The organism is Pseudomonas sp. 5P_3.1_Bac2 (genome assembly GCF_025465995.1).
Taxonomy (GTDB): Bacteria; Pseudomonadota; Gammaproteobacteria; order Pseudomonadales; family Pseudomonadaceae; genus Aquipseudomonas.
On the sequence record NZ_JANLNY010000004.1, the window covers coordinates 1 to 57471 of the forward strand.

Annotated in this window: 49 protein-coding genes (1 of these 49 only partly in view); 19 read left to right on the plus strand and 30 right to left on the minus strand. The window is 59.4% G+C overall.

Annotated features, from left to right (window positions below; translation table 11 throughout):
- From NTD81_RS01320 to NTD81_RS01335, 4 genes are all read left to right on the plus strand, one after another.
- The coding region (locus NTD81_RS01320) for an Ig-like domain-containing protein (RefSeq protein WP_262178648.1) at nt 1-5019 on the plus strand (5019 nt) is incomplete at its 5' end.
- Entirely contained in the window at nt 5016-6281 is a 1266-nt protein-coding gene (locus NTD81_RS01325; protein WP_262178650.1) for a TolC family protein, read from the plus strand. The genes NTD81_RS01320 and NTD81_RS01325, both read left to right, overlap by 4 nt.
- Complete coding sequence (locus NTD81_RS01330; protein WP_262178652.1) at nt 6271-8409, plus strand: type I secretion system permease/ATPase; 2139 nt, start codon at nt 6271-6273, stop codon at nt 8407-8409. Before NTD81_RS01325 ends, NTD81_RS01330 begins: the two co-directional genes overlap by 11 nt.
- A 35-nt stretch (nt 8410-8444) precedes the next feature.
- Entirely contained in the window at nt 8445-9632 is a 1188-nt protein-coding gene (locus NTD81_RS01335) for an HlyD family efflux transporter periplasmic adaptor subunit (RefSeq protein ID WP_262178654.1), read from the plus strand.
- Nucleotides 9633-9646: 14 nt separating this feature from the next.
- Here the strand turns inward: NTD81_RS01335 and NTD81_RS01340 are convergent, their stop codons facing one another.
- Nucleotides 9647-10684: a GGDEF domain-containing protein gene (locus NTD81_RS01340; RefSeq protein ID WP_262178656.1), complete on the minus strand. Its 1038-nt coding sequence runs from the start codon at nt 10682-10684 to the stop codon at nt 9647-9649.
- Between the two features lie 140 nt (nt 10685-10824).
- On the minus strand, nt 10825-11238 hold the full coding sequence (locus NTD81_RS01345; protein WP_262178658.1) for a GNAT family N-acetyltransferase: 414 nt from the start codon (nt 11236-11238) through the stop codon (nt 10825-10827).
- Nucleotides 11239-11454: 216 nt separating this feature from the next.
- Between NTD81_RS01345 and NTD81_RS01350 the strand changes: the two genes are divergently transcribed.
- Nucleotides 11455-12771 (plus strand): phospholipase, encoded by a 1317-nt coding sequence (locus tag NTD81_RS01350; protein WP_262179797.1) that lies wholly within the window; start codon nt 11455-11457, stop codon nt 12769-12771.
- A gap of 3 nt (nt 12772-12774) precedes the next feature.
- Here NTD81_RS01350 and NTD81_RS01355 read toward each other — a convergent pair whose 3' ends face one another.
- The 8 genes from NTD81_RS01355 to sstT all read right to left on the minus strand — a co-directional run bounded on the left by NTD81_RS01355 (nt 12775) and on the right by sstT (nt 19730).
- Entirely contained in the window at nt 12775-14514 is a 1740-nt protein-coding gene (locus tag NTD81_RS01355) for an N-acyl-D-amino-acid deacylase family protein (protein WP_262178661.1), read from the minus strand.
- A 144-nt stretch (nt 14515-14658) separates the two neighbouring features.
- Complete coding sequence (locus tag NTD81_RS01360; RefSeq protein ID WP_262178663.1) at nt 14659-14979, minus strand: DUF2025 family protein; 321 nt, start codon at nt 14977-14979, stop codon at nt 14659-14661.
- A 132-nt stretch (nt 14980-15111) separates the two neighbouring features.
- Nucleotides 15112-15693 (minus strand): hypothetical protein, encoded by a 582-nt coding sequence (locus NTD81_RS01365; protein WP_262178665.1) that lies wholly within the window; start codon nt 15691-15693, stop codon nt 15112-15114.
- A 17-nt stretch (nt 15694-15710) separates the two neighbouring features.
- Entirely contained in the window at nt 15711-16319 is a 609-nt protein-coding gene (locus tag NTD81_RS01370; RefSeq protein ID WP_262178667.1) for a hypothetical protein, read from the minus strand.
- Between the two features lie 79 nt (nt 16320-16398).
- Complete coding sequence (locus NTD81_RS01375) at nt 16399-17013, minus strand: hypothetical protein (protein ID WP_262178669.1); 615 nt, start codon at nt 17011-17013, stop codon at nt 16399-16401.
- Nucleotides 17014-17270: 257 nt separating this feature from the next.
- Nucleotides 17271-17972, minus strand: coding sequence for a YebC/PmpR family DNA-binding transcriptional regulator (locus tag NTD81_RS01380; protein ID WP_262178671.1), 702 nt, complete (start codon nt 17970-17972; stop codon nt 17271-17273).
- Nucleotides 17973-18098: 126 nt separating this feature from the next.
- Nucleotides 18099-18380: a peptidylprolyl isomerase gene (locus tag NTD81_RS01385; protein WP_262178673.1), complete on the minus strand. Its 282-nt coding sequence runs from the start codon at nt 18378-18380 to the stop codon at nt 18099-18101.
- A gap of 129 nt (nt 18381-18509) precedes the next feature.
- Entirely contained in the window at nt 18510-19730 is a 1221-nt protein-coding gene (sstT, locus tag NTD81_RS01390; protein WP_262178675.1) for a serine/threonine transporter SstT, read from the minus strand.
- Between the two features lie 262 nt (nt 19731-19992).
- Between sstT and NTD81_RS01395 the strand changes: the two genes are divergently transcribed.
- The gene (locus NTD81_RS01395) at nt 19993-20646 is read left to right on the plus strand and encodes a YceH family protein (protein WP_262178677.1); all 654 of its coding nucleotides are present in this window, start codon (nt 19993-19995) and stop codon (nt 20644-20646) included.
- A 45-nt stretch (nt 20647-20691) separates the two neighbouring features.
- On the opposite strand, the gene NTD81_RS01400 is transcribed toward NTD81_RS01395, so the two are convergent.
- The gene (locus tag NTD81_RS01400; RefSeq protein ID WP_262178679.1) at nt 20692-21279 is read right to left on the minus strand and encodes a phage infection protein; all 588 of its coding nucleotides are present in this window, start codon (nt 21277-21279) and stop codon (nt 20692-20694) included.
- A gap of 335 nt (nt 21280-21614) precedes the next feature.
- Here NTD81_RS01400 and NTD81_RS01405 point away from each other — a divergent pair, with 335 nt between their 5' ends.
- Nucleotides 21615-22958 carry a glutamine synthetase family protein gene (locus NTD81_RS01405; protein WP_262178681.1) on the plus strand — a complete coding sequence of 448 codons (1344 nt, stop codon included), beginning with the start codon at nt 21615-21617 and terminating at the stop codon, nt 22956-22958.
- Nucleotides 22959-23012: 54 nt separating this feature from the next.
- Nucleotides 23013-24326: an MFS transporter gene (locus NTD81_RS01410; protein WP_410017112.1), complete on the plus strand. Its 1314-nt coding sequence runs from the start codon at nt 23013-23015 to the stop codon at nt 24324-24326.
- 23 nt (nt 24327-24349) lie between these two features.
- Here the strand turns inward: NTD81_RS01410 and NTD81_RS01415 are convergent, their stop codons facing one another.
- The 4 genes from NTD81_RS01415 to flgA form a co-directional block, all read right to left on the minus strand.
- Nucleotides 24350-25099, minus strand: coding sequence for a flagellar brake protein (locus NTD81_RS01415; protein WP_262178684.1), 750 nt, complete (start codon nt 25097-25099; stop codon nt 24350-24352).
- 64 nt (nt 25100-25163) lie between these two features.
- Nucleotides 25164-25631, minus strand: coding sequence for a flagella synthesis protein FlgN (locus NTD81_RS01420; RefSeq protein ID WP_262178686.1), 468 nt, complete (start codon nt 25629-25631; stop codon nt 25164-25166).
- An 86-nt stretch (nt 25632-25717) separates the two neighbouring features.
- Complete coding sequence (flgM, locus tag NTD81_RS01425; RefSeq protein ID WP_262178688.1) at nt 25718-26062, minus strand: flagellar biosynthesis anti-sigma factor FlgM; 345 nt, start codon at nt 26060-26062, stop codon at nt 25718-25720.
- Nucleotides 26063-26217: 155 nt separating this feature from the next.
- Entirely contained in the window at nt 26218-26976 is a 759-nt protein-coding gene (gene flgA, locus NTD81_RS01430; protein WP_262178690.1) for a flagellar basal body P-ring formation chaperone FlgA, read from the minus strand.
- Between the two features lie 73 nt (nt 26977-27049).
- On the opposite strand from flgA, the gene NTD81_RS01435 reads away from it, so the two are divergent.
- From NTD81_RS01435 to NTD81_RS01445, 3 genes are all read left to right on the plus strand, one after another.
- A complete protein-coding gene (locus NTD81_RS01435; RefSeq protein ID WP_262178692.1) occupies nt 27050-27982 on the plus strand; it encodes a chemotaxis protein CheV in 933 nt (310 codons plus the stop codon).
- 43 nt (nt 27983-28025) lie between these two features.
- Nucleotides 28026-28853 (plus strand): protein-glutamate O-methyltransferase CheR, encoded by an 828-nt coding sequence (gene cheR, locus NTD81_RS01440; RefSeq protein ID WP_262178695.1) that lies wholly within the window; start codon nt 28026-28028, stop codon nt 28851-28853.
- Between the two features lie 143 nt (nt 28854-28996).
- Nucleotides 28997-29683 (plus strand): class I SAM-dependent methyltransferase, encoded by a 687-nt coding sequence (locus NTD81_RS01445; protein ID WP_262178697.1) that lies wholly within the window; start codon nt 28997-28999, stop codon nt 29681-29683.
- Here NTD81_RS01445 and metR read toward each other — a convergent pair.
- A complete protein-coding gene (gene metR, locus NTD81_RS01450; RefSeq protein WP_262178699.1) occupies nt 29666-30598 on the minus strand; it encodes a transcriptional regulator MetR in 933 nt (310 codons plus the stop codon). The two genes, NTD81_RS01445 and metR, sit on opposite strands and share 18 nt — an antisense overlap.
- A gap of 175 nt (nt 30599-30773) precedes the next feature.
- On the opposite strand from metR, the gene metE reads away from it, so the two are divergent.
- Together metE and NTD81_RS01460 are read left to right on the plus strand one after the other, a co-directional pair.
- The gene (metE, locus tag NTD81_RS01455; protein ID WP_262178701.1) at nt 30774-33062 is read left to right on the plus strand and encodes a 5-methyltetrahydropteroyltriglutamate--homocysteine S-methyltransferase; all 2289 of its coding nucleotides are present in this window, start codon (nt 30774-30776) and stop codon (nt 33060-33062) included.
- Nucleotides 33063-33219: 157 nt separating this feature from the next.
- A complete protein-coding gene (locus NTD81_RS01460) occupies nt 33220-34209 on the plus strand; it encodes an alpha/beta fold hydrolase (RefSeq protein ID WP_262178704.1) in 990 nt (329 codons plus the stop codon).
- A gap of 3 nt (nt 34210-34212) precedes the next feature.
- Here the strand turns inward: NTD81_RS01460 and NTD81_RS01465 are convergent, their stop codons facing one another.
- The 3 genes from NTD81_RS01465 to NTD81_RS01475 form a co-directional block, all read right to left on the minus strand.
- Entirely contained in the window at nt 34213-34719 is a 507-nt protein-coding gene (locus NTD81_RS01465) for a DUF1993 family protein (RefSeq protein WP_262178706.1), read from the minus strand.
- Nucleotides 34720-34872: 153 nt separating this feature from the next.
- Nucleotides 34873-35343 carry a MaoC family dehydratase gene (locus NTD81_RS01470; protein ID WP_262178708.1) on the minus strand — a complete coding sequence of 157 codons (471 nt, stop codon included), beginning with the start codon at nt 35341-35343 and terminating at the stop codon, nt 34873-34875.
- Nucleotides 35340-36305: an alpha/beta hydrolase gene (locus NTD81_RS01475; protein WP_262178710.1), complete on the minus strand. Its 966-nt coding sequence runs from the start codon at nt 36303-36305 to the stop codon at nt 35340-35342. The genes NTD81_RS01470 and NTD81_RS01475 overlap by 4 nt, the downstream gene beginning before the upstream one ends.
- A gap of 228 nt (nt 36306-36533) precedes the next feature.
- On the opposite strand from NTD81_RS01475, the gene fadD2 reads away from it, so the two are divergent.
- Both fadD2 and fadD1 read left to right on the plus strand, forming a co-directional pair.
- Nucleotides 36534-38222, plus strand: a complete 1689-nt coding sequence (gene fadD2, locus NTD81_RS01480) for a long-chain-fatty-acid--CoA ligase FadD2 (protein WP_262178712.1) — start codon at nt 36534-36536, stop codon at nt 38220-38222.
- 241 nt (nt 38223-38463) lie between these two features.
- Nucleotides 38464-40152 carry a long-chain-fatty-acid--CoA ligase FadD1 gene (gene fadD1 / locus NTD81_RS01485; protein WP_262178714.1) on the plus strand — a complete coding sequence of 563 codons (1689 nt, stop codon included), beginning with the start codon at nt 38464-38466 and terminating at the stop codon, nt 40150-40152.
- 86 nt (nt 40153-40238) lie between these two features.
- Here the strand turns inward: fadD1 and NTD81_RS01490 are convergent, their stop codons facing one another.
- From NTD81_RS01490 to NTD81_RS01505, 4 genes are all read right to left on the minus strand, one after another.
- Nucleotides 40239-40610, minus strand: a complete 372-nt coding sequence (locus NTD81_RS01490; RefSeq protein WP_262178717.1) for a hypothetical protein — start codon at nt 40608-40610, stop codon at nt 40239-40241.
- A gap of 2 nt (nt 40611-40612) precedes the next feature.
- Nucleotides 40613-41419 carry a putative RNA methyltransferase gene (locus tag NTD81_RS01495; protein WP_262178719.1) on the minus strand — a complete coding sequence of 269 codons (807 nt, stop codon included), beginning with the start codon at nt 41417-41419 and terminating at the stop codon, nt 40613-40615.
- Nucleotides 41416-42570: a succinyl-diaminopimelate desuccinylase gene (gene dapE / locus NTD81_RS01500; protein ID WP_262178721.1), complete on the minus strand. Its 1155-nt coding sequence runs from the start codon at nt 42568-42570 to the stop codon at nt 41416-41418. The genes NTD81_RS01495 and dapE overlap by 4 nt, the downstream gene beginning before the upstream one ends.
- A 91-nt stretch (nt 42571-42661) precedes the next feature.
- The gene (locus tag NTD81_RS01505) at nt 42662-45256 is read right to left on the minus strand and encodes a glycosyltransferase (protein WP_262178723.1); all 2595 of its coding nucleotides are present in this window, start codon (nt 45254-45256) and stop codon (nt 42662-42664) included.
- A 265-nt stretch (nt 45257-45521) separates the two neighbouring features.
- Between NTD81_RS01505 and tcdA the strand changes: the two genes are divergently transcribed.
- The gene (gene tcdA, locus NTD81_RS01510) at nt 45522-46352 is read left to right on the plus strand and encodes a tRNA cyclic N6-threonylcarbamoyladenosine(37) synthase TcdA (protein ID WP_262178725.1); all 831 of its coding nucleotides are present in this window, start codon (nt 45522-45524) and stop codon (nt 46350-46352) included.
- Between the two features lie 3 nt (nt 46353-46355).
- On the opposite strand, the gene NTD81_RS01515 is transcribed toward tcdA, so the two are convergent.
- From NTD81_RS01515 to NTD81_RS01530, 4 genes are all read right to left on the minus strand, one after another.
- Nucleotides 46356-46766, minus strand: coding sequence for a SufE family protein (locus NTD81_RS01515; RefSeq protein ID WP_262178728.1), 411 nt, complete (start codon nt 46764-46766; stop codon nt 46356-46358).
- Nucleotides 46763-47968 carry an aminotransferase class V-fold PLP-dependent enzyme gene (locus NTD81_RS01520; RefSeq protein WP_262178730.1) on the minus strand — a complete coding sequence of 402 codons (1206 nt, stop codon included), beginning with the start codon at nt 47966-47968 and terminating at the stop codon, nt 46763-46765. Before NTD81_RS01520 ends, NTD81_RS01515 begins: the two co-directional genes overlap by 4 nt.
- Before the next feature lie 127 nt (nt 47969-48095).
- Nucleotides 48096-49130 (minus strand): 2,3,4,5-tetrahydropyridine-2,6-dicarboxylate N-succinyltransferase, encoded by a 1035-nt coding sequence (dapD, locus tag NTD81_RS01525; protein WP_262178732.1) that lies wholly within the window; start codon nt 49128-49130, stop codon nt 48096-48098.
- 39 nt (nt 49131-49169) lie between these two features.
- Nucleotides 49170-49517: an ArsC family reductase gene (locus NTD81_RS01530; RefSeq protein WP_262178734.1), complete on the minus strand. Its 348-nt coding sequence runs from the start codon at nt 49515-49517 to the stop codon at nt 49170-49172.
- A gap of 196 nt (nt 49518-49713) precedes the next feature.
- Here NTD81_RS01530 and NTD81_RS01535 point away from each other — a divergent pair, with 196 nt between their 5' ends.
- Entirely contained in the window at nt 49714-51357 is a 1644-nt protein-coding gene (locus NTD81_RS01535; RefSeq protein ID WP_262178736.1) for a Na+/H+ antiporter, read from the plus strand.
- 37 nt (nt 51358-51394) lie between these two features.
- On the opposite strand, the gene dapC is transcribed toward NTD81_RS01535, so the two are convergent.
- From dapC to map, 3 genes are all read right to left on the minus strand, one after another.
- Complete coding sequence (gene dapC, locus NTD81_RS01540; protein WP_262178738.1) at nt 51395-52603, minus strand: succinyldiaminopimelate transaminase; 1209 nt, start codon at nt 52601-52603, stop codon at nt 51395-51397.
- Nucleotides 52604-52667: 64 nt separating this feature from the next.
- Nucleotides 52668-55370 (minus strand): [protein-PII] uridylyltransferase, encoded by a 2703-nt coding sequence (locus NTD81_RS01545; RefSeq protein ID WP_262178739.1) that lies wholly within the window; start codon nt 55368-55370, stop codon nt 52668-52670.
- A 59-nt stretch (nt 55371-55429) separates the two neighbouring features.
- Complete coding sequence (gene map / locus NTD81_RS01550; protein ID WP_262178740.1) at nt 55430-56212, minus strand: type I methionyl aminopeptidase; 783 nt, start codon at nt 56210-56212, stop codon at nt 55430-55432.
- Between the two features lie 273 nt (nt 56213-56485).
- Between map and rpsB the strand changes: the two genes are divergently transcribed.
- Together rpsB and tsf are read left to right on the plus strand one after the other, a co-directional pair.
- On the plus strand, nt 56486-57226 hold the full coding sequence (gene rpsB, locus NTD81_RS01555) for a 30S ribosomal protein S2 (RefSeq protein WP_262178741.1): 741 nt from the start codon (nt 56486-56488) through the stop codon (nt 57224-57226).
- A gap of 181 nt (nt 57227-57407) precedes the next feature.
- Nucleotides 57408-57471 carry the 5' end (the start) of a translation elongation factor Ts gene (gene tsf / locus NTD81_RS01560; RefSeq protein WP_262178742.1) on the plus strand. The gene runs 803 nt beyond the window's last position, so the window shows 64 of its 867 coding nt (coding positions 1-64); its start codon is at nt 57408-57410; its stop codon lies off the right edge, out of view.

The window sequence follows — 57471 nt, forward strand, 5'->3', positions numbered from 1 at the left end:
GCCGACCCAAGCGGCAATTGGACGTTCACCCCGTCCAGCCCGCTGGCCGATGGCACCGTGGTCAGTGCGGTGGCCAGCGATGCTGCCGGCAACCCCAGCCCAAGCAGCAGCGTGACGGTCGATGCCTTGGCCCCGGCAGTGCCGACTATCAACCTGAGCAACGGCAGCAGCTTGAGCGGGACTGCTGAGATTGGCAGCACCGTGGTGATTAGCGACGCCAGCGGCAACCCGATTGGCGAAGCGCTGGTGGGCCCGAGCGGTACCTGGAGCTATACGCCAAGCCCGGCTCTGGCCAATGGCACTGAAGTGAAGGTGGTGGCCAAGGATGCGGCGGGCAACACCAGCCCAGAAGCCAGCGTCATTGTCGACTCCCTGCCTCCGGCTGCACCGACCATTAACCCAAGCAACGGCCAGACCATCAGCGGCACCGGCGAAAATGGTGCGCTGATCACCCTGACTGACAGCAGCGGTAACCCGCTGGGCACCGTCACCGTGGTGGGCGGCGTGTGGAGTTACGACCTCACCCCAGACTTGGCCAACGGCACCGTGGTGATCGCCAAAGCCAGTGATGCTACCGGCAACGTTAGTGGCCCGGCTGCGGTCACCGTGGACAGCATCGCCCCTAATGCGCCGGTGATTGCACCGAGTAACGGGCAAATCATCAGCGGTACTGCTGAGCCTGGCGCCACTATCATCCTCAAGGATGCCGGTGGTACTGAGCTAGGCACTGTCACCGCAGACCCAAGCGGCAATTGGACCTTCACCCCGTCCAGCCCGCTGGCCGATGGCACCGTGGTCAGTGCGGTGGCCAGCGATGCTGCCGGCAACCCGAGCCCAAGCAGCAGCGTGACGGTCGATGCCTTGCCCCCGGCGGCGCCGCTGGTGAATGCCAGCAATGGCAGCGTGCTCAGTGGTACGGCTGAGGGCAACGCGACCATCGATATCTACGTGGGTAACACCGCCATTGGCCAAACCACGGCGGATGCAGCCGGTAACTGGGTGTTTGTTCCGACGACCCCATTGGCCGATGACACGGTGGTGGAAGTCACCGCCACCGATGCCGCGCAAAACACCAGCGGACCAGGTGTGGTGACCATCGATACCGACTTGCCATCGACACCGTTAATTAATCCAAGCAACGGTGTGACCATCACCGGCAGTGCCGATCCAGGTGTGGAAGTGCAGCTGCGTGATGGCAGCGGAGCGCTGCTGGGTCAAGTGACGGTGGGCGGTGACGGGCTGTGGACATTCACCCCGGCGACCCCATTGGCCGATGGCGCGGTGGTTAAAGCCATCGCCATCAACGCCGCGCTGACTGAAAGTGGTGAGGCGTCGATTGTGGTCGATGCGGTGGCCCCGGCTGCACCCATCATTGCACCGAGTAACGGCGAGCAAATCAGTGGTACCGCTGAGGCCGGTGCGACTATTACCCTGACCGACGCTGGCGGCACCGTGCTGGGTGAAGTGACAGCGGACCCAAGCGGTAATTGGACGTTCACCCCGTCCAGCCCGCTGGCCGATAGCACCGTGGTCAATGCGGTGGCCAGCGATGCTGCCGGCAACCCCAGCCCAAGCAGCAGCGTGACGGTGGATGCATTGCCGCCAGGTTTGCCCACCATCGCACCGAGTAACGGCGTGGTGGTGCAGGGCACCGCCGAAGCGAACAGCACCGTGCTCATCCGTGACGGCAGTGGCAATCCGCTTGGTCAAGCCAATGCCGACGGTAGCGGTAACTGGAGTTTCAGCCCGACGCCGGCGCTGCTCAATGGCGCGCTCATCTCGGTGGTCGCGCAAGATGCCGCTGGCAATACCAGCGCTCCTGCGACTGCCACGGTGGATGCGCTGGCACCGCCAACCCCAGTCATCAATCTGAGCAATGGCGAGGTGATCAGTGGTACTGCGGAAATCGGCGCCAAGGTGCTGTTGACCGATGGCAGTGGCGCGGTGATAGGCCAAGCCACGGCTGATGGCAGCGGTAACTGGACATTTACCCCAGGTACTGCACTGGCCAATGGCGTGGTGATTAATGCCCGGGCGCAAGACTCTGCGGGTAATACCAGTGGCCCGGCCAGCACCACAGTGGATGCCTTGCCGCCAGCCACGCCGGTGGTGCTGCCGAGCAATGGCAGTAGCCTCAGCGGTAGCGCTGAGGCCGGCGCCAAACTGGTGATTAAGGATGTTGTCAGCGGTGATGTGATTACCGAGCTGACCGTGCCAGTGGGAGGCAACTGGAGCTACACCCCAGTGCCGGCCCTGGCCAATGGCACCCAGGTGAGTGTGCAGGCCGTGGATGCGGCGGGCAATGACAGCCCGACTGCCACCGTGACCGTGGACAGTCTGCCACCTGCGGCGCCGACCGTAGCCTTGAGTAATGGCAGCAGCTTAAGTGGTACAGCTGAAGCCAACAGCAAGGTCATCATCACTGACGGCAACGGTAATCCGATTGGCGAGACGACCGCCAGCCCAACCGGCCAGTGGAGCTTCACCCCAGCCTCAGTGCTGGCCCACGCCAGCGTGGTCAATGTGGTGGCGCGCGACGCCTCCGGCAATACCGGGCCGGCTGCCAGCGTGACCATCGATTCGGTGGCGCCGCCTGCGCCAGTGCTCAACCCGAGTAATGGTCAGGTGCTCAGCGGTACTGCCGAAGCCAATGCGCAGGTGACCTTGACCGGCAGCGGTGGCGTGCCACTGGGTCAAGTCACCGCAGGCCCGGATGGGGTTTGGAGTTTAACCCTCGGCACGGCCTTGGCCGACGGCACTGTGGTCAGCGCTACGGCCACTGACGCCACGGGCAATACCAGTGGCCCAGCGGCGACGACGGTGGATGCCCAGGCGCCGGGTACGCCGATCATTGCCCTGACTAATGGCTCGATTGTGCAGGGCACAGCGGAAATCGGTGCCAAAGTCATTCTGACTGACGGCAACGGGGATCCGTTGGCCGAGGTGACCGCCGATGGTGCGGGCAATTGGAGCTATACCCCGAGCCCAGCCTTGCTCAATGCCACGGTCGTTAATGCCAAAGCGGTCGACGCGGTGGGTAACAGCAGCGGCACCGCCACTGTCACGGTCGATTCGCTGGCCCCGTCGGCGCCGGTGATCAACCCCACTAAGGGCGCCGTGCTCAGCGGTACTGGTGAGATTGGTGCAGTGATTCACTTAACCGATGGTAGTGGCGCTGCAATTGGCCAAACCACGGTGGCGGGTGACGGCACCTGGTCGTTCACTCCGACGACTGCGCTGGCCCATGGCACTGTGGTCAACGCCACGGCCACGGATGCCACCGGTAACCTTAGTGATCCGGCCAGTACCAGTGTCGATAGCGTCGCGCCGGCAGCGCCGGGGTTAAGCCTTAATCACGACGGTAATCTGCTCACCGGCACGGCCGAAGCCAACAGCCAAGTGCGCATTGTGCTTAATGGCGACAGCGCCAATCCGATCATCGTCAATGTGGGTGGCAGCGGTACCTTCAGCCTGCCGATCAGCCCCGCGCTGGTGGCCGGTGAGGCGATTGTTGGCGAAACCATCGATGCCAGCGGCAACGTCAGTCTGCCGACCACCATCCATGCCCTCGATCTGGCACCGCCAACCCTGACGGTGACTGAAGCAGCAGATGGTTATGTCAACGCCACGGAAGTCAGCGATGGCATCCAGGTCCAGGTCGGCCTGCGTCCCACCATGCAGGCTGGGCAAGTGCTGACGCTGAAGTTCGCCGGGCAAAACGGCTATGAGCAGGATCTGAGCTACACCCTGACCAGCAGTGATATCGCTGCCGGCAGCGTTAATCTGACCTTGTCTCCACAGGGTGGTAACGGGCCGTTCCCTGAAGGCGCGTCGAGCATCACGGCGGATATTAGCGGCGGTGCGAATGGCACACCGGTCAACTTCGTGGTTGATACCATCCCGCCGGCTCAGCCAGTGCTGACCTTGGTCGGCAACTTGCTGACTGTCACCAGTGAGCCCTTCACCAAAGTCATCGTAGCGGTGAAAGTGGCCGGTGTGGAAGCCACCGTGGAGGTGGTAACTGATGCCAGCGGTAAGGCTCTGGTCGATTTGCTCACTGATCTGGATGTCGACTTCAGTTGGGATCAATTGCTTAGCGCACAGGTCTCGGCACGCGGCGAAGATCTGGCCGGTAACCAAGGTGGCATCGCCAGCGTTGGCGTGGGGCCGAGCGTGCCACAGCCTATCACTGTAGGTAACTTCGGCCTGGATGTTGCTTTGCTTCCTTTGCCGAGGCTGGGCATCTCCGGCGTCACGACTCCAGGCGCAACGGTGCGGGTTGAGATCGACACACCAGCTTTAAATGTCGATCTGTTCCCAACGGTCAACTCCAGTGGCCAGTTCTCGGTCAACCTGCTGGATCTGCTCAGCATCAGCGATGTGCTCAACCTCGGTCCTAATCTGTCGATCATGATTGTCACCACCGACAGCAATGGCCTGGACAGCAGTCGTTACGGCATTGATCTGTTGCCGGCTGGTGGTGGTTTGCTGCAATTGGGCACCATCCACCTGTATGGCACCAGTGGCAGTGATCTGCTGACTGCCACTAACGGCAGTGCGGAGCTGATCCACGGGGAGGAGGGGCATGACCTGATCCGCAACGTCGGTACGTCTGACCGGGTGGAAGCGGGTGACGGTAACGACACCATTCAGCTGACCGCCGTCAACTTTACCAGCGTCGATGGTGGCGCCGGCTTTGACACCCTGTTGTTGGCCAACGGAATCGACCTCGATTACAACGCAATAGGGGTGGGTACGTTATCCAATATCGAGCGGATCAACCTTGGCAAGGGTGATAGTGGCAGCGTGCTGACGCTGACGGCGCCTGAGGTCGGGGTCATTACCGACAGCAATAACACCTTGCAGATCACCGGGGAGAGTAATGACACGCTGAAGGTGACAGGTGCGACTGATACCAATACAACCCAAGTAGTCGGTGGCGTGACCTACGACGTGTACAGCTTCGGCACTAACACGCTGTTGGTTGAGGAGAACACTGTGCAGGTGGTGTTGGTATGAGTCCACGCTGGCCCTTGCGGTATCTGTGCCAGGCAGCGGCTTGCCTGGTCAGCTTAAGTTTGCCCCTGACGTTGGCCGCGATGCCATTGGAGCAAGCCGTGCAGCAAGGGCTGGCGATCAATCCGCAGGTACGCGCCGCCGTTTCGGAGGCGGCGCGTGCCGGCACACAAGTGAAAATTGCCAAAGGCGGTTATTACCCGGCGGTTAGTCTGTCGGGTGGTCCGCAAGAATTTGATCTGGGGGAGGTGGTGTACGACCTCTCCGTATCGCAAACCCTGTATGACTGGGGGCGCGTGTCGAGTCAGGTGGATCAGGCCAGCGCTAGCCAGCGCAAGCTCCTCGAGACCCTGCAAGTGACCCGCGATGATGCCGCTCTGGACATCATCGAAACCTATATGGATGTTCTCGCCGCGCAGCGCCGCGTCGAGGCGGCCCGGGAGTTTATCCAGCGTCTGGACGAAATCCGCAGCCTGACCCAGGCGCGCGGCAGCGATGGTTATACCGATCGCACTGAACTCGATCGGGCCAACTTGGAATTTAGCCGTGCCCAAGAGCAGTTGGCGATCGAAAAAGGCAACCTGCAAGACCTGCGTGATCAGTACGACTTGTTGGTCGGCCAAGCACCGGATGAGTTGCAGGAGCCCACGCCGCTGTCGGTAGAAACCTACGTCGACGCTGCGGATTTAAAACGGGTCATCCGCGATGCGCCGCTGCAGCGCGAAGCCATGGAGGAGGCCAGTTTGGCCGAGGCGCAAGTGCAGGAGGCGAAAGCCGCGCTGTTGCCGCAGTTGAATCTGGAGGCCAGCACCTTGCGTCGGCAGATCGGGGGTGTGATGCAAAGCGACTCGCAGGTCGCCCTGCGTTTTCGCATGGACACCTTCCAAGGCCTAAGCAACTTTCTGCGCCCCACGGCGGCCGAGCAGCGTTTGGAGTCGGCCCGCGCCAGCGCCGATAACGTGCAACGCGACATCCGCCGCAAGCTGCAAACCCTGTTTGTCACCAGCGATACCTTGCGCTGGCGTGAGCAGTCCTTGAGTGCGCAGGTCAACGAGGCGGTGCAGGTGGGCCACTTGTACCGCGAACAGTTCGAGGTGGGCCGGCGCGATGTGATTGACCTGCTGAGCGTGCAACGCGAACGCTTTGAAGCCGAGCGGCAGTTGATCAACCTGTCACTGGAACGCAAACGCATTGAGTACCGAGCGGCTGCGCAACTCGGCCTGCTCGGCGCGCTACTGGAGAATCGACTGCAACATGGAAGTTAAAAATTGGGGTGAGCCTAGTGCTAACACAGACCAAGACCCGCTGTGTGAAGGACTGCTGCTGTTATGTAAGCAATTGGGCCGGCCACTGAGCGACGCTGAGCTCACCCACGGTATCGCCTTGGAACATGGTCGTTTGCCGTTGCAGCGGGTGCCCCGGGCACTGCGTCGGGCCGACATTAATGCCAAGGTCAGTAGCCAAGAGTTGCTGCAGTTTACGAGCTACCTGCTACCGGCCTTACTGCTGCTTAAAGATGGCCGTACCCTGGTGTTGGTGCAGCTCGATGCTGAGCACGGGCGGGTCTTGCTTAGCGAGGCTGAGGGGGGCGAGCAGCAAATCCCGGTGGCCGAGTTACAGGCCTTGTATAGCGGGGTCGCGGTATTCGCCAAGTGCCGTTTTCGCCCCGATGAGCGGGTCGGCGACTACGCGGCAGCCCCTGCGCAGCATTGGTTTTTTACCCCGCTTAAACGTCTGTGGCGCTCCTATGTCGAGGTGACGCTGGCAGCCTTTATCGCCAACTTGCTGGCCGTCGCTTCGGCTTTGTTTGCCATGCAGGTGTACGACCGCGTGGTGCCTAACGGTGCCTTCGATACCTTGTGGATTCTGGCCAGCGGTGTGGGCTTGGCAATCATCATCGACGGGGTGCTGCGCATCATGCGTGGGCACCTGCTCAATGTGCTGGGCAAGCGCCTCGACCTGCAACTCTCAACCCTGTTGTTTGGCCGCGTGTTGAGCACTCGCTTGGCTGCCAAACCAGCGTCCATGGGGGCGTTCAGCACCCAGGTGCGTGAGTTTGAATCGGTGCGTGAGTTTTTCACGTCCTCCAGCGCGGCGCTGATCAGCGATCTGCCCTTTTTGTTGTTGTTCTTGCTGATCATTGCCTTGATCGGCGGCTCGGTGGTCTGGGTGCCGGTGGTGGCTTGCGTGCTGATGGTTTTGCCAGGGTTGCTGTGCCAACGCCTGTTAGGTCGCTTATCCCGGCAGAACCTGCGTGAAGGCTCGCTGAAAAATGCCACCCTGCTGGAGGCCTATGAGCACCTGGAAACGGTTAAAGCCACGCGTGCCGAAGGCCGTTGCCTGCAGCAATGGGAGAGCCTGAACGCGGATCTGGCCAGCACCGCCATGCGCAGCCACGCGCTGGCTTCGACCCTGAGCTACAGCGCCAGCATCGTGCAGCAGTTGTGTTATGTCGGCGTGGTGGTGTTTGGTGTCTATCGCATCACTGATGGCGCGATGACGGTAGGGGCTTTGGTGGCGTGCTCGATTCTCGCGTCACGGGCGATTGCGCCCCTGTCGCAGGTGGCCAACATCCTTGGGCGCTGGCAGCACACCAAGGTGGCCATGGAAGGCCTGGACCAACTGATGAGCGCCGAGCAAGAACGGCCAGAGGGCAAACGCTTCGTGCGCAAGCAGCACCTGTACGGTGCATACCAGATGCACGCGCTGCGTCTGAGTTATGGGGATAGCGCGCCCGTGGTGGATGTTCAGAGCCTGCAGATCAATGCCGGTGAACGGGTGGCCTTGCTCGGCGGCAACGGTGCCGGTAAGTCCAGTTTGCTGCGTCTGCTCAGTGGTTTGGTGGATGCACGCAGTGGCCGGCTGCTGCTGGATAACGTCAGCCTCGGGCAGATTGATCCGGCTGACCGGCAACGCGGCATCGGTTATCTGCCGCAAGAAGTGGCCCTGTTCAATGGCACCTTGCGCGATAACCTTAATCTGGAAAACGCCGCGCTAAGCGACGAAGAGCTGCTCAGCGCCCTCGACGGGGTTGGCCTGGGGGCATTTGTGCGCAGCCATCCGCTGGGTTTGGATCTGCCTATTCTGGGCAATGCCAGCTTATCTGGCGGGCAACGCCAGGCCGTCGGTTTGGCCCGGGTGCTGCTGCAAGATCCGGCCATCGTTCTGCTCGATGAGCCGACGGCGGCCTTCGACCAAGGCAGTGAACTGCAGGTGATCGAGTACCTGCAGCAGTGGCTGGGACGCCGTACGCTGATTCTCACGACCCATAAAAAGAGCATGTTGGCTTTGGTGCAGCGCGCCGTGGTGTTGCGTCAGGGCCAGGTCGTTATGGATGGTCCGGTACAGAATGTAGTGCAAGGTAATCAGGTGCAGACACCGCAAGTCATGTAGCGGTGGATTTGTAGCAGCGAAGGATCGAGGCAGATATGAGCAGGCAAGGACAGGCGCTGGAGTTGCGCCGGCAATTGGCAGACCCGTTGTTGGCGACGACCCATCCGCTGTATCGCCCCATGTTGTGGGTGATCATCGCCAGTGTGTTGCTGTTTGTCGCCTGGGCGGCGTGGGCCGAGTTGGATCAGGTGACTCGCGGCGACGGACGCGTGGTGCCCTTTAGCCGGATTCAGAAGATTCAGAGCCTGGAGGGCGGCATTCTGGATCGCCTGCTGGTCAAAGAGGGCGACTTGGTTGAGGTCGGCCAGCCGCTGGTGCGCTTGGACGAAACGCGGTTTTTAACCAGCATGCAGGAGTCGGCCAACCAAGTGCAGGTGCTGCGCGCCACCATTGCCAGGCTCAATGCCGAGGTGCTCGATCAAGCGAAAATCGAGTTCCCTGCGGATATCGTCCCCGACAGCAATTTGGCGCGTTCCGAATACCAGCTGTTTAAGTCACGCCGCGATAAGTTGCTGGAAGGCACCCGCGCGATCCAACAGCAAATCTCCTTGGCGCAGAGCCAGCTCAAGCTAGTCCAGCCGTTGGTGGCCAAACGTGCGGTCAGCCAGATGGAAGCGCTCAAGCTAAGCCAGGATATCGCCGCCCTCAGTGGCAAGCTGACCGAGCTGAAAAGCACCTATGCCCAGGATGCCTACACCGAGCGGGCGCAGCGCCAGGCTGACCTCAGCGCGCTGGAGCCGGTGCTGCAACAGCGCCAGGATCAACTGCGCCGCACCGAGATTCTGTCGCCGGTGCGCGGGCGGGTGAACACGGTGTTGATCAACACCCGTGGCGGCGTGATTCAACCCGGCGAGGCGATTATGGAAGTGATTCCGGTGGAGGAACGCTTGCTGGTCGAGGCGAAGATTAAGCCCAAAGACGTGGCCTTTTTGGTCCCAGGCATGCCGGCCAAAGTGAAGATCACCGCCTACGACTACACCATCTATGGCGACCTCAAGGGCACCTTGGAGCAAATCAGCGCCGACACCATCGAGGAAGATACGCCGCACGGTAAGGAGTCCTACTACCAGGTGTTGATCAAGACCGATGGCAGCCACTTGCAGCGGGGCGATGAGATCCTGCCGATCATTCCGGGCATGGTCGCTGAGGTGGATATTCTGAGTGGTAAGCGCAGCGTGCTGAATTACCTGCTGCGGCCATTGATCAAAGCACAGTTGTATTGACTGGCCTGGGGCGCCTAGATGATCGACAGGCGCTCAGGCGTCTTTACATCATCCTCAATCACGATGCAGTTACGCCCTGTGCTCTTCGCCAGGTACAGGCGCTCATCGGCCCGCTGGAGCATTTCCTGCCAACGCTCATCGGGGCGTTGGATGGCTCCACCAATCGATACCGTCACCGCGCCGCTGGGGCTTTTCAGATTAAGGCTGACCTGCTGATGCAAATGCCGCGCGGCAGACTGTAGGCCATGCTTTTTGGTGTTGGGCAGCAGCAGCAAAAACTCCTCGCCGCCGAAGCGAAACAACCGGTCTTCTTTGCGCGAGGCCGCTTTGATGATGTTGACGAAGTCGATCAGCACTTGATCGCCGACATGGTGGCCATGGTTGTCGTTGATCTTTTTAAAGTGATCCAAATCCATCACCAACACGCCATAACTGATGCCATGACGGCGCAGGTTGGCGGCGGCGATGTTCAGCTCGTCATTCATGCAGCGGCGGTTGCTGGCGCCGGTCAGAGGGTCTTGGCTGGCCAATAATTGCAGCTGGATGCGCTGGTCATTGGTGCGGTAGGCGAAGATAAAACTGACCATGCCGGCCATCAGGCTGGTGACCAGGAACGACATCATCTGGTAGTCGCTTTCAAATATGCCCTGGGGGTGCAGGCGCTGGTAAGCGACCAAGATACTCAGCACCGAGGCGGTGGCGATCAAGGCTTTGGTCGGGGAGACCATAAAGAAGTTGAACAGGATCATCGGATAGATCCAGAACAAGCCGTTAATGCCCAGATTGATGGCAATCAGGGTGCAGGTCGAGGACAGGATAAAACAGAGAAAAATGCCAGGTTTCACAGTGTCGCCGGTGCGCCAGGCGTAATGCACGGCGACGATGGTGGAGAGCACTACAATGCTATCGGCCCCGCCGACAATGGCATTGCCAATGGAAAAGCGGTAAATGGCGTAGGGCGCTATAGCGATGATGCCCAGAACGCCCATCAAGGTGATGATGGACAGTTGGAAGTCTTTGCGTAGGCGTTTGAGTATGTGCGAGATCTGCATATACAGAGCCATATTCTAGTTGTTATGCCTTAGCATGCCGAGATTGTAGGACCAATGGCAATAACAATATGCCATTACCGTTTAGCCGTCCGCTGAATGGTTATTCAAGGAAAAATCGCCGGTATTTTCGGCAAGGCACTCTAACTCGATGGTTGGGTAAGTCTGTGCATGGCCAGCAGATCTTTGCTCTGTCGATAGCGCGCCAAGCGTTGGCCAAGGGCGGGCGGCAACGCGTTGGCAGGGGTAAATCCCAAGCGCTGATAAAAGTCGCACAGCTGCGGTTGGCAAAAAAGCCAGGCGGGTTGTTGCTGCTGCGCCAGTGCGGCTTGCACTAGGCCTGTGGCCAGGCCTTGCTGGCGTCTGGCATGCGCCACCAGCAGGGCGGTCAGCCAGTAGCCTTCGGGCAACGGGTTGAGGTTAAGCGCGGCGACTATTTCGCCCTCTTGCGCCACCCAATATTGCGCTCCTGCGCTGGCGCGCATGTGCGCGCGCTGCTGGCGGTAAAACTTATCGACTAATGGTTTTAGCTCACTGGGCAAGAGGCGGTAGTGCATAGCAGGGCGCGGCGCAGGCGTTAGGGACGGCTGCTGATCATACCTTGGTCGATCAGCCCCGGCTGGGGGAAACCTATCGCGGCAAAAAGAGAATGGCGTCGCGATTTGCCCCTGTGCTGACGTGCCAGGCCTGTGCAGCCTGGCGGCTGGCGATCTAGGCTGAAACCTTTTAAGCGGCACCATTGCCGCGGGGGAGAGGCTGTGCCGTCATTGCCAGTGCGGGTGCTTATTGCTTGCGCCCTGTTGCAACCCATCAGCGCTTGGGCTTGGTCGAATCACGCGTTAGGTAGCCGTCTGGCGCTTAGCGAGCTGCCGGCTTTGCAGCAGCCAGTGCGGTATGAGCCGTTCAGTGCCTTTGTCCGCGCCGAGGCGCCTGCGTTGGAGCAACTGCTGGATGAGCAAGAACGCTTTGCTGTGGCGCATTTCGCGGATTATCCAGCGCGCCCAGAAGCTTTGCGTTTTAGTGCCCAGGCAAGCACCGAACAGCCATTGGCAGAGGTCTTTTTGCAGGCGTTGCGGGTCAATCCGCAGATTCGCCTGGCCGGCTTTATCCAGCAGCTACCCGGACAAGCGGATGAGGGCCGGGCACCGCTCAAACCTGAGCAAGTGCTGATCTTTCGCAAGTTGGGCCCCTGGAGCCACTGGCGTTATCTGACGCTTAATCCCGGCGATACGGTGACGGCATTGCAGGTGCTGAGCAGCGCCGCCGATGAGCCGGATTATGGCCATGACATTAACCTGTTTAGCGATAACCCCGGCGAGCTGGGTGCACGTTATAACTTTGGCCCGCAGCCGTTTGGCGATGCGCGTTTCGAGTACTCCTCACAGGCACCGTTTCATATCGGTTATTACCACGAGCCGGCGCTGATTTATCTGGCCGCGCCTTATCTGCGTCAGACCTTGCCGCATTGGCGGGTCTATCAATATGCCGGCCTCGCGCGTTTGGCCTTTGCTAGCGGGCATGACTATTGGGGCTACCGTTTTTTAGGTTGGGCCATGCATTACCTGCAGGACCTGACCCAGCCCTATCACAGCAAAACCGTGCCCGGTTACAGCACCACAGAACTGCTCTGGGCCGCAGTCAAAGGCGCGCTGGGTGATGAGCGTGAGCGTAAGGCACTGATTACCCGCGTCGCTGATCGGCATACAGCTATCGAGCAGTATCAGCTGGAACGCATGCAGCACCTGCTGGCGCAGTCAACCGGCGCGCCCCCAGCGTTGCTGGCGGCCTATGGGTCAGCCACGGACAGTCCGGCATACCCTGAGTTCTCCGCCGATTACCCACAGCACGTGGTAGCCGCCGAGGCCAATCTCAGCGCCGATGAGTTTGATCGTTTGATCGGCCAATGGATGGCCGCTAAACCGGCAGCCGCAGCGGGGTTTAGTGGTGGCAATCAACTGCACTTGGCGCAGGCGGATGAAGCGTTGGAGCACATGCTCGTGCAGTTGTTTAAACGCTTTGGCCAACACAGCCGTAACCTAGTTAAGTCCACGGCGCCGTCAGGCTCTGCGAGCTTAGTCGCAGAGCCCTGAGCCTTACCGGCTGCGCAGGAACTGGCCATAGCCACGGCTGTGGCCCAAATCCTGGGCAAACTCACCGTGCTGGAAGGCCACCTTGCCGTTGATCAGCACCGCATCCACCGCATCGCCGCGGTTAACCATGCGTTGCAAGCCGCCAAAGGCGGCCATCGGCGCCTCTTGGTAGGTGGCCAGATCTTCGGTCAACTTGCTGGGGTCGATGATCACCAGATCGGCGCGGGCGCCCTCGTAGAGCTTGCCGGCATCGATGTTAAACCACTCGCCTAGCTCGCCAGTTAGACGCCATACGGCCGTTTCCACCGGCATCACCGAGCGGCCTTGCTGCTCGGCGTCGCGCACCAGTTTGAGCAGGCGCAGGCCGAAGTTATAGAAGGCCATATTGCGGATATGCGCGCCGGAGTCGGCAAAGCCAATCAGAGTGCTGGGTTCGCACACCAGTTGCTCGACCACCTCGGGCCGGTGGTTGGCGATCAGCGTGCGCCAGCGCAGACGCGGACCGTGGGCCACCAGCAAATCGAGGAACAGATCGGCCGGATGCACATCGCGTTCAGTGGCCAGCTCGCCGACGCTTTTATTGACCACGCTGCGGTCTGGGCAATCGACGATCCACGCATCATTGAAGTCGCGGTGCCAGACCCGTGGGCCGAATTTCTTCTCCACGTCTTGGCGGAATTTGCGCCGGTATGCCGGGTCTTGGAACAGCTGGCTGCGCAGGTCATGGCTGGCCAAGTGCAGGGCCGCCTGGCCCGCGGGGAATTCCTCAAAGACCACAAACTCCATGCCATCGGCATAGGTTTCAAACGGCACTGGCAGGGTTTGCCAACGGAAATCGGCGCGGCCTAGGCGGTTGAGCACACGGGTAAAAGGCCCGAGGATTTTCGCCAGCCACGGGTCGGCCTTGACGTCCATCAGGGTGATCAGCGTGGTCTTCAGCGGTTTGCGCCACCAGCCGCCCATGCTGGCGCCTAAGAAGGCGAAAATATTGTATTTGGTCACCAGGTTCGGCGCGCCCTGATGGATGCGGCCACGACGGCGCAGAATCTTATTCAGGCGGCTGTACTCGGCCCACGAGGCATACACCGAGGGCAGCGACTTGGAGCGCTCGCGGTCGCCGTCGAGTTTGTCCCACGGGTTGGTCATGCTCGACAGGCCCAGCAGGCCGGCATCCATGGCTTCTTCGAGCAGATACTCCATGCGTTGCAGCTCGTTTTCCGTCGGTTTGACTTTGGCGTCCACGGCGCGGGCCAAACCCAGTACCGCCACGCGCAAATCGGAGTGGCCGAGGAACGAACAGAGGTTCGGCCCTAATGGATGTTGATCGAGAAAGGCGGCGAACTCGCTGGGGGTGTTCCAGCTTTTGCGCGCTTGCAGCAGCGGCAGTACATGCTCACGGGGCACCGATTCAACGCGGGTGAACAGGTCCGAGCAGTCTTCGGGGCTGGACAGTACCATGCTGATCGAACAGCTGCCGATCATCAGCGTGGTCACGCCATGCCGTATCGACTCTTCAAGGGCCGGCGCGGCGACCATCTCGGCGTCATAGTGAGTGTGCATGTCGATAAAGCCGGGCGTCACCCAGCGCCCACTGGCATCGATGACCTGAGCGCAGCCTTGTTCATCCAGCGCTGTGGCACTGATGGTGACGAGCTTGCCGTCTTTAACACCAAGATGGCGCAGGCTCGCCGCAGCACCGCTGCCATCGAAAAACTGCGCGTTTTTAATCAGCACATCGAACATCGGCAGACTCCATTGTTATTGAAATTATCTGCTGAGCTTATCCTGCCCCGTGGTGGGGCAGTGGTGGCATAAGGGTAAAAGCCTGAGTCAAATCGGCCAGCTGCGCTAGCTGTCTCACAGCACGGCTATTTGCTTGCCTTAAGTTTAGACGCGCTGGCGCAGCGCGCGGATTTCCGGGCGGTCGCTGCGCCTTACATAGACCCGCAGCGGTTCGCTGATCTGCAGACGGTCATCGATGTTCTGCTCCAGCAGCAGTTGCAGGCGCTCACGGTCGAGCTTCATCACCTCGTTCTCGACCGGCTGCCAAACGAACTCACAGGTCGGCGTGATGCTGTCCTGCAGCACATCCAGACCAAATGAGTCTTCACTGAAGCGCACGATGTAGTGCCCGGTTTTGCTGTTAAAACCGACCAACCCTTGCAGTTGATCAGCGGCTGCGCAGATGGCAGTGGAAGTAATGTGCATGTCGACCTCGTCGCTAAGTCCATGGCGGATAGGGGCGCAACATAGGCTAAGGCGCTCAGTGAGCAGCGCCTTGCGCGAGATCAATAATTGTTTCACTTAAGTGCAGGAACCAGCCAATTCCATGGGACGTGATTAAAGCAGCTCATCTTGTACGGCTTGGCTCAAGCTGCTCTGTGTCAGCTGTTCAAGAATGGGGTCAACGGGCTGGTTGAAGGGGATCGCGAAAACCATCAGTAATTGTAGCCATGTGGTAATGGTTTCTTGCTTTTTAACCTCGCCTAGAAGGTTGCCATCCTGGTCTTTAATGCGTGTTTGCATGGTCAGCTCATTACTGTGGGTGCTGGGAATCAGGTACATCGTAGCCCCGGTAAGAATGGCCGCGGCAATGCTGCCACGTTCATGATTGGTCAGGTGCACGCTGATATACAGGTCCGACTTTTCCTGTTGCGTGGTTGCCCGGCTAAAGCGGCCACTGTCCTGATATTGCTTGAGGATGATGGCCTCCAGTTTGGCGTAGTCCGTGTTGGCGTAGCTCTGATGGCCATTAAAGCGATATTCCGTGGTGATTTTAAGGTGGACGCTGGGGCGTGCTGCGCCCGGGCTCAATGGCCAGTTATCTACCGCTGCAAGCTGGTGCTGGGAGTAGGAGAGGCAGCCGCTTAAGCTGAGTGTGGCGAGTAGCATGCAGAGCCACGTCGTGATGAGTTTTCGCATGTCGAACATCCTTGTTCTCAATGAGGTTTAAGTTGTCGGGTGGCATCTTGTAAAAGTTGCTCAACTAGTTCGTTGAGTTGTTCCCTGCCTTGGGTTGAGGGGAGGTAGTCGGGGTCCCACAGACCAACGTTTTGCTTGTACTGGATTTGCTTGCGACTAAAGCTCAATTCCTGCCCCTGACTGTCGACTAGGCTTAACTCAGCTGCGAGGTCATAGCTGTCGACATAAATCGGGCCGTTCACCCAGATCCATATAGTTAGCGTCAGCAGGGCGCCGGGAAAGTAGCCCGGATGAGGCCCGCGTTTGCCTTTGAGCGAAGTGAAGTTGAATTTAAGCAGTACATCTTGGCTACCCAGTGTGGCTGGAAAACTCAGCACTTGGGTGAAGTACTCGCCGCGCTCTAGGCGCTCGTGAAGCTGATCGGTAAGTTGGTGGCTGAGGTTGCGCTTAAATCCCTGCTCAAGGCTGCTGTCACTGATTTGTACATCCGCAACCATGGCGCCGCGCTTGAGTGTTGTCTCGGCAAAGCGTGGCGGCATGTTAAGGGGGCCAGAGGGCGTAAAGGAGTAGCAGCCGGTCAGGCTCAGGCACAGCAGGGACGCTGCGAGTAAAACAGATGGTTTCATTGATCATCCTTGATCTTGATGGAGTGTGAAGCGAGTTCAGGCTGCACCGCTAATCCGTGCGGTACAGCTCTTAGGGGAACTAACGAGGACTGGAAAAGGCGCTGATCTTACCAAAAGGCGCGCTTTGCATATCAAGCTTGACCGCCATCAGTGGCGAGTTATTGGCCCAGACGTCGTCGATCACGATGGTTTCGCCAAGGTTTTCGTTATCGGCAGCCACCAGCAGGTAGTAGGTGCCGTCTTCAGTGGCTTCGCCATCCCAGCTCAGGCTGACTTGCCCAGGCGCTGCCGAAACCCGCGAAGGCTTGTCGGCGATCACTGTGCCGTAGGCATCCAGCAGCATGGCGCGGGGCTTCAGCGCGTACTTGTTAAAGCCAGTGCAATTGTCATTGCACAGCGACGTGACGTTGAGGCTGTAAGGCTCACCCTTGCGCAGGTGCAAGGAGAAGATCCGGTAGTTGGAGATCGAACTGCCAAAGTCCAGACGTGGTTCATTGGCACTGATCGGCCATTGTGGGGCCAGTAAACCGGGGTTGATCGGCAGGGGAGTGGCTTCAGTCGCGTGGATCGCTTCCAGGGTGCTTTTGGCGATGGGGCTCTGTGCCGCTTTGACCTGTTGCTGATAGGTGTTTTGTGGATTGCTGGCGCAGGCTGCGAGAAATAAACACAGCGATAACGGTAGAAGTTTGCGCACAGTACTACTCCAGAATAATGGCGCCATCGCTAATAACGACGCCATTGTTGGCCACTGATCAAAGGGAAACGCTAATTTTTGCCCTTGGCATTACCAAGGTCAAGCATGCTGTAGTGCTTTTGCACTATTGCCACTAATGATTGGCCGCTGGCTGCTGAGTCAGGTAGGGGCGGGTGGGCTCGGCTGTTGCTTACGAATGCGCCACCTATTGGCGGGCAGAGGCAGGTGGTGCCGGGTGACGGCACCACCTGAAAGGCTTATGCAGACAGACCCACGTAGACGTTTTGCACGTCGTCATGGCTGTCGATGGCCTCAAGGAAGGCTTCAACTTCTTCCATTTGCTCAGGGCTCAAGCCGCTGACTGGATTCTTCGGGCGGTAGCCGAGTTTCGCCGAGTTGACGGTAAAACCTTGTTCGGGCAGGGCGCGGCACACGGCGTCGAGGTCAGTCGGCTCGGTGATAAACAGTGTGCTGCCTTCTTCGTCCGGCTCAAAGTCTTGGGCACCGGCTTCAATGGCGGCCAGTTCTGGGTCGGCGTCGCTATCGGTGCTGGCTTCAATCAGGCCGACGTAGTCGAAGTCCCAGGCGACCGAACCGGAAGCGCCCATCTGGCCTTTACGGAACAGTACGCGGATCTCCGCCACTGTGCGGTTAATGTTGTCAGTCAGGCACTCAACGATCAGTGGCACCTGGTGCGGGGCAAAGCCTTCGTAGGTGGCACGCTCGAAGTTGACGGTTTCACCGCTTAAGCCTGCGCCTTTTTTGATGGCGCGCTCGAGGGTGTCCTTGGGCATGGAGGCTTTTTTGGCTTGGTGAATGGCCAGCCGCAGCTTGGGGTTCATGTCTGGATCGGCGCCGTTGCGCGCGCAGACCATGATTTCCTTGACCAATCGGCCGAAAATTTTGCCTCTGGCGTTAGCGGCAGCTTCTTTGGGTTTGGCTTTCCATTGTGCGCCCATGGGTTATCTCGTCATTGCAGGTTGATAGGTGACTTAAGCGAAGAATTCTAACCTGTGTGGCCGTAGCGCGTATGCCACTGTCGGCCAGGCTAAGCGCCACATCAGTGCGATGTGGCGCACAGGGCATTAGTCCTGACGGCTGGTCACTTCCAGCAGGTGGTAGCCGAACTGGGTTTTCACCGGGCCTTGCACCACGTTGATCGGGGCGCTGAACACCACGGTGTCGAACTCTTTAACCATCTGGCCTGGGCCAAAGGAACCCAGATCACCGCCGTTACGGCTCGATGGGCAAGAGGAGTTGTCCTTGGCCACTTGGGCGAAGTCGGCGCCAGCTTCGATAGCGGCTTTCAGTTCGTTGCACTTGTCTTCAGTGGCAACCAGGATGTGACGGGCAGTAGCGCGGGCCATGGGATGTTCTCCAGATAAGAAAGCGCCAAAGCCTACCGCAATCACCCGCTGAGTTAAACGCCGTGCAGCGTCTGGGAGCAGCAAAGCGCTTACGCTTGGGTTAATAGCCAAGCGTAAGCGCAGGGGGGATTAACCGCGCGCGTCCTTGGCCATGCAGGCCGCTGCGGTAAACAGCACGTCAGTGGAGGAGTTCAGGGCGGTTTCTGCCGAGTCCTGCACGATACCGATGATGAAGCCCACCGCGACCACCTGCATGGCGATCTCGTTAGGGATACCGAACAGGCTGCACGCCAAGGGGATCAGCAGCAGCGAGCCACCGGCAACGCCAGAGGCGCCGCAGGCACAGATCGAGGCCAGCACACTGAGCAGCAGCGCAGTGGGCAAGTCCACCGGGATATTCAGGGTATTCACCGCCGCCAGGGTCAGCACGCTGATAGTGATAGCCGCACCGGCCATGTTGATGGTCGCGCCCAGGGGGATCGATACCGAATAGGTTTCTTCGTGCAGGCCCAGACGCTCACTGAGTTGCAGGTTGACCGGAATGTTCGCCGCCGAGCTGCGGGTGAAAAAGGCGGTGATGCCGCTTTCACGCAGGCAGGTCAGTACCAGCGGATAAGGGTTGCGACGAATCTTGCTCCACACGATCAGTGGGTTAACCACCAGCGCGACAAACAGCATGCAGCCAACCAAGACCAACAGCAGGTGCAGGTAATCAACCAAGGCACCGATGCCCGCTTCGGCCAAAGTCGCCGCCACTAGGCCAAATACGCCCAGCGGCGCCAGGCGAATGACCAAGCGCACGATGCTGGTGACGCCATCCGACAGATCCGACAGCAGTTGTTTGCTAGTAGGGTTGGCATGGCGGAAGGCAAAACCCAGAGCCACGGCCCAAGCCAGAATGCCAATAAAGTTGCCGGTCAGCAGGGCGTTGACCGGGTTATCCACCACGTTCATCAGCAGAGCTTTAAGCACCTCGGCGATGCCGCCGGGCGGTGACAGCTCAGCAGTGGAGGCCGTGAGGGTCAGGCTGGATGGGAAGGCAAAGCTGGCCATTACGCCAATGAGCGCGGCGCTAAAGGTCCCGATCAGGTACAGCAGCAGAATGGGCTTAATTTGGGTTTCTTGGCCTTGTTGGTGGTTGGCGATCGACGCAGCCACCAAGACGAATACCAGCACTGGCGCGACGGCTTTAAGCGCTGACACAAACACCGTGCCGAGTAAGCTGGCGCTGGCCGCTGCATCAGGTAGCAAGACAGCCAGGGCAATACCGGCAATAAGGCCGATCAAGATTTGCACGACGAGGCTGGTGCCATTAATGAGCTTTAGCAGCGGGTTATGGGCAATGGTCATACCTGATTCTCTAAGAATGGGTGGGCAACTCTGCGATCTCTTGTAAACCTGCCAAGCCCACGGCTTGGCGGTAAGGATGCTGGTTTGCAAAATAAATTTTCACCGGACCGATGGCGGGCTTAGGTAAAAGTAGCCGGGAACTTTATCACAGAGCACGCCTGGCACCGCGCCGTCGGGGTGGTCAGCTGATTATTGGTTGCTCCACCTAGTCCGCAGCACATCCGGCGGGCTAGGCTGAGCCTGATCACCTAAGGAGTTCGTTATGTCGTCGTCACTCGCTGTAACCGTCACGCCATGCCTGAGTCAGAATGAGGTGCGAGTGCTGGGTTGCTTGATCGAAAAGCAGCTCACCACCCCGGAAGCGTATCCGCTGACGCTCAACGCCTTGCTGCTGGCGTGCAACCAAAAGACCAGCCGCGAGCCGGTGCTCAACCTCAGTGCGGGACAAGTCAGCCAAGCTTTGAAGGCATTAGAAGAGCAGCAGTTGGCGCGCTTGCAGATGGGCAGCCGGGCTGATCGCTGGGAACAGCGGGCCGACAAAGCCCTTGAGCTGGTTACGGCGCAGACCGCCTTGCTGGGGCTGTTACTGCTGCGCGGTGGGCAGACACTCAATGAATTGCTCAGCCGCAGTGCGCGTCTGTATGAGTTTGATGATGTGGCCCAGGTCCAGCACCATCTGGAGCGCTTAAGCAGTCGCGGATTGGTGGTGTTATTGCCGCGTCAAAGCGGGCAGCGTGAAGAGCGCTATGGGCATTGTTTAGCGGGGGAGGTCGAGAGCCAGGCTTGGTCGACTGCAGACGACGCGCCAGCAGCGCAAGAAGTAAAGGGGGAGGAGGGACGTATCGCCGCACTGGAAGCGCGGGTGGCAGAGCTTGAGCAGCGCCTAGAACAACTTGAGGGGCTCTTTAACGCCTAAAGCACCCTGTGGGTGCTCAGGCGTAGGCTGGAGCTTTCAGCAGAATTAGCTGAGGCGAGTATCACGTGTGTGGCGTTGGATCAGACGATCGGAGCCACCTTCAGCAACCTGCATGCGTTGGTTTTGACGTTCGATCAAACGCTCAGCGCCACCTTCGGCTACTTTGACTGCATCGCTGTGGCGCTCGATCAAGCGGTCGGAACCGCCTTCGGCAACCTGTACAGCTTTGCTGTGGCGTTCGATCAGACGATCAGAACCGCCTTCGGCAACTTGTACGCGTTTTTGTTGACGTTCGATCAGACGATCAGAACCACCTTCGGCAACTTGTACGCGTTTTTGTTGGCGTTCGATCAGGCGATCAGAACCACCTTCGGCAACGCGTACACGTTTTTGCTCGCGTTCGATCAAACGACCCGAACCGCCGCCAGCAGCGACTTGCATACGTTTGTTTTGCCGTTCGATCAGACGATCAGAACCGCCCTCAGCCTGCAGCAGGACAGCGGAATTAACCAAGGAAGAGCGGCTGCTATCTTGGAATTCGCCCAACAAAACTTCTGGGCTGCTGCTAGGTACGGCGAAAGCACTAATGGACAAACTACCCAGGATCACTGCGGTAAGAATTTGCTTTTTCATGATCAGGCTCCTCGTGAGGGCGGTAAAAAGTGGCTACGAGGGCAATGATACTTGTATTAATTTGATTAGATAGCTTGCTTTCTTTATGGCTGTTATCGATAGTTTTAATAGTTGAATTTCACCCTTATAAAACAATTAGTTAAGTTATATTTTCATATTTTGTAAAAGACTTTTACCTATGTTGTTGGCTAATCCATTAAATCGATTTTTTCGATGTTAATCGTTGATTCAAGGCTTTCAGGCCCTAATTGACTGCTTGAAATATCGAACAGCTGTTGCGTATGTTGTATGCCAGCCGCCTCGCGCGGACGTCTAGAACAATAAGGACAGCATTTATGGGTGCATGGGATCGAGCGGCTTTGACGCAACGCTTAAGCGGTGTGGTTGAGGTTGAGTGCGTCACTCCGGATTTAAATGGCGTGCCGCGAGGCAAGGTGATGACCTTGGAGGGTTTTGCCGAAGGGCGTCGCCTGCAGTTGGCCCAGGGTGTGCTGCTGCAGTGCATCATGGGCGGCTATCCACCGGCGCAGTTCTACGGCAGTGACGACAGTGACTTGGCCTTGGTACCTGACCCGGCGCAAATCCATCTGCTGCCTTGGAGCGATACGCCGCGCGCCTTAGCTATTTGCGATGCCAATGAATTCGATGGCAGCAGCAGTGGCTTGTCCAGCCGAGGGCTGCTCAAACAAGTGATTGCGCGCTATGCCGCCCATGGCTGGCAGCCGGTGGTAGCCACCGAGCTGGAGTTCTTTGTGCTGGCGCACAACCCCGATCCGCTGCGGCCGTTTCAGCCACCGCTGAGTCTGGATGGCCGCCGTGAGGAGGGTGGTGGGGCGTTTAGTGTGGGCTCGGCGAATGGCCTGCGACCGTTCTTCGACGAGGTCTATCGCTGTATGGCGGCGTTAGGTTTGCCCCGCGACACCTTTATGCATGAGATGGGCGTCAGTCAGTACGAGATCAACCTCTGGCACGGCGACCCACTGTTACTGGCGGATCAGACTCTGCTGTTTAAACACCTGCTGCGCGAAGTCGGCCTTAAGCATGGCCTCAACGTGGTGTTTATGGCCAAGCCCTTGGCTCACACCCCGGGCAGCTCCATGCATATCCATCAAAGTGTGGTGGAGCAGGGCTCTGGCAAGAATATTTTCACCACCGCCGATGGTCGCGCCAGTGCGCCGTTCTTCCAGTTTATTGCCGGGCAGCAGGCGGCGCTGGCGGACTTAACCGCTTTGTATGCGCCCCATGTGAATTCTTATCAGCGACTCTGCCAGCCCTTTGCCTCGCCGAATAATGCTTGCTGGTCGGAGGACAATCGCTCGGCTGGTTTGCGTATTCCCGCCAGTGCGCCGGCGGCGCGGCGTGTGGAGAACCGGGTGGCTGGGGCTGACGCCAACCCCTATTTGATTTTGGCGGCGAGTCTGGCGGCTGGTCTGCACGGTATTGAACAGCAGTTGCAGCCCAGTGCACCGCTGCAAGGCGAGTTCGTCGTGCCGGATGAGCTGCTGTTGCCGTGCACCATGCATGATGCCTTGCAACGCCTGAAGCACAGCAGTTTGGCACCGCAGTTGCTGGGTCAGGAGTTCATCGACGGTTATCTGGCCACCAAGTCGTTAGAGCTTGCTAACTTCTATGATGAAATCACTCCGTGGGAGCGTCGTGTGCTGGCGGCCTACGTCTAGAACTTGATAGCCGGGCGCAGGCGCGGCTATCCCTTGTCGAGTTTGCCTATCGCCATGTCGTTAATCCTCAAGTCGTTTAAGTCGTTGTATTTCGCCACTGTCCTGATGCTACTTGGCTCCGGCCTGCTGGGTACTTACCAGGCCTTGCGCTTGGCGCAGTCGGCTGATGGCTTGTGGGTCGGCGCCTTGATGGCGGCCAACTACTTCGGCCTCGTGTTGGGTGGCAAGGTGGGCCACCGCTTGATCGCCCGGGTTGGCCATATTCGCGCTTATGCGGCTTGCGCTGGTGTGGTTGGCGCCGCCGTGCTCGGCCACGGGCTGACGGACTGGCTGCCTGCCTGGTTGTTGCTACGGGTGCTGGTGGGGTTGGGCATGATGTGCCAATACATGGTCATCGAGAGCTGGCTTAACGAGCAGGCGGAAAAGTCCCAGCGTGGCCGGGTGTTTGCCGGTTATATGGGGGCTTCCTATCTGGGTTTGATCCTTGGCCAACTGGTGCTGGTGGTGCATCCAGGGTTGGGGCCGGAGCTGCTGATGTTGGTCGCCCTGTGCTTTGCCCTGTGTTTAGTGCCGTTGGCCTTGACCCACAAGATGCACCCGGCACCGTTGCAGCCAGCCCCTTTAGAGCTGCGTTTTTTTCTGCAGCGCGTGCCGTTGTCACTGACCACTATTGCCGTGGCCGGTTTGTTGATCGGCGCGTTCTACGGCCTGGCACCTCTATATGCATCGCGCATGCAACTCTCCACGGAGCAGGTGGGGATCTTTATGGGCTGCTGCATCCTGGCCGGTTTGCTGGTGCAGTGGCCGCTGGGCTGGTTATCTGATCGCTATGATCGGGTGTGTTTGATCCGTGGCTGCGCCGCCTTGCTGGCAGTGGCCGCGCTGCCCCTGGCGCTATTGCCGCAAGCCAACCTAACCTTGCTGTTGATCGTCGGCTTTGTGCTTAGCCTGATGCAGTTCAGCCTTTACCCACTGGCAGTGGCTTTGGCTAACGACCATGTGGAGGCCGAGCGGCGGATGTCGCTGACGGCGATGTTGCTGGTGACCTTCGGTGTTGGGGCCTGTATCGGGCCGTTGTTAGCCGGGGTGTTGATGCGCTTGTTCGGCGCCAACATGCTGTATGTGTTCGCCTGTGCCTGTGCGTTGATTTTGGTGGTGAGGGTGCGGCCAGAGCGCGTGACCCACCTGCATCAGGTGGAAGATGCGCCGCTGCAGCATATTCATACCCCGGATAGCACCGCCAGTTCGCCATTGGCAGCGGCCTTGGACCCGCGTGTGGACGATCCAGCAGAGCCAGCCAGTGAGGCGGATGAGCCGCAAGTATCAACTACCGAGGCGCAGCAGAGCGTGAACAAGGACAGCCTTTAATTCGTTAAAGGCTGTTGGCGGGGTTAGAACAGACCTTCGCCTTCTAGGCGGCGAGCTTCACGTTGCAGTTGGTAAACAAACCGTTCCACGGCGCGCTGGGCCTGGCCGTTGATGTTGTCAAAGCGGGCGCCGACAAAGGTCATTTTGACCTTTTCCTCATAGTGCACATGACGAATTTCCACGGCAGTAATCATCGGCCCAAACGGAAACTTAGCGGTAAGGCTGGCAAATAACTGTCCAGCGCTGAGGCTGTCGCTGAGATCCCCGCTGAAGCGCAATTTGCAGCCGGTAGCGGAGATATCCAGTAATTGCCCGCTGAGGTTTTTTTTCAGCTTGTCGTCGGCCAGATCCACATTGATCAGCTCAGACAGCTTCAGCGCCGCACGATAGGCGCTGCGGCGCTGGTGGTAGATCATCTCGCTGGGCAGGCTACTTAAATAGCAGCGCGCGCCATCTTGCTCGGTGGCCTGGATGCTCTGGCTGCTTTTCCAGGCAATGCGTACGCCTTCATGGAAGGCCTCAGCGTTGAAGGTCTCGCCGTTCAGTAGATAGCGCTCGCCTTCAGCGGGGACCAGTTCATCGAGGGTGACTAGGGCTTTGTCGCGGTCGACCTCAATGACAAAGCTCTGAAAGCGCTGGCTGCGTCCTTCAAAGCTGATAACTAAGGGGTCATGGTGCTGTTGCAATAAACGCAGGTTGGCCACGATTTCAACGGGTGCCTTCAGCAGTTTTGGCGGTTGCGGCCCATCTTCCTGATTAAAAGGACTCGACACGTCCGATACTCTCCCAGCGAATGCAATGACACTAGAGTGGTGGCTGGATCAGCCTTTGTAGTTATTACGCTTGGCTCAGCGGCCGCTGCTGGCCGATTTTAGCCTTTGTGCCAGTACTGTCATAGAGCGAGGGGAGTTCGCTGCCGCGCAAAATGTTGAGCATGCTGCTGGTTGAGCTTTGGCCGGTGCGAATCAGGCGACCATTACGCAGATTGGCGCTCTGGCACTGCTCTAATAAGTTGTGCAACTGATCCGCGGCTTCGAGCAGTTGCTCGCCGAGGCTGGATTGCGCCGCCAATGCGCAAATACCGTCGCGGTCTGCACTCAGGTTGAGCTTAGCGAGCAGTTGGCTGCGCAGCTTGCCGTGTTGTTCGAGCAGGGCGAGCAGGGGGATCTTGGCGCTCAGGATGCTTTGCAGTTCGCTCAGATCACGAGCGTTGAGGGCCTGGAACTCGGTCTCAATCAGCTCAAGTAACTGTTCGGCACTGCCGATATCCTGGGTGAATAATTCAAGCAGCTGAGTATCGTGCATGGTGGGCTCTTCGGGGGTCACAGGTTATTCGCGGCAGGCGCTGAATAAGCTGCTGGGCGTCCAACACCCCCAGCGCAGCCCGGGGCCTAGCGCTGGGATTCGAAATTAAGCAGTTTGCTGGCGACGCGTTGGCTGTCGACCTGATAACTGCCGTCGGCAATCGCTTGCTTGAGCTGGGCGACGCGCTCTTCATTGACTACAGGTTGATCGCGCAATTTCTCACTGGCCTTTTGCAGTTGCTGTGCTTGTGGGCTCAGTTGAACCGACTCACCCGCCTTGCTGGGGGCTTGTGTTTGCGCTGAGGCCGACTGCGCAGTGCTGTCGGCTTTGTTGGTGCCGACGTCATTCTGGCCACCCACTGGGGTGTTGCCAGCGCGCCCAGGTTTAACTGGGGTAGTGGCGCTGTTAAGCCGATTGATGTCATTAACCATGATGTAAACCTCGAACAGTATTTGGACGCTTGCCTAGCTTGTCGGCACTGCCCTAGAAAACTTTAGGACAAAATAATCGGTATCACTTTGCAGTCTAAATACTGGCTATAAAGCGCATTGCCCGTAGTTTGGAGCAAATTAAACAAGAATCGTGCCTACATTGCTACTTCGACTTGTCCCGGGCCGGTGACCTGCGCGCGGATCACCCGACCGGAGCGCAGGTTGCGCACGCTGATCTGCTTGCCTGGCACCCCATCCGACAGCGCCTCACCGGGCATGCGTACGTTAATAGTGCCGCTACGCGCGCTGATTACCACATGGTCGCCCTTACGAATGGCTTCGGCCAACTGCACGTGAATTGGCCCCAGTACTTGATTGGGTTGCAGGGGGCGCGTCAATTTTTTGCCTACGGCTTGTTCCGCAGCGCTCAGGTAACCCTGATTGAGCAGGCCGACATCGCGTTCGGCCATGACTATATCCTGCTCCGTCAGCAAACTGTCGCGTTTGAGTGGGCGGGCGGCGATGACGACTTGGCGATACAGCTTGACCTGCCCCGGCACGAACACCGTCCACGGGGCGTCGCCCTCACAGCGCACCCGTAGCGTTACCCGGCCCAGTGGTTCTTTGGGATTTTCCAAGGTGGTGGTCAAAGGTTGCGGGCACAGCGGCAGGCGTAAGCGCGGATCAAGGCGGTTGATTTGCACCTCATGGCGTCCATCGATGTCACTGCGCTGTAAAAATTCAGTCACGGCTTGCTCAAGAAAAGTCTCGCCAGCGCCGATAAGGTCGGCAGGCCGCGTGGTTTCGGCGCGTGCCAGATTATTTAGGTCGAGAAATATCCAGATAGCAATAACTGCTAAGCAATGCAGGCACTCTGCTACTCTGCGACAGTAAGTTGTCATTTCAGTTTTCATGCGGTTCGAATAGCAAGGCGCGTGCCGCCTGCTACGCTGACAGCATTCTGTTACTCAAATAAGGAGTTTGGGCATGGCCGGTGTGATGGATTCGGTTAACCAACGAACTCAGTTGGTTGGCCAGAATCGTTTGGAATTGCTGCTCTTTCGTTTGAATAGCAGACAACTTTATGGGATCAACGTGTTTAAGGTGAAGGAGGTGCTGCAGTGCCCCAAGCTCACCATCATGCCCAAATCCAGCCCCGTCGTGCGTGGTGTTGCCAACATCCGTGGCGGCACCATTCCGATTCTTGATTTGTCGATGGCCACCGGTAACCGGCCGCTGAGCAATATCGACAACAGCTTCGTGATCATCACGGAGTACAACACTAAGGTTCAGGGCTTTCTGGTGCACTCGGTGGAGCGCATCGTCAACATGAATTGGGAGTCGATCCATCCGCCACCCAAGGGCACAGGCCGCGATCATTATCTGACTGCGGTGACCCATCTGGATGAACAGATGGTTGAGATTATCGACGTGGAGAAAATCCTCGCCGAGGTGGCGCCGACTTCAGAAGTGATTTCTGAGGGCGTGCTGACGCCTGAGACGCAAGCCCGGGCGATCAGCAAGCGGGTGCTGACCTGTGACGATTCCTCGGTGGCGCGTAAGCAAGTGACTCGCTGCTTAGAAACTGTTGGGGTGGAGGTGGTGGCGCTCAACGATGGCCGCCAAGCCTTGGAATACCTGAAAGCAATGGTCGAAGAGGGGAAAAACCCAGCGGAGGAATTCCTCATGCTGATCTCGGACATCGAGATGCCAGAGATGGATGGTTACACCCTGACGGCGGAGATCCGATCCGATCCACGCATGCAAAAATTGCACATCATCCTGCATACTTCGTTGTCGGGCGTGTTTAACCAGGCGATGGTGAAGAAAGTAGGTGCTGACGATTTTCTCGCCAAGTTCCGCCCCGACGACTTAGCGGCACGGGTAGCTGACCGCATCAATTTGGCGGCAGGGGACTGAGGCGTCGATCTCAGTTAAATATATGTTTGTTGAGGCTTCGCGAGTGTCTACAGGTAATTTGGATTTCGAGCAGTTCCGGATCTTTTTGGAGAAGGCCTGCGGCATTCTGCTTGGCAGCAACAAGCAGTATTTGGTGTCCAGTCGCCTGAATAAACTGATGGAGCAAAACCAAATCAAGACCCTTGGTGAGCTGGTGCAGCGCATGCAGAACCAGCCCCGTAGTGGTCTGCGTGAGCAGGTGGTGGATGCCATGACCACCAACGAAACCCTGTGGTTTCGTGACTCCTATCCGTTTGAAGTGCTGAAAAACCGGGTCCTGCCGGAAATGATCAAAGCTAATCCCGGCCAGCGCTTGCGCATCTGGTCGGCGGCTTGCTCCTCTGGCCAGGAACCCTATTCGTTGTCGATGACCATCGATGAGTTTGAGAGGACCAATATTGGTCAACTCAAAGCCGGGGTGCAGATCGTGGCCACCGACTTGTCGCCATCGATGTTGCTCAACTGCCGCTCCGGTGAATACGACAGCCTGGCCATGGGTCGAGGCTTGTCGCCTGAGCGTTTGCAGCGTTACTTCGACCCGAAAGGGCCGGGGCGTTGGGTGGTTAAACCGGCGATCCGCAGCCGCATTGAGTTTCGTCCACTGAACTTGCTCGATAGCTACGCCAGCCTCGGCAAGTTTGATGTGGTGTTCTGCCGTAACGTGCTGATCTACTTCTCGGCAGAAGTGAAGAAGGACATCCTCACGCGTATTCACGCCATGCTGAAGCCGGGTGGCTACTTGTTCCTCGGCGCTTCGGAAGCCCTCAATGGCCTGCCTAACCATTATCAGATGGTGCAGTGCAGCCCTGGGATTATCTACAAGGCGAAATAACCTCAGCCCAGGATCACCACGGGAGGCAGTGCCTCCCGTTGTCTTATCTGGCGTCCGCACTGGCCGGTTATAAGACCAAGGGTGCTGGTGCAGCGGTTGTGGCTGGTAGACTGCGTGGGCAAGTAATCCCTGGCAGGTGACTTATGCAGCGTGATCACAGAGAGCAACTCAACCTCAGTTGGCAGGCTAATGCCGATGCTTGGACGGCGGCTGTGCGCGAGCAGCGCATTGAAAGCCGGCGTTTGGTCACCGATGCCGCTATCGTCCAGGCGATCTTGGCCTTGGAGCCCAAGCGGGTGTTGGACTTGGGCTGTGGCGAAGGTTGGCTGTGCCGGGGGCTGATCGAGCACGGCATTGAAGCTGTTGGTGTTGATGCTTCGGAGCCGCTGATTGCGGTGGCGAAGAAAGCCGCTGGCGGCGCTCAGTACCGCGTCTGTGGTTATGCCGAGTTGCCCGAGCAAGCGGCGCAGCTGGGCCTCTTCGATGTGCTGGTGTGCAACTTCGCCCTGCTTGAAGAACCACTGGCGCCGACCTTAGAAGTGCTGCATCAACTGCTCGCCCGTGACGGCCGCTTGCTGATTCAAACCCTGCATCCATGGCGTGCCTGCAATGACGCCAGCTACCGTGATGGTTGGCGAGTGGAAACCTTTGCCGGTTTTGGTGAAGGCTTCGCCCAGCCGATGCCTTGGTTCTTCCGCACCCTTGAGTCATGGCTGGCGCTATTTAGTGAAACCGGCTGGCGCTTGCAGTGGTTGCAAGAGCCCCTGCATCCCGAGAGTGAGCAGCCGGTATCGCTGCTATTGCTGCTCAGTTCAGAGCGCCAGGCTTAAGCGCGCCACGCTGACACCTTCGAGGTTGGCGAAGGAGGTGTCTTTGGCGGTCAGCAGGAAGTCGCGCATGAACGGCGCATCCAGCATATCGGTGCGCACCCCGGCATACAGGGTGGCGAACAAGCCTTTTTCCCCCAAGCGCTTGGCGGTCACGTAACCACGCGAGCTGTATTCATGCAGCGCCCAGTTGGGCAGGCCGCAGACGCCGCGACCGCTGGCCACCAATTGCATCATCATCACCGTCAGCTCTGAGGTGCGCACCTGCGCCGGTTCAATATCGGCAGGCTCCAGGAAGCGGGTGAAGATATCCAGGCGATCACGTTCAACCGGGTAGGTGATCAGGGTTTCAGGTGCCAGATCTTCCGGTTTGATATAGGCCTTGTTCGCCAGTGCATGCTGATTGGCCACCGCCAGCATGGCTTCATAGGTAAACAGCGGCACATAGGTGATGCCGGCGAGTTCGACGGGGTCTGAGGTGACCACCAAATCCAGGTCGCCACGGGCCAGGGCGGGCAGCGGGGCGAAGGAGAAGCCTGAGGCCAAGTCCAGCTCGACTTCCGGCCAGGCGTCGCGGAACTGGTCGATGGTCGGCATCAGCCATTGGAAGCAGCTGTGGCATTCGATCGCCATATGCAGGCGGCCGGCAGTGCCACCGGCTAAGCGCGCGATATCGCGCTCGGCACTGCGCAGCAGCGGCAACACGCTGTCGGATAACTGCAGCAGGCGCAGGCCGGCACTGGTGAAACGCACCGGTTTGGTTTTACGCACAAACAACTGCATACCCAAGCGTTCTTCCAGCTCCTTGAACTGGTGCGACAGCGCCGATTGCGTCAGGTGCAGGCGTTCGGCGGCGTCGACCAAGCTGGCGCTTTCGCGCAGGGCGTGGAGGGTTTTTAGGTGGCGTAATTCGAGCATGGTGTCCTCAATGGCACGGCGCTACGCGTTAGCGGTGCAGGCTGGTGGGGGGCATTATGCCGCCTATGGCTAACATGAGCAAAATTATAGATGAATGCGAATATGTTGAGTTTGTCTCACTAAGAGACGGTGCCGACAATGGCGCCATCTTTTGTATCGATGTGAGTGAATGCTGATGGCCCTGTCCCATAACCTAGGTTTCCCGCGTATTGGTCGTGACCGCGAATTGAAGAAAGCCCTTGAGGCTTATTGGAAGGGCGAACTTAACGAGGCGGGCCTGCGTGAAGTTGGCCGGCAGTTGCGTGCCAAGCATTGGCAAGTGCAGCGCGAGGCCGGGATTGAGTTATTGCCGGTGGGGGACTTCGCTTGGTACGACCAAGTGCTGGGCCACTCGCTGAGTTTCGGGGTGATCCCCGAGCGCTTCCGTACCCCAGATGGCAAGCCAACGCTGGACACCCTGTTCGCCATGGCGCGTGGTGTCAGCCACAGTTGCTGTGGTGGTGCCCATGCCCAAGAGATGACCAAGTGGTTTGATACTAACTACCACTATCTGGTCCCGGAATTCAGCCAGGATCAGCAGTTCAAGCTGAGCTGGGAGCAACTCTTTGAAGAGGTTGATGAGGCCTTGGCCCTGGGCTATCAGGTCAAGCCGGTGTTGATTGGCCCGCTGACTTATCTGTGGTTGGGCAAGGTGAAGGGCGCCGAGTTTGACCGCCTGCAGCTGCTCGATCGTCTACTGCCGCTGTATGGCGAAATCTTCCAGCGTCTGGCGAGTCAGGGAGTGGAGTGGGTGCAGATCGATGAACCGATCCTCGGCCTAGATTTGCCGCAGCAGTGGAAAAGCGCTTTTGAGCGTGCCTACAACCTGCTGCAGCGTGATCCTTTGAAGAAGCTGATCGCCACTTATTTCTCCGGTCTTGAAGACAACCTCGGTTTGGCCGCCGGGCTGCCGGTGGACGGTCTGCATATCGACTTGGTCCGCGCTCCAGAGCAGTTCCCCAGTATTCTCGATCGCTTGCCGGCTTATAAAGTGCTGTCCTTGGGGGTGGTCAACGGACGTAACGTGTGGCGTACCGATCTCGAGCAGGCACTGACGATTCTGCAGCAAGCCCAACAGCGTTTAGGCGAGCGCCTGTGGGTGGCGCCGAGCTGCTCGCTGTTGCACAGCCCGGTGGATTTGCAACGCGAAGATCAGCTGGATGCCGAATTAAAAAGCTGGCTGGCGTTTGCCGTGCAGAAATGTGCGGAAGTGGCGCTGCTGACCACCGCTCTGAATGATCCGCATAACCCTCAGGTGCAGGCCGCCTTGCATGCCAGTCGCGTGGCCCAGGCGAGTCGTAAACAATCGCCGCGTATTCACAAGCCCGCGGTGCAGGCGCGTTTGGCCGCCATCACAGCTGCTGACAGCCAGCGCCAGTCGCCCTTTGTTGCGCGCATCGAGCAGCAGCGCGAGCGCTTGCAGTTGCCGGCATTGCCCACCACCACCATCGGCTCGTTCCCGCAGACCAGCGCGATTCGTTTGGCCCGGCAAGCCTTTAAAGCCGGCAAGCTGTCGGTGGCCGAGTACACCGAAGCCATGCACAGCGAAATCCGCCACGCCGTGAACATTCAAGAGAAGCTGGGCTTGGATGTATTAGTCCACGGTGAAGCTGAGCGTAACGACATGGTCGAGTACTTCGCCGAGCAAATGGATGGCTATTTGTTTACCCGCTTCGGTTGGGTGCAGAGCTATGGTTCGCGCTGTGTAAAACCTGCGGTGATTTATGGCGACTTGAGCCGCTCCCAGGCCATGACCGTGGAGTGGATTCGCTATGCCCAGGGGCTCACCAGCAAAGTCATGAAGGGCATGCTGACTGGCCCGGTGACCATGCTGATGTGGTCCTTCCCGCGCGACGATATTTCCCGTGAGCAGCAGGCCCGGCAACTGGCCTTGGCTATTCGGGATGAGGTGGTGGACTTAGAGGCAGCGGGGATCAAAATCATCCAGATCGACGAAGCCGCATTCCGCGAAGGCTTGCCGCTGCGCAAGGCGCAGTGGCAGGCGTATCTGCACTGGGCCACCGAAGCGTTTCGTCTGTGCGCCAGTGGTGTGGCGGATCAAACCCAGATCCACACCCACATGTGCTACAGCGAATTCAACGACGTGATCGAGTCCATCGCGGCCATGGACGCCGATGTCATCACCATTGAAACCTCGCGTTCGGACATGGAGTTGCTGGAAGCCTTCAAGGTCTTTGCCTATCCCAATGACATTGGCCCTGGCGTCTATGACATCCACTCGCCACGGGTGCCAAACAGTGACGAAATGGCGCAATTGCTGCGCAAAGCTGCCAAGCGCATTGCGCCCGAGCGTTTGTGGGTCAACCCCGACTGCGGTTTGAAAACCCGTGGCTGGGCAGAGACCGAAGCGGCGCTGGTCAATATGGTGGCCGCTGCGCGCCAGTTACGCAGCGAGCTGCACTAAGCAAACAGCAGCCCCATCCGTGATGGGGCTGCTTTCCTACCGCTGGGCGAGTTTCATCAAATTGTCACGCAACTGTGGCAGCGCGCTTGCCCGCAACTTTGCACAATCGCCGCCTTCCAAGGTGCCGCGCTGAGCTGTACCGCTACAGGGTATAGCCATGCGATTCGTGCTTTTACTCATCAGTCTGATGAGCGCTTTTTCTGTGTTTGCCGCGCCACGCTGCGACGTGCAAACCGCCACCCAATTTGCCGATGTCGGCGCTGTTAAGTTGGCCTACCAAAGCATCGGCCGCCGCTCCGATCCTGCGTTGCTACTGATCATGGGGTTAGGCGGACAGCTCATTCATTGGCCGGATGAAGTGGTGCAAAGCCTGTGTCAGCAGGGCTTTCGGGTGATTCGCTTCGATAACCGCGATGTTGGCCTAAGCACTTGGGCCAAGGCGCCGGGCTCGCGCAATCTAACGCTGGAAGTGCTGCGCTATAAGCTCGGTATCCGGGTGGATGCACCGTACAGTTTGCGCGAGATGGCCGGCGATGCCCTGCATCTGATGGACGCCTTAGGCGTACCGCGCTTTCATGTGTTGGGGGCCAGCATGGGTGGCATGATCGCCCAGCATCTGGCGGACTTAGCTCCAGAGCGGGTGCAAAGCCTGACCTTGGTTATGACCAGCTCTGGCGCTCAGGGTTTGCCGGCCCCTGACAGCCATTTGCTGCAGCTGTTGGCCCGGCGCGAGGCGCCCAATCGTGAGGCGGCGTTGCAGCAACAAGCCGATTTACTCGCCGCCTTGGGCAGCCCCAAGGTGCAAGACGATCGCCAGGCGCTGTTGCAGCAGGCGCAAATCGCCTATGACCGGGCGTTTAATCCAGAAGGGGTACAGCGCCAGTTGTTGGCGATTTTGGCCGAGCCGAGTCGGGTGCAGATGCTCAACCGTCTGCATGTGCCCACCTTGGTGGTTCATGGTACGGCTGATCCGTTGCTGCCGGTGATGCATGGTGTGCATGTGGCGGCGCATATCCAGGGCAGTCAGCTGAAGCTGATTCCAGGCCTTGCCCACCGTTTTCAAGAGGCGTTTAAGGAGCCTTTGTTGGCCGCCGTGTTGCCCTATCTGCGCGCCCATCGCAGTGATCCGCAATGGGCGCGGCTGTGAGCCTTAGCGGGTGCCGAGGAAGTCGCGTTTGCCGACGTTAACGCCGTTGTGACGCAGGATGTCGTAAGCGGTGGTGAAGTGGAAGAACAGGTTAGGCAGTACGTGATCAAGCAGGAACGCCTGACCCTCGAAGTGGGTTTCTTTGTCGCGGCGCTTGAGTGTCACGGTGCGCGTGGCGCTGCTATCAATCTGCGCGCTGTCCAGACCTTGGATATAGCTCAGGGTGTTGGCGATGCGTTCTTGCAGTTGGGCAAAGCTGCTTTCATCGTCGGCCACCGCTGGGGCGTCGACACCTGCGAGCAGGGCTGCGCCGTTTTTCGCGGTGTCGCAAGCGATTTGTACCTGACGAATCAGCGGGAACATATCGGGCGCCAGGCGCGCTTGCAGAAACACACTTTCCGCGATGTTCTTTTCTTGCGCATGGGCCGCGCCGATGGCCAATACCGCTGACAGGTTAGTCAGTTGGCGGGTGAATACGGCGCTGGAAGCTTGGGACATGGACAGCGACATGGCTTTCTCCGGTAAACGTGGGTGAGGGTGATGGCGCCGCTGTTGCACGGCAGGTGGGCGAGGCGACTGGGCTGTGCGCCTGCAGATTAGACGCTTGAGCCTAATCTGCATGATGGCGCCAAGACCCGCCATGACGGCGGGCCAGCCTGCGACTTAACCGATGGTGATCGGTGGCAGTTGGGTCAGTTCAACGGTTTGCTGTTTACGCGGGGCGAGGATTTCCGCTTCGCCATCGACCACCAGCTCGTCGTTCTGGTTGAACACGCGAGTGGCCACGCGTACGCGGAATTTCGGCAGTTTTTCCAGAATCTCCAAGCGCACGGTGAGGGTGTCGCCAAGCTTGACTGGCGCGGTGAAGCGCATGGTCTGGCCGATATAAATGGTGCCTGGGCCAGGCAGCTCACAAGCCACTGCCGCGCTGATCAAGGCGCCGCTAAACATACCGTGGGCGATACGCTCTTTGAACATGGTGGTGGCGGCGTATTCAGCGTCCAGGTGCACGGGGTTATGGTCGCCGGAAACTTCAGCAAACAGCTGAATATCGCGCTCGGTTACGGTCTTGCTGTAGTTGGCCTTCTGGCCGACTTCGAGGGCGTCGTAGGGCGTATTGCTGGATTGGCTCATGAATGACTCTCTTGACTAGGGTGTGCAGGCTGGCGCGGCAAACTCTGGGCTTGCGCTAACCAGCCGATCAGGTCGCGGCTGACCACATCGCGATTGGTCTCATTAAACACTTCGTGACGGGCATCCGGGTAAATCGTGATCTGGACGTTGCGCAGTCCGGCCTCACGCAGCGCTGCTGCTAGATCATGCTGACGCTGGCCGTTACTGACCGGGTCACAGCTGCCGCCGATCACCAGCAGCGGCAAGCTGTTGTCGATCTGCGCCAAGTGCTGCACCGGGGTGATCTGTTGCAAGCCGCCGAGCAGATCAATCCACAGTTGATTGGTACAGCGCTGGCCGCACAACGGATCGCTGATATAGCGGTCGACTTCAACGGGGTCGCGGCTTAGCCAATCAAAGGCCGTACGGTTGGGTTTAAAGGCTTTATTGAAGGAGCCGAACGAGGCGAACTCGATCAGTGCACTACGTCCCAACGGCCCCTGGCGCCAGCGTTCGAAGCGTGCCAGCCACTGGCCTGCGCGGTACAGGCTCACCGGCTGATAGTTGGAGCCGGACAACACCGCACCTTGCACGCTGCAACTGCGGTGCATCAGGTAGGCCATGCTGATATAGCTGCCCATGCTGTGGCCGAGGAGAAAGATCGGTGTTTGCGGATGGTTCTGGCGGATATGGTGATTAAGCACGCCGAGGTCATCGACCACCCGCTGCCAGCCATCGTGGTTGGCGTAGTGACCGAGAACCCCGTGTTGCTGGGCGGTCTGCCCGTGGCCGCGCTGGTCATGGGCGTACAGGGCGATGCCGGCGTCACTCAGCTGCGCCGCCAGGCGTGCGTAACGGCCGCTGTGCTCGGCCATGCCGTGGGCCAGCATCACCACCGCGTTGGGCGCCTGCTCTGGCTCCCAGCGATTGAGGTAGAGCGGCTCTGCATCGGTGCAGTCGAGCCAGTAGGCTTGGTGGCGCATGATATGTCCTTAACCCAGCACAGTTGCAGCATTGTGCCTCTCCCTTGCGCTGGTGCAAAGCCTGGGATGCTGGCGTTATGCGCTCGCGGTAATAGGCACTGAGCAGTCGGTAAGATTCAGCTCATCAATCCAACGCCCCAACTATTTGCCTGCTTGGCGTTAGCTGGTACTTTTCCAATAACTCCGCGTGGCGGATAGGACTGTCTCAGGGTTTAGAGGATAAAAATAATGCAGCCTGAATTCTGGAATGATAAACGCCCCGCAGGCGTACCTGCGACCATCGACCTGACGACCTACCGCTCAGTCGTGGAAGTGTTTGAACGTTCCTGCAAACGATTTGCCGACCGCCCAGCTTTTAGCAATATGGGGGTGACTCTGACCTACGCTGAGTTGGATCGGTTGTCGGCGGCCTTCGCCGGCTATCTGCAAAAGCACACCGATCTCAAGCCCGGCGAGCGCATCGCAGTGCAGATGCCCAACGTCCTGCAATACCCGATTGCGGTGTTTGGCGCCATGCGCGCAGGCCTGGTGGTGGTTAACACCAACCCGCTGTATACCGCCCGCGAGATGCGCCATCAGTTTAAAGATGCCGGCGTGCGTGCTCTGGTGTACCTGAATATGTTCGGCAAGCTGGTGCAGGACGTACTGCCAGATACCGATATCGAGTACCTGATCGAAGCCAAGATGGGCGACTTGCAGCCGAGCCTTAAGGGCTGGCTGGTCAACACCGTGGTCAGCAAAGTGAAGAAGATGGTGCCGGCTTATCACTTGCCGCAAGCGGTGCCCTTTAAACAGGCGCTCAAGCAAGGTCGTGGCCATGGTCTTAAATCGGTCGCGCTGAATTTGGATGATGTTGCCGTGTTGCAGTACACAGGCGGCACCACTGGGGTGGCCAAGGGCGCCATGCTCACCCACGGCAACTTGGTCGCCAATATGCTGCAGGTCGATGCCTGTATGGCGCAGCAGGGCGATGATGGCTTGCCGCTGCTCAAGCAGGGCCAGGAAGTGATGATCGCGCCGCTGCCGCTCTACCATATCTATGCCTTTACCGCGAACTGCATGTGCATGATGGTTAACGGCAACCACAACGTGCTGATCACCAACCCCCGGGACATCGCCGGCTTTGTTAAAGAACTGAGCAAGTGGCAGTTCTCTGGCTTGCTGGGCCTTAACACTCTGTTTGTGGCGTTGATGGATCACCCTGAGTTTAAGAACCTAGATTTCTCCAAACTCAAACTGACCAACTCCGGCGGCACGGCCTTGGTTAAAGCCACTGCCGAGCGTTGGAAAAGCATCACTGGCTGCACCATCGTCGAAGGCTATGGCCTGACTGAAACTTCGCCAGTGGCCAGCGCCAACCCTTACGGCGATGCTGCTCGTCTGGGCACTGTCGGCATCCCGATGCCGGGCACGGCGTTTAAAGTGATTGATGATGACGGCGTTGAGCAGCCTTTTGGCGAGCGCGGCGAGCTGTGCATCAAAGGCCCGCAAGTGATGAAGGGTTACTGGAATCGCCCGGAAGCCACCGCCGAGGTGCTCGACGCTGAAGGTTGGTTTAAAACCGGTGATATTGCGGTGATCGATCCCGATGGTTTTGTGCGCATCGTCGACCGTAAAAAAGACATGATCATCGTCTCCGGCTTCAACGTGTATCCCAATGAAATTGAGGATGTGCTGATGTCCCATCCGAAGGTTGCTGCCTGCGCCGCCATCGGTGTGCCGGACGAGCATTCGGGGGAGGTGGTGAAGCTGTTTGTAGTGGCTCGCGACAGCAGCCTGACCGTTGAGGAGATCAAAGCCTTCTGCAAGGAGAACTTCACCGGCTATAAAGTCCCCAAACAAATTGTCATCCGCGAAAGCTTGCCGATGACCCCGGTGGGCAAGATTCTGCGCCGCGAGCTGCGCGATATCGCCTGATCCCCACTGGTAGAGCCTGTTGCAAGGTGCTTGATGAGTAGATTACAAAGGTGACCGGAAAATTGAGTCCGGTCACTTTTGTGACTCTTTCGGCGTGTATTGGTGCTGGTCGCTGTTTGGCAAAGCTGCTACTCTCGGCCAACTTTTTTGCTGCTTTAGCAGTAAAAAATCACGCGAATCTACAATAAACAGCCGTTATACGCGCGGTGAAGATCAAGCAGTTGCTGAGGAATGGGCTTCCATGATCGAAAATTTTTGGAAGGATAAGTATCCAGTTGGGGTCGCTGCCGAGATCAATCCCGACCAGTATCCAAATATTCAGGCGGTACTGAAACAATCCTGCCAGCGCTTTGCCAACAAGCCAGCCTTCAGCAATATGGGCAAGACCATTAGCTACGGCGAGCTGTACGAATTATCCGGGCATTTTGCTGCTTATTTGCAGAACAACACTGATCTGCAACCTGGCGATCGCATTGCCGTGCAACTGCCCAACGTTCTGCAATACCCCGTGGTGGTCTTCGGTGCTCTGCGCGCCGGCCTGGTGGTGGTTAACACCAACCCCCTGTATACCGCTCGGGAAATGGAACATCAGTTCAATGACTCCGGTGCCAAAGCCTTGGTCAGCCTGGCCAACATGGCGCACCTGTCTGAACAAGTCCTGCCTAAGACCTCGATCAAAACCGTGATCATCACGGAAGTCGGCGATCTGCTGCCACCGCTTAAGCGCCTGCTGGTTAACAGCGTGGTTAAGTATGTGAAGAAGATGGTGCCGGCCTATCACCTGCCGCAAGCCATCAAGCTCACGAGTGCGCTGGCCCAAGGCCGTGCCCACGCAGTGCGCGAAGTGGCGCCAGAGAGTGGCGACGTTGCCGTGCTGCAATACACCGGCGGCACCACTGGGGTGGCTAAAGGCGCGATGCTGACCCACCGCAACCTGATCGCCAACATGCTGCAAGTGCAGGGGCTGATGGGCGCTGGCATGAGCGAAGGCGAAGAGGTGCTGATCGCACCGCTGCCGCTGTATCACATCTATGCCTTTACCTTCCATTGCATGGCCATGATGTTGGTCGGCGGGCACAACGTGCTGATCACCAACCCCCGTGATCTGCCGGCCACCGTTAAAGAGTTGGTCAAGTTCCGCTTCACCGGTTTTGTCGGGCTTAACACCCTGTTCGTGGCCCTGTGCAATAACGAGGAGTTCCGCAAGCTGGACTTCTCCAGCCTGAAGGCGACGTTCTCCGGCGGCATGGCCCTGCAACTGGCCACGGCGGAGCGCTGGCATCAAGTGACGGGCTGCGCCATCAGCGAAGGCTACGGCATGACCGAAACCAGCCCGGTGGCCTCGGTTAACCCGTTTGGCAATATCCAGATCGGCACCATCGGTATCCCGCTGCCTTCGACCCTGTGCAAGGTAGTCGACGATGCCGGCGTGGAGCAGCCGATCGGCTCCATCGGCGAGCTGTGCATCAAAGGCCCGCAAGTGATGAAGGGCTACTGGCAGCGCCAGGAAGCCACCGATGAAGTGATCGACGCTGACGGCTGGCTGAAAACCGGCGATATCGCAGTGATCCAGGACGACGGTTACATGCGCATCGTCGACCGCAAGAAAGACATGATTCTGGTGTCGGGCTTTAACGTCTACCCCAACGAGTTGGAAGATGTATTGGCCACCTTGCCGGGCGTGTTGCAGTGCGCGGCCATCGGTATCCCCGACGAGAAGTCGGGTGAAGCGATCAAGGTCTTTGTGGTGGTCAAGCCGGGCGCGACCCTAAGCAAAGAGCAGGTGATGGAGCATATGCGCAGCAACGTCACCGGCTACAAAATGCCTAAGGCCGTGGAGTTCCGCGACGTGTTGCCGACCACCAACGTCGGCAAGATTCTGCGGCGTGAGCTGCGCGATGAAGAGCTGAAAAAACTCGGCAAGAAGTAAACGCGCCGTGATTAAAAAACCCGCCTAGGCGGGTTTTTTATTGGCTGCTGCTGCCGAACAGGGGCGTGCTGGAGTGCAGCGCAGGCTTAGCTGGTCCGCCAGGTGATTTCTTCCACCCCGTCGCTGCTGATGCGCAGCCAGCGATCCGCTTGCTCGTCGCTTTCTTCTTCCAGCCAACCGCCAGGGGCGCAGCGCACTTCTACCTGGAGCGCAGCAAAGGCTGCTTCGGCGCAGGCGCGGTCGTCGGCCCAAGGGGTGGCATCGCTTTCCAGGAACAGGCTGTGCCACTTGCCCACGGCGTTGGGCAGCCAGGTGACTGGCACAGTGCCGGCGCGGCATTTGTAAGTCTGGCCTTTTTGCTGCCACGGCGAGCATTCACCCAGCGCTTGGCTGAGCCACTGCACCACGGCGAGGTGATCGGCGTCTTTCAGGTAAATCTCAATGTCTGGTTGGCGCATGGTTAAAGTCTCTCGATCCAGTCATAACGGATGGCCACAGTCACGGTGCAGGGCTGCGCAATCACGGCCTCACGTCGCTCAGCGCTGGCGCGCCAGCCGTGCGGGGTCATGGCCAGCAAGTCAGCGCGGGCCTGGCTGCTGTCCAGGTGCAAGTCAAAGCTGAGGGTTTCGCTGTGGGCTAAACGCATGCCGGCAGGGATCAGCTCCAAGTGCTTTTGATCATCATAGTCGCGTACTTCGTCATACAGCTTCTGGCGTAGTTGCATCAGGTGCTCGCGGGTTGGCCCCATCCGCAGTAAACCGCCGCCGGGGGCGAGCAGGCGCTTAGCTTCTTGCCAATCCAACGGGCTGAACACGCTGGCCAGTAACTGACAGCTGGCATCGGCCAACGGTACCCGCGCCATGCTGGCGACTAACCACTCTAACTGCGGCGCCCGTTTGCAGGCGCGCTTCACCGCCTCGCGGGAGATATCCAGAGCATAGCCTTGCGCGTGCGGCAGATGATCGGCCAACTGCGCGGTGTAATAGCCTTCGCCGCAGCCGATATCCAACCACTGTTGCGGCTGGTAGCTGGCCGCCAGCTCAGCTAAGCGTCTGGCCAGCGGTGCGTAGTGGCCACCGTCGAGAAACCGCCGGCGCGCTTCGACCATGGCGGCGTTGTCGCCAGGGTCGCGGCTGTTTTTGTGCTGCACCGGCAGCAGGTTGAGGTAACCCTGGCGCGCGCGGTCGAAGCGGTGATTGGCCGGGCAGGCGACGCCGTTGTCGACGGCTTGCAGCGGCGCCTGGCAAATGGGGCAGGTAAGACTCATGCGAGCAATTTGACCAAGGTTTGGTAGTAGATATCGCTGAGCACATCGAGATCGCTGGCCAGCACGCGCTCGTCGATCTGGTGGATCGTCGCGTTGACTGGGCCCAGCTCTACCACTTGGGTGCCGAGGGTGGCGATAAAGCGTCCGTCGGAGGTGCCGCCGCTGGTCGAGGGTTGCGTGTCGCGGCCAGTGATCTGCTTGATGCTGGCGGCCACGGCGTCGAGCAGGGCGCCCGGCTCAGTGAGGAACGGCAGGCCAGACAGGGCCCAGTCGATGCTGTAGTCCAAGGCATGTTTATCGAGGATGGCGTTCACCCGTTGTTGCAGGCCTTCAACGGTCGATTCGGTGGAGAAACGGAAGTTACAGACCGCCGTCAGCTCACCGGGGATGACGTTGGTGGCGCCAGTGCCAGCATTCAGGTTGGAGATCTGGAAGCTGGTCGGTGGGAAGAAGTCATTGCCGTCATCCCAATGCTCGCCGGCCAGCTCAGCCAGCGCCGCCGCCGCCAGATGGATCGGGTTGCGGGCCAAGTGCGGGTAAGCCACGTGACCTTGTTTGCCGCGCACCGTGAGGGTGAAGCCCAAGGAGCCGCGGCGGCCGTTTTTCACCACATCACCGACCAGGGTGGTGCTCGACGGCTCACCGACGATGCACCAGTCGAGACGCTCATTGCGTGCGCGCAGACGCTCGACCACGGCCTTGGTGCCGTGCTCGGCCGGGCCTTCTTCGTCGCTGGTGATTAAGAAGGTGATGCGCCCCTTGTGCTTGGGGTAGTCCGCGACGAAGCGCTCGACGGCGATGATCATCGACGCCAGGCTGCCTTTCATATCCGCCGCGCCGCGCCCACAGAGCATGCCGTCGCTGTCGATCAGGGCGTCGAACGGCTGATGCTGCCAGCTGTGTACCGGCCCGGTAGGCACCACGTCGGTGTGCCCGGCGAAGCACAGCACGGGACCGTCTTGTTCACCATGGCTGGCCCAGAAGTTATCCACGTCGTTAATACGCATCGGCTCGATGGCAAACCCACAGGCAGCCAGACGGCGCGTCATCAGCTCCTGACAGCCTTCATCCAACGGGGTGACAGATGGGCGCCGGATCAGCTCGCAGGCCAGCTGCAGCGTGGGTGAAAGGGGCGTGGTGGTGACGGTCATGGTGGCTCCGGGACGGCATCAAGCAGAAAGGCCGCCATCTTAAAGCAAAACGGCGGCCATTGGCCGCCGGATCGCTGCTGCACACCGCGCTTTAGCTCGCGCTAGGCTCTGTTTTGGCGCTGGCTTGTGGCGCTGGCAAGGACGACAGCAAGGCCATCAGCAAGGCCGCCAGATAAGGCAGCGACTGCACCAGCAGCATGGCTACCCAGAACTTCTCGTCAGCACTTTGCAGGCCTTGGGTGACGCAGATTCCCAGCGCCGCGCCCCACAGCAGAAGCATCACGAACACCTCTTCGCGGGCTTCCGCCAAGGCCACCATGATGCCGTGGTTGCTGGCCATTTTCGGCGTGCGGAAGAACGGAATGGTTTTGGTGAAGGTGCCGTACAACACCGCTTTGGCGATGGTGTGCGACAGCGCCAAACCCGCGATGGCGGCCTGGAAGGAACGCACCAAATCCACGCCCATGGCCTTGCGGTACAAGAAGAGGATCTTGCCCAGCTTGAAGAAGAACAGCGCCAGGGGCGGAATGGCGAAGATCATCAGCGGTGGATCAACCCGCTGCGGCACGATGATCATCGCCGCCGACCAGAGCAGGGCGCCGACGGTGAAGAAGATGTTCAAGCCATCCGCCACCCATGGCAGCCAGCCGGCAATAAAGTGGTAGCGCTGGCCGGTGGTCAGCTTGCTTTCTTTGCCCATAAACAGGCTGCGGGCGTGGCCTTTCATGATCTGAATGGCGCCGTAGGCCCAGCGGAAGCGCTGTTTTTTGTAGTCGATAAAGGTGTCTGGCATCAGCCCGCGCCCAAAGCTTTGGTGGGCATAGGCGGCGCTGTAGCCTTTCTCAAACACGCGCAGGCCCAGTTCTGCGTCTTCACAGATGGTCCAGTCGGCCCACTTCAGCTCGTCCATCACGCTGCGGCGGATCATGGTCATGGTGCCGTGCTGGATGATCGCATCGCGGTCGTTACGGGTAACCATGCCGATATGGAAGAAGCCTTTGTATTCGGCGTAGCAGAGCTTCTTGAAGGCGCTTTCGTCGCCGTCGCGGTAATCCTGCGGCGACTGCACCACGGCGATTTTCGGATCGCTGAAGTGCGGCACCATGTGTTTGAGCCAGTTTTTATCGACGCAGTAATCCGAGTCGATCACCGCCACGACCTCGGCATCCTCGGCCGTGAACGGCAGGATGTAGTTCAGCGCACCGCCCTTAAAGCCATGCAGCGGCGCTTTATGGAAGAAGCGGAAACGCGGGCCCAGCTGCTCGCAATAAGCCTGCACCGGCTCCCAGACGGCGGGGTCCTTGGTGTTGTTGTCGATGATGATCACTTCGTAATCGGGATAATCCAGCGCAGCCAGGGCGTCGAGGGTCTGTTTGACCATCTCCGGCGGCTCGTTGTAGCAGGGCACATGGATCGATACTTTGGGCCGGTAGGCGCTGTCGGCCTCAACCGGCTGGAAGGGCCGGCGTCGGGCGCGGACCCAGACGGTCTCGGCCAGCTCGTGGGCTTCAGTGAGCAGCACAATAAACACGCCCAGGGCGCCAATGCCCAAGAGCACGCCGACCAAGGTGCTGAACCAGTTGCTGTACTGCTGGCTGTAGTCGTAGCCGATCCATACCAGCGCAGTACCGCCAGCGAAGGCGACCAAGGTAAGGAAGGTGCGGCCACGCTGACGCAGCGAGCTGCCGTCAATCAGCAGCAAGGTCAGGCTGAGCAGCGCCAGTACCACCGAGGCAATGGCCAGGGTGCGCCATTCAGGGATGGCCACCACCGGGCCGCTGAAGGGAAATTTCGGCTGGCGTTCGAGGTTGTATACGCCCCAATAGGCGCCCACCGAACCTTCGTCACTGGCCTTCCACGGTTGGTCGAAGGCCTCGATGACGAAGTAGTTGTAGCCCCGGCGGTTGAGTTTATTCACCAGGGTGCGCAGGTAGATGGCTTGATCCGCTTGCGAGGCATCGGCGCCGCCACGCATACGCCCGTTGCTCGGCCAGCCCACCTCGGACAGCAGCAGCGGTTTTTTCGGGAAGAGTTTTTTCAGGTCTTTGGCGCGATCGAGGACGAAGTCGGTGGCGTCCTCCATCGGTATGAACTCCCAGTAGGGCAGTACGTGGGCGGCGATCAGGTCCGTGTGCTCCGCCAGCTCCGGGTGGGCTTGCCAGATGTGCCACTGCTCCGAGGTGGTGACCGGCACTTTGACTGCCGCGCGTACGCGGTCGATATAGGCGATCAGTTCTTCAGGGGTGACCTCTGTACGGAACAGTGCTTCGTTACCCACCACCACCCGCACGACGCTGCGCGAGTCGTTGGCAATGGCGATGGCCTTGGCGATTTCCCGCTCGTTGCGCTCCAGGTCCGGGCTGATCCAGATGCCCAGGGTCACGCGCAGGCCGAATTCCTCAGCCAGATAAGGGATGTTGCCGAGCGCGCCGTCCACCGAATAGGTGCGGATGTTATCGGTATGCTGGCTGAGCAACTCCAAGTCGGAGCGCATTTGTGCGTCGCTGGGGTAAGTGTTCTGCTGCGGGTCTTGGCCTGCGCGAAACGGCGAAAAGGAGAAACCGGAAATTTGTTCCGGCCAGTCCGGGGCACTGACGGGGCGGTTATACAGCGCCCAGATGCCGATAAACAAAGCGGCAATCGCCAGGAAAACTACAAGGTTAAGTCCAAACTTACGCGAAGGCATAGTGAGCAGGTCCAGCGCACAGGGGCGAAAAGGGCACAATCTTTGGCTGGCGCATGCTACGCCGCCAGCATAGGGCTGTATAGCCCGTACTGCGGGCATTGGCTGGGACTTTCTAGAGCCCCAGTGGTTCCTTTTTAGCAGGCTTTAAGCACTTGTGTTGAGCCTCTGCGGTTGCACCGTGGCGCCGAGCCGGTGATTGGCACTTGGGCCGCTGCGCCAGCCTACCTATAATGCGCGCCCTTAGCAGGGTGGACGAGGATGCAAAATGCCTGTGGATGAACAGCGTTTCGGCGGTATTGCCCGCTTATACGGCCAATTAGGGGCGCAGCGCCTGGCTGACGCCCATGTCGCCGTGGTGGGGATCGGCGGCGTCGGCTCGTGGGCCGCAGAAGCGTTGGCGCGCTCCGGGGTGGGCGAGATCTCGCTGTTTGACTTGGATGATGTGTGCATCAGCAACAGCAATCGGCAGCTGCACGCTTTGGCGGACACGGTTGGCCAGCCCAAGGTTGAAGTCATGGCTGCGCGCATTCGGGCGATCAACCCGGCCTGCGTGGTGCACGCGGTGGCGGACTTCGTCACCCGTGAGACCATGGCCGAGTACATCACCCCGCAGCTCGACGGAGTGATCGATTGCATCGACAGCGTCAACGCCAAGGCGGCGCTGATCTCCTGGTGCAAACGGCGAAAAATCCAGGTGGTGACTACAGGCGGCGCCGGCGGGCAGATTGATCCGACCCAGGTGCAGGTGGCGGATCTCAACAAGACCTGGAACGACCCCCTGGCGTCCAAGGTCCGTTCGACCCTGCGCCGTGATTACGGCTTCTCACGCACCCCGGGGCGTAACTACAGCGTGCCCTGCGTGTTTTCCAGCGAGCAGCTGCGTTACCCCAAACCCGATGGCACGGTGTGTCAGTACAAGGCTTTTGTTGGCGAAGGGACCAGGCTGGACTGCGCCGGCGGCTTTGGTGCGGTGATGATGGTCACCGCCACCTTCGGCATGGTCGCTGCCGCGCGCCTGGTGGATAAGCTGGTAGAGGGCACGCGGCGTCCGGCTGAGCGGCAAGCCAAAGCGGCTCAGGTCAAGCCACAGGACTAAGCGCTAGGGTTGCTGAAGCAGCTCTTGTACCCGCAACAGCACGGCATTCAGGCCGTTACTGCGCGATGGCGATAACTGGCGGCCTAGGCCCAGATCGGTAAACCACTGGGTTAGGTCGACGGCGGCAATCTGCGCAGCGCTTAACTCCTCGATCCGCGCCAACAGCAGCGCCAAGAGGCCGCGCAGCAAGCGTGCCTCGCTGTCGGCGCGCAACTGCCAGCCCTGTTCGCTGCGTTCGGCGAGCAGCCACACCGCGCTGGCGCAGCCGTGCACTGGGTGGCTGGCAGCGCGTTCGCTGTCAGTGAACGGCGTCAAGCGCTCGCCCCACTGCATCAGCAGGCGCGCGCGCTGCTCCCATGAGGCGGGTTGGCTAAAGGCTTGCAGGGCTTGCTGGGCGCTGGCGGGCAGGCTCATCGCAACAGCTCCAGGGCTTGATCGAGGGCATTGAAGAAGTTCTGCAGATCGTTGCCGTCGTTATACAAGCCGAGGGAGACGCGCAGCGCGCCGGATAGACCCAGCTGCTGAAACAGCGGCATGGCGCAGTGCTGTCCGGCGCGCACGGCGATGCCTTGTTCGCTGAGCAGTTGTGCCAAGTCGGCATGGTGCACGCCAGCCACACTAAAACTGACTAAGGCTACTTCGGGCTCACCTAACACCTGTACGCCAGCACGCTGTTTAAGCCCAGTGAGTAACTGGCGGTGCAGAGCGGCCTCATGTTGGCTGACGGCTGGGCCATCGAGGCTGGCCAGATAAGTCAGGCTTGCGCCCAGAGCGATCACCGCGCCGATGGCCGGGGTGCCGGCCTCAAAACCCAGTGGCGCCGGACGAAAGCTGGCACTGTGATAGTCGCACTGCTGCAGCATCTCGCCGCCGAATTGCCAGTGCGCAAGTTTGTTTAACGCCTCCGGGCGGCCATAAAGAATGCCGACGCCATCGGGACCATAGAGTTTGTGGCTGGAGCACAGGTAAAAGTCGCAGCCCAGTGCAGCCAAATCATGGCGGCCATGCACCACACCTTGGGCGCCGTCGACCACGGTGATGGCGCCTTGGGCTTGGGCCATGGACAGCAACTGCGCAAGTGGCTGCCAGGCGCCGAGCACATTGGACAGCTGGGTGACGGCCAGCAGGCGCGTGCGCGGGCCGATCAGCTGCGCCGCTTGGGCTAAGTCCACGGTGCCGGCTGGCGTCAGCGGCAACACCACCAGCTTGAGTTGCTGGCGCAGTGCCAATTGTTGCCAGGGCAGCAGATTGGCGTGGTGCTCGGCGGCGCTGATGACGAGCTCATCGCCGGGCTTGAAGTGCTGTTGCAGGCCGTAAGCCAGCAGGTTAAAGGCCTCGGTGGCGCTGCGGGTAAAGATAATCTGCGCGGCGCTGGCAGCGTTAAACCACTGCGCGAGTTGCTCACGGGTGGCCTCAAACGCGCGGGTTGCCTGCTCGCCCGGCAGGTGCTGGGCTCGGTGCACATTGGCCGCGCCGTTGGCGTAGTAGTGCAGCAGGCAGTCGAGCATGGCCTGGGGCTTTTGCGCGGTGGCGGCGTTGTCCAGGTAGGTCTGGCCACTGGCGCTAAAGGCTGCAAGGGCAGGGAAGTCAGCACGCCAAGGTGAGGGTAGGGACATTGCGGATTCCAGCATCTGGCTCACTGAATAAGGGCGCGTGAGCGAGATAAAAACGTATGGCTCAAGGCCGGTGAAGCCAGTGAAGCCCTAGCGCCTAGGGCTTCACCATGAGCATCTACAGGGGCACTTAGTTGTGCGCGTGCAGGGCTTCGTTCAGCTCAATGGCCGACTTGTGGGATTTGCATTCCACGGCGCCGGTCTGCGAGTTACGGCGGAACAGCAGGTCGGTCTGGCCAGCCAGTTCGCGGGCTTTAACGGTTTTCACCAGTTGGTTGTCGGCATCCAGCAGCGCCACTTTGGTCCCTGCTGTGATGTACAGGCCAGCTTCCACCGTATTGCGGTCGCCCAGTGGGATGCCGATACCAGCGTTGGCGCCGATCAGGCAGCCTTCACCCACGGAGATGATGATGTTGCCGCCACCGGACAGGGTGCCCATGGTCGAGCAACCGCCGCCCAGGTCCGAACCCTTACCGACGAGGACGCCCGCCGACACGCGGCCTTCGATCATGCCTGGGCCTTCGGTGCCGCCGTTGAAGTTGATAAAGCCTTCGTGCATCACGGTGGTGCCTTCACCGACGTAAGCACCCAGGCGCACGCGGGCGCTGTCGGCGATACGCACGCCTGCCGGCACTACGTAGTCGGTCATTTTCGGGAACTTGTCGACCGAGAACACTTCCAGCAGGTCGCCTTTGAGGCGCGCTTCCAGTTGCCGCTCAGCCAGTTCGGCCAGGTCGACGGCGCCGTGGCTGGTCCAGGCGACGTTGGGCAGCAGCGGGAAAATGCCGGTCAGGTTCAGGCCGTGGGGCTTAACCAAACGATGCGACAGCAGGTGCAGCTTGAGGTACGCCTCTGGAGTACTGGTCAGGGCGCTGTCTTCAGCGAGGAAGGTGGCGACCAACGGCTTTTGGCTTTCCGCCAGACGGGTCAGCAAGGCGGACTGGCCAGCGTCGATGCTCTTCAGTGCTTCGGCCAGTTCGGCTGCTTGGTTGTTGCTCAGGCTGATGGCCTGGTTGCCACCGGTATAACCCAGCAGTTGCGCGGCGGCAGTGGCCAGCTCAGTGCTTGGTTTGAGCAGCGGCTGGGCGTAGAAAACTTCCAACCAGTTGCTTTGACGATTCTGGGTACCGACACCAAAGGCCAGACTGAAGAGGGTAGTGCTCATGGTAATTTCCTTAGCGCAAATTCTTGTTGGACAGGTGGCTTAAATCAATTCGCTGGCATAACGCTCAGGCTTGAACCCGACAAGGGTTTTACTGCCCAAAGCCAATACCGGACGCTTGATCATCGACGGTTGGGCCAGCATCAGGGCGATGGCTTTGCTTTGGTCGAGATCGCTTTTCTGCACCTCGTCCAGCTTGCGAAAAGTTGTTCCGGCACGGTTCAGGATGGTTTCCCAACCATGTTCGGTGCACCACTTTTCCAGGTTTTCGCGGTCAATACCGCTGACTTTGTAATCGTGGAAGCTATAGCTCTTGCCGTGCTCGTCGAGCCAGGTGCGGGCTTTCTTCATGGTGTCGCAGGCTTTGATGCCGTAAAGAACGTAGCTCATGGTGCATCCGTGGTTGCCGCGCCCCAGTGCTAGGCGCTTATTCGTTAACTAATGGGATCGGGGATTATGCCATGTTGGCTCCCCAGCGTCTTAACTGCAGAGTAAATCGCCCATAGTTTGACGCCGCTAAGGCTTCAGAATTCGCCTTCTGAGGTCGCTGGCTCTAGACTGCGGGCTTCTGTTAAGAGGTCGTATTATGCAATTGCTCTATACCATTCTGATCATGTTGGTAGTGGTCAGTGGTACCCGTATTACCGCTCAATTCATTCCTGTGCCACTGCCTCTGCTGCAAATTTTGATTGGTGCATTACTCGCAGTACCCGCCTTGGGTCTGCATGTGCGATTAGAACCTGAGTTGTTCCTGCTGCTGTTTATCCCGCCGTTGTTGTTCGTGGATGGTTGGCGCATGCCTAAGGGGCAATTCCGCGAGTTACGTACCCCCATTCTGTTATTGGCCTTCGCCTTGGTCTTCTTCACCATTCTGGGCGCCGGCTGTTTTATCCATTGGTTATTGCCCCAAGTGCCGCTGGCCGCCTGTTTCGCCCTCGCGGCGGTGCTGTCGCCGACTGACGCCGTGGCCGTGGCGGCGATCACCCATGGCCGCCTGCCCAGCACCTTAAGCAATATGCTCCAGGGCGAGGCGTTGATGAACGACGCCTCGGGTCTGGTGGCGTTTAAGTTCGCCGTGGCAGCGACTCTGACCGGGGTGTTCTCGCTCACCGACGCCAGCGTGCAGTTCGTCATCGTGGCGGCAGGCGGTGTGTTGGTTGGGATGGCCTTAAGCTATCTGTTCGGTCGCCTGCGCGCTTGGATGATCGCCCGTGGCTGGGAAGACCCGGCGCCGCACGTATTGATGTTGTTGCTGTTGCCCTTTGCCGCCTATGTGGCAGCGGAGCATTTTGGCTTGTCAGGGATTCTCTCGGCGGTGGCGGCGGGCATGATGCAAAGCCGTCTCGACTTACTGCCGCGGCAAACCACCACGCGTTTGCTTAACCGCAGCGTGTGGATGCTGCTGGAGTTCACCTTTAACGGTTTGGTCTTCCTGCTGCTGGGCCTGCAACTGCCAGACATCCTCACCGATGCCCTGGCCATTCACCATGAAGATCCCTGGGTGTTCCTGCTCAAGGCTTGTGGCTGGGTGGTGGCGATCTACATCGTGCTGATGATCCTGCGCTTTATCTGGGTCTATGCCTATTGGCGCATGTCCGGTGCGTTTCGGCGCTGGCGCGGAGTGCCGACGCGCTTTGCGGGGCAGTCCCGTGGCGCCCTGAGCTTGGTCCTGACCTTTGGTGGGGTGCGCGGCGCCGTGACGCTGGCCGGTGTGATGTCGCTGCCATTGCTGCTGAATAACGGCGCTAACTTCCCTGAGCGGCCGCTGCTGATTCTGATCGCCGCCGGGGTGATTCTGCTGTCGCTGCTGGTGGCCAGTATCGCCTTGCCGCGCATCCTGCCCTACGTGCCGCAGGACAACCTCGGGCTGCGCGAGAAGCAATTCAATCTGCACCGCGCGCACCTGTTGGAGGCGGCCATTCGCGCTCTGGAAGAAGTCGATGAGCACGGCAGTGACGCCGACGCAGCGGTGGCTTCGGTCAATGTCAAAGCCAAGCTGATGGCCGAGTACAACGAGTTACTGGAGCGTACTCAGCAGAACGCCAAGCGCGAACGCGAACACACCGGTGAAGAGGCCGAAGGAGTGGAATATCGCTTGCGTCTCTTGGGCTTGCGCACTCAGCGCGCCGAGCTGTATCGGCTGCGTAAGGAGCATCAGCTCGATGACGACGTGCTGATAGAAATCCTGCGCGATTTGGATATTGCCGAAGCGCGTTTGCAGAAGCACTAAAACTGCAGGCGCTGGGGCAACCCAGCGCCTTCTTCAGTTATGCGCGGCGGATAAACGCGGCGATGCGCTCGGCCGCCTCGACGCATTCCGCCAGCGGCGCAACCAGCGCCATACGCACGCGCCCTGCGCCAGGGTTGCTGCCATTTACCTCACGCGAAAGATAGGAACCCGGCACTACCGTGACGTGCTCTTGGGCAAACAGCTCGCGGGTAAAGGTTTGATCATCGCCTGGGGTTTTCGCCCACAGGTAAAAGCCGCCATCGGGGCGTTGCACGTCCATCACCGGCTGCAGAATGGCCAGCACGGCATCGAACTTGGCGCGGTACAGATCACGGTTGGCCTTAACGTGGGCTTCGTCCTGCCACGCGGCAATGCTAGCCAGCTGGGTTTGTACCGGCATGGCGCAGCCGTGGTAGGTGCGATAGAGCAGGAAGGCCTGAATGATCTGCGCATCGCCGGCAACAAAGCCTGAACGCAGGCCCGGCAGGTTGGAGCGCTTGGACAGGCTGTGGAACACCACGCAACGTTTGAAATCGCTACGGCCCAGCGCCGCACAGGCGCTGAGCAGGCCCACCGGTGGCTGCGCTTCATCAAAATACAGCTCGCTGTAGCACTCATCGGCGGCAATGACGAAGTCGAACTTGTCGGCCAATGCGATCAGCTTCTGCAGGGTGTGCAGCGGGATCAGTGCGCCAGTGGGGTTGCCCGGCGAGCAGAGGAAGAGAATCTGGCAGCGCTGCCAGACGTCATCGCTGACCGCGTCAAAATCGGGGTTAAAGCCGTTATCTTCCAGGCAGGGCAGGTAGTGTGGTTCGGCCCCGGCCAGCAGCGCCGCGCCTTCGTAGATTTGGTAGAAGGGGTTAGGGCTGATGACCAGGCCCGCTGCCGCGCCTGGCGCACTGCGCTTGACCACGGTTTGGGTAAAGGCAAACAGCGCCTCGCGGGTGCCATTGACCGGCAGGATATGCCGCGCCGGGTCAATGCTGCCGGCGTTCAGGCCAAAGCGCTGCTCGGCCCAGCTGGCCATGGTCTCGCGCAGCGCCGGGATGCCGAGGGTGGTCGGGTACACCGACAGCTGGCTTAAATTGTCGCTCAGGGCCTGGGCGACAAAGGCGGGCGCCGGGTGCTTAGGTTCACCGATGGACAGGGCAATGGCGCGCTTGTCGGCGGGCACGTTGACGCCGCTGAGTAGGGCGCGGAGTTTCTCGAAGGGGTAGGGCTGCAGCTGGTTTAACGCGTCGTTCATCGGTATTTCCTGGGTTCTGCTGGCGCCCGTCCAGACGAAGGGCGGCGCGCAGGCTAAGGCAGGGTTAAATGCTGATCTGGCTGGGTTGCTGCTCGAGTACATGGCTATCGGACAGCTGCTGCACCACGGTCTCTTGCAGGCGCGCGCACAGCTCGGGGTCGGACAGCGGCTGGTTGTGCGCGTCGGTGATAAAGAACACGTCTTCTACGCGCTCGCCCAGGGTGGCGATCTTGGCGTTCTGCAGCGACAGGTCGAAGTCGAGGAAGATCCGCCCGATGCGGGCCAGCAGGCCGGGGCGATCCGGGGCGGTCACCTCCAGAATGGTCACCGGACGTTGGGCGTCGTTGTGGATGGTCACCTGCGGGGCAAAGGCGAAGTGCTTGAGCTGGCGCGGCACCCGGCGCTGGATGATGCTGGGGTATTCGTCGGGGTTCTTCAGGGCGTCGATCAGGCCTTGGCGGATCATCTCGATGCGCGCCTGGTTATCGCCAATCGAGCCGCCGGCCGCGTCGAGCACAATATAAGTGTCGAGGGTGAACTGGCTGGTCGAGGTGAGAATGCGCGCGTCGTGAATGTTCAGATTGAGCTGAGCCATGGCCGCTACGGTCACCGCGAAGAAATCATGCTGGTCCTGGGCGTAAATAAAGATCTGGGTGCCGCCCTCGAACTCGCGCTGCGTCGTTTCTTTGATCAACACCAGCGGATCGCTGTTATCGCCATGTTGCAGGATCGCTTCGGTGTGCCAGGCCACGTCGGCGGCGGTATGGCGCAGGAAGTAGTCATCCCCCAATTGCGACCACAGCTGTTCGGCGTCGTCGCTGTCGGTACCATCGCGCACCAGAATGTCGATGGCGGCGTTTTGCGTCAGGCGGATTTGCTCCTCACGGTCCAGCGGATTTTCCAGGCCGCGGCGCAGGGCGCGCTTGGTTTCGGTGTAGAGCTGACGCAGCAAGCTGGCGCGCCAGGAGTTCCACAGGCTGGGGTTGGTGGCGTTGATGTCGGCCACGGTCAGCACATAGAGGTAATCGAGGCGGGTTTGATCGCCGACCAGGCGGGCAAAGTCGAAAATCACCTGCGGGTCGGAGATGTCCTTGCGCTGGGCGGTGGTGGACATGTCCAGGTGATGCTTGACCAGCCACACGATCAGTCGTGAGTCCCACAGCGGTAACTGATGGCGCACACAGAAAGCCTCGGCGTCCACCGCACCAATCTCGGAGTGATCACCGCCACGGCCCTTGCCGATGTCGTGATAGAGGCCGGCGAGGTAGATCAGCTCAGGCTTGGGCAGTTTGTCGATGAGCTTGCTGGCCAGGGGGAATTTCTCCGCCAGCTCTGGCCATTTGAATTTGCGCAGGTACTTGATCAGGTTGAGGGTGTGGGCATCGACCGTATAGATGTGGAACAGGTCGTGCTGCATCTGCCCCACGATATGGCCGAACTCCGGCAGATACAGGCCCAACAGGCCATAGCGGTTCATTCGGCGCAGGTTGCGATGAATGCCGGTGGGGCTTTTGAACAGTTCGATAAACAGGCTGGTGTTGCGGATGTCGCTGCGAAACTCATCGTTGATCAGTTGGCGGTGGTCGCGCAGCAGGCGGATGGTATCGGCACTAACGCCTTTAATCTGCGGGTTCTGGGCCAGCAGGACGAAGATTTCCAGCAGGGCAAACGGCGTGCGTTTGAACACATTGGGGTGGCTGGCTTCGATGTAGTCGTCGCGCACCTGAAAGCGGCTGTTGAGGGCTTCGGCCGGGCCGTTGGCACCAGCACGCAGGATCTCTTCCTCAAAGTGCTGAATGACCAGCTCGCTGAGCTCGGCAATGGCCATCACCACGCGGTAGTACTTCTGCATAAAGCGTTCGATATTGCGCTTGCTGTCGTCGCCAGTAAAACCCAGCAGCTCGGCGACCCGGCTCTGGTGGTCGAACAGCAGGCGGTCTTCGGCGCGCCCGGCGAGCATGTGCAGGGCATAGCGCACCTTCCACAGAAATTCCTGGCTGGCGGACAGCAGGTTGTATTCGCTTTCCAGCAAAAAGCCTTGGCCGACCATCGCGTGCAGGTTGAGCGTGGCGAAGTGACGGCGAGCCACCCAGAGGATGGTCTGAATATCGCGCAGGCCGCCCGGCGAGCCCTTTACGTTAGGCTCCAGGTTGTATTCGGTGTCGTTGTATTTGCGATGGCGGGCGCGCTGCTCTTCTCGCTTAGCGAGAAAGAACTCTTTGCTCGGCCACATCACCTGATTGCTGGTGACCTCCTGCATGCGCTGACGCAGGCGCTCAGGGCCGGCCAGGGTGCGGCTTTCCATCAGGTTGGTGACGACGGTCAGGTCGGCGCGGGCCTCTTCGGCGCACTCGTCCACCGAGCGCACGCTCTGGCCGACCTCCAGGCCGATGTCCCAGAGCAGGGTGAGGAACTGCTCGATGGGCTCGCGGAAGGTTTCATGGTCGGCGCTGTCGAGCAGAATCAGCAGGTCGATATCCGAGAACGGATGCAGCTCACCGCGCCCGTAGCCACCGACGGCCAGCAGGGCGATGTCGGCGTCTTCACTCCAGTTCAGGCGCACCCAGGCCGCGCGCAGGATTTGATCAACGAACCAGGCGCGATCCTCAACCAGGCGGCGAATTTCCCGGCCATCTTTAAACCGTTGGTCAAGTACCGAGCTGGCCTGACGAATGGCTTTTTTGAAGGCCGCGATAGGGCTGGCCTTAAGCGCCAGTTCCGCCTGGAACTGGCCGCGGTCGAACAGTTCGGGATCTACCTGAGGCATGCAGCCTTCCTTATCGTTATTCAGGGTACTCGCGGCTGGTTCTGGCGGTGCGGGCTGACTTAGGCTGAGGTGCGGGCGATGGTGTCATCACTGCGCAGGGTGAAAATCTCGTAGCCGTCGGCGGTGACCAGAATGGTGTGTTCCCACTGTGCGGAAAGCTTGCGGTCCTTGGTGATGGCGGTCCAGCCGTCGCCTAGGGTGCGGGTTTCCGGGCGGCCTTGGTTGAGCATCGGCTCGATGGTGAAGGTCATGCCTTCTTTGAGCTCCATGCCAGTACCAGCGCGGCCGTAGTGCAGCACTTGTGGCTCTTCGTGGAACACGGCACCAATGCCGTGGCCGCAGTATTCGCGAACAATGGAGAAACCGTTCTTCTCGGCGTGCTTTTGAATCACTTCGCCGATATCGCCCAGGCGTGCGCCCGGCTTAACCAGCTGGATGCCCTTGTACAGGCACTCTTGGGTGATAACGCTGAGGCGCTGGGCCCACTCGGGGGCGTTGCCGACCATATACATCTTGCTGGTATCGCCGTGGTAACCGTCTTTGATCACGGTCACGTCGATATTGACGATGTCGCCGTCTTTTAGTGGCTTATCGTTAGGGATGCCATGGCACACCACGTGGTTGACCGAGGTGCAGATCGACTTGGGGAAGCCCTTGTAGTTAAGCGGGGCCGGGATGGCTTGTTGCACGTTGACTATATAGTCGTGGCAAATGCGGTCCAGCTCGTCAGTGGTCACGCCTGGCTTGACGTACTCGCCGATCATTTCCAGAACTTCGGCAGCCAAGCGACCGGCTACGCGCATTTTGGCAATTTCTTCGGGCGACTTAAGGGTGACGGACATAATGGCTCTCGGCTGCAGGCGGAAAACCGCTATGTTAGCATTTTCAAGGCTCAAGCCATAAGCCGTAGGCAGTTTTGCCACAGCTTAGATGCTCAGGCTAAGTAGCTTGTGCCGATCTTTTATGGTATAAAACGCGCCGCTTTACGGGCAGTGTGCCCTTGAAGCCTAAACCCACACACGTATCGACACGCTTTCCTGGGTGCCTTGCGACTTGTTCGCCGGGTTGGAAATCGGGATACGTGGAGGCCTAACCCGACTTATTAAGGAACTATCATGTCCCAAGTCACTATGCGCGATATGCTGAAGGCCGGTGTGCACTTCGGCCACCAGACCCGTTACTGGAACCCGAAAATGGGCAAGTACATTTTCGGCGCGCGCAACAAGATTCACATCATCAACCTTGAGCAAACTCTGCCAATGTTCAACGAAGCTCTGGCTTTCGTTGAGAAGCTGGCTGCTGGCAAGAACAAGATCCTGTTCGTCGGCACCAAGCGTTCCGCTGGCAAAATCGTTGCTCAAGAAGCAGCTCGTTGCGGTTCGCCGTACGTCGACCATCGCTGGTTGGGCGGCATGCTGACCAACTACAAAACCATCCGTGCCTCGATCAAGCGTCTGCGTGATCTGGAAGTTCAGTCGCAAGACGGTACTTTCACCAAGCTGACCAAGAAAGAAGCCCTGATGCGCACCCGTGACCTGGAAAAGCTGGATCGCAGCCTGGGTGGTATCAAGGACATGGGCGGTCTGCCAGACGCTCTGTTCGTTATCGACGTTGACCATGAGCGCATTGCTATCACCGAAGCCAACAAGCTGGGCATCCCAGTTATCGGCGTCGTCGATACCAACAGCAGCCCAGAAGGCGTTGACTACATCATCCCAGGTAACGATGACGCCATCCGCGCCATCCAGCTGTACATGGGTGCCATGGCTGACGCCGTTGCTCGTGGCCGCGGTAACGCTGGCGGCGCTGCTGACGAGTTCGTTGAGCAAGCTGCTGAAGAAGTTGCTGAAGGCTAAGTAGAGCGCTAGCGCGCTGGCTTAGTTCGCAAAAAGGGGGCTTGGCCCCCTTTTTGCCACCTGAAAACCATAGCCGACAAGTCGTTGCAACTATCGTCTGTCATTGTCGGCAATGCGTTACGAATTGAGCGCCCGTTTTGACGGGTGGAATGGTTAACAACCTATCCAGAGGATTTTGAAAATGGCAGAGATTACTGCAGCGTTGGTTAAAGAACTGCGCGAACGTACCGGCGAAGGCATGATGG

Bases quoted from the DNA above. Each gene is read 5' to 3' on its own strand.
- metR (WP_262178699.1), bottom strand. From the start codon at position 30,598: ATGCTCGAATTACGCCACCTAAAAACCCTCCACGCCCTGCGCGAAAGC.
- NTD81_RS01505 (WP_262178723.1), bottom strand. From the start codon at position 45,256: ATGCCTTCGCGTAAGTTTGGACTTAACCTTGTAGTTTTCCTGGCGATT.
- NTD81_RS01535 (WP_262178736.1), top strand. From the start codon at position 49,714: ATGCAATTGCTCTATACCATTCTGATCATGTTGGTAGTGGTCAGTGGT.
- NTD81_RS01380 (WP_262178671.1), bottom strand. From the start codon at position 17,972: ATGGGCGCACAATGGAAAGCCAAACCCAAAGAAGCTGCCGCTAACGCC.
- NTD81_RS01470 (WP_262178708.1), bottom strand. From the start codon at position 35,343: ATGAGCCAATCCAGCAATACGCCCTACGACGCCCTCGAAGTCGGCCAG.
- NTD81_RS01545 (WP_262178739.1), bottom strand. From the start codon at position 55,370: ATGCCTCAGGTAGATCCCGAACTGTTCGACCGCGGCCAGTTCCAGGCG.
- flgM (WP_262178688.1), bottom strand. From the start codon at position 26,062: ATGGTTAATGACATCAATCGGCTTAACAGCGCCACTACCCCAGTTAAA.
- NTD81_RS01530 (WP_262178734.1), bottom strand. From the start codon at position 49,517: ATGAGCTACGTTCTTTACGGCATCAAAGCCTGCGACACCATGAAGAAA.
- NTD81_RS01360 (WP_262178663.1), bottom strand. From the start codon at position 14,979: ATGCACATTACTTCCACTGCCATCTGCGCAGCCGCTGATCAACTGCAA.
- NTD81_RS01465 (WP_262178706.1), bottom strand. From the start codon at position 34,719: ATGTCGCTGTCCATGTCCCAAGCTTCCAGCGCCGTATTCACCCGCCAA.
- NTD81_RS01385 (WP_262178673.1), bottom strand. From the start codon at position 18,380: ATGGCCCGCGCTACTGCCCGTCACATCCTGGTTGCCACTGAAGACAAG.
- NTD81_RS01410 (WP_410017112.1), top strand. From the start codon at position 23,013: ATGTCGTTAATCCTCAAGTCGTTTAAGTCGTTGTATTTCGCCACTGTC.
- NTD81_RS01435 (WP_262178692.1), top strand. From the start codon at position 27,050: ATGGCCGGTGTGATGGATTCGGTTAACCAACGAACTCAGTTGGTTGGC.
- NTD81_RS01370 (WP_262178667.1), bottom strand. From the start codon at position 16,319: ATGAAACCATCTGTTTTACTCGCAGCGTCCCTGCTGTGCCTGAGCCTG.
- NTD81_RS01345 (WP_262178658.1), bottom strand. From the start codon at position 11,238: ATGCACTACCGCCTCTTGCCCAGTGAGCTAAAACCATTAGTCGATAAG.
- NTD81_RS01515 (WP_262178728.1), bottom strand. From the start codon at position 46,766: ATGAGCCTGCCCGCCAGCGCCCAGCAAGCCCTGCAAGCCTTTAGCCAA.
- NTD81_RS01400 (WP_262178679.1), bottom strand. From the start codon at position 21,279: ATGAAAAAGCAAATTCTTACCGCAGTGATCCTGGGTAGTTTGTCCATT.
- NTD81_RS01365 (WP_262178665.1), bottom strand. From the start codon at position 15,693: ATGCGAAAACTCATCACGACGTGGCTCTGCATGCTACTCGCCACACTC.
- tcdA (WP_262178725.1), top strand. From the start codon at position 45,522: ATGCCTGTGGATGAACAGCGTTTCGGCGGTATTGCCCGCTTATACGGC.
- NTD81_RS01325 (WP_262178650.1), top strand. From the start codon at position 5,016: ATGAGTCCACGCTGGCCCTTGCGGTATCTGTGCCAGGCAGCGGCTTGC.
- NTD81_RS01445 (WP_262178697.1), top strand. From the start codon at position 28,997: ATGCAGCGTGATCACAGAGAGCAACTCAACCTCAGTTGGCAGGCTAAT.
- rpsB (WP_262178741.1), top strand. From the start codon at position 56,486: ATGTCCCAAGTCACTATGCGCGATATGCTGAAGGCCGGTGTGCACTTC.
- NTD81_RS01420 (WP_262178686.1), bottom strand. From the start codon at position 25,631: ATGCACGATACTCAGCTGCTTGAATTATTCACCCAGGATATCGGCAGT.
- NTD81_RS01395 (WP_262178677.1), top strand. From the start codon at position 19,993: ATGTCGTCGTCACTCGCTGTAACCGTCACGCCATGCCTGAGTCAGAAT.
- NTD81_RS01340 (WP_262178656.1), bottom strand. From the start codon at position 10,684: ATGCAGATCTCGCACATACTCAAACGCCTACGCAAAGACTTCCAACTG.
- NTD81_RS01405 (WP_262178681.1), top strand. From the start codon at position 21,615: ATGGGTGCATGGGATCGAGCGGCTTTGACGCAACGCTTAAGCGGTGTG.
- flgA (WP_262178690.1), bottom strand. From the start codon at position 26,976: ATGAAAACTGAAATGACAACTTACTGTCGCAGAGTAGCAGAGTGCCTG.
- NTD81_RS01330 (WP_262178652.1), top strand. From the start codon at position 6,271: ATGGAAGTTAAAAATTGGGGTGAGCCTAGTGCTAACACAGACCAAGAC.
- NTD81_RS01355 (WP_262178661.1), bottom strand. From the start codon at position 14,514: ATGTTCGATGTGCTGATTAAAAACGCGCAGTTTTTCGATGGCAGCGGT.
- sstT (WP_262178675.1), bottom strand. From the start codon at position 19,730: ATGACCATTGCCCATAACCCGCTGCTAAAGCTCATTAATGGCACCAGC.
- NTD81_RS01490 (WP_262178717.1), bottom strand. From the start codon at position 40,610: ATGCGCCAACCAGACATTGAGATTTACCTGAAAGACGCCGATCACCTC.
- fadD2 (WP_262178712.1), top strand. From the start codon at position 36,534: ATGCAGCCTGAATTCTGGAATGATAAACGCCCCGCAGGCGTACCTGCG.
- NTD81_RS01495 (WP_262178719.1), bottom strand. From the start codon at position 41,419: ATGAGTCTTACCTGCCCCATTTGCCAGGCGCCGCTGCAAGCCGTCGAC.
- NTD81_RS01475 (WP_262178710.1), bottom strand. From the start codon at position 36,305: ATGCGCCACCAAGCCTACTGGCTCGACTGCACCGATGCAGAGCCGCTC.
- fadD1 (WP_262178714.1), top strand. From the start codon at position 38,464: ATGATCGAAAATTTTTGGAAGGATAAGTATCCAGTTGGGGTCGCTGCC.
- map (WP_262178740.1), bottom strand. From the start codon at position 56,212: ATGTCCGTCACCCTTAAGTCGCCCGAAGAAATTGCCAAAATGCGCGTA.
- metE (WP_262178701.1), top strand. From the start codon at position 30,774: ATGGCCCTGTCCCATAACCTAGGTTTCCCGCGTATTGGTCGTGACCGC.
- dapD (WP_262178732.1), bottom strand. From the start codon at position 49,130: ATGAGCACTACCCTCTTCAGTCTGGCCTTTGGTGTCGGTACCCAGAAT.
- dapC (WP_262178738.1), bottom strand. From the start codon at position 52,603: ATGAACGACGCGTTAAACCAGCTGCAGCCCTACCCCTTCGAGAAACTC.
- NTD81_RS01460 (WP_262178704.1), top strand. From the start codon at position 33,220: ATGCGATTCGTGCTTTTACTCATCAGTCTGATGAGCGCTTTTTCTGTG.
- NTD81_RS01335 (WP_262178654.1), top strand. From the start codon at position 8,445: ATGAGCAGGCAAGGACAGGCGCTGGAGTTGCGCCGGCAATTGGCAGAC.
- NTD81_RS01520 (WP_262178730.1), bottom strand. From the start codon at position 47,968: ATGTCCCTACCCTCACCTTGGCGTGCTGACTTCCCTGCCCTTGCAGCC.
- dapE (WP_262178721.1), bottom strand. From the start codon at position 42,570: ATGACCGTCACCACCACGCCCCTTTCACCCACGCTGCAGCTGGCCTGC.